The sequence below is a fragment of the Glutamicibacter sp. X7 genome (assembly GCF_054889245.1).
On sequence record NZ_CM142678.1, the window covers coordinates 1,020,175 to 1,077,845 of the forward strand.

General features: G+C 60.0%; 49 protein-coding genes, 2 tRNA genes and 1 pseudogene (1 of these 52 running past the window's edge). 35 read left to right on the top strand and 17 right to left on the bottom strand.

Annotated elements, in window-relative coordinates:
- Positions 1–114: 114 nt before the first annotated feature.
- The 5 genes from bioB to ACYU0X_RS05040 all read right to left on the bottom strand — a co-directional run bounded on the left by bioB (position 115) and on the right by ACYU0X_RS05040 (position 8,341).
- The gene (bioB, locus tag ACYU0X_RS05020) at positions 115–1,302 is read right to left on the bottom strand and encodes a biotin synthase BioB (RefSeq protein WP_461902303.1); all 1,188 of its coding nucleotides are present in this window, start codon (positions 1,300–1,302) and stop codon (positions 115–117) included.
- Positions 1,303–1,519: 217 nt separating this feature from the next.
- Positions 1,520–3,871, bottom strand: coding sequence for a GNAT family N-acetyltransferase (locus ACYU0X_RS05025; protein WP_461902304.1), 2,352 nt, complete (start codon positions 3,869–3,871; stop codon positions 1,520–1,522).
- Positions 3,872–3,881: 10 nt separating this feature from the next.
- Positions 3,882–5,243, bottom strand: coding sequence for a lysine N(6)-hydroxylase/L-ornithine N(5)-oxygenase family protein (locus ACYU0X_RS05030; protein WP_461902305.1), 1,362 nt, complete (start codon positions 5,241–5,243; stop codon positions 3,882–3,884).
- Positions 5,240–6,772: a pyridoxal phosphate-dependent decarboxylase family protein gene (locus ACYU0X_RS05035; protein ID WP_461902306.1), complete on the bottom strand. Its 1,533-nt coding sequence runs from the start codon at positions 6,770–6,772 to the stop codon at positions 5,240–5,242. Before ACYU0X_RS05035 ends, ACYU0X_RS05030 begins: the two co-directional genes overlap by 4 nt.
- A gap of 732 nt (positions 6,773–7,504) precedes the next feature.
- Entirely contained in the window at positions 7,505–8,341 is an 837-nt protein-coding gene (locus tag ACYU0X_RS05040) for a methyltransferase family protein (protein ID WP_461902307.1), read from the bottom strand.
- Between the two features lie 267 nt (positions 8,342–8,608).
- Here ACYU0X_RS05040 and ACYU0X_RS05045 point away from each other — a divergent pair, with 267 nt between their 5' ends.
- The 6 genes from ACYU0X_RS05045 to ACYU0X_RS05070 all read left to right on the top strand — a co-directional run bounded on the left by ACYU0X_RS05045 (position 8,609) and on the right by ACYU0X_RS05070 (position 13,453).
- The gene (locus tag ACYU0X_RS05045) at positions 8,609–9,691 is read left to right on the top strand and encodes a glycosyltransferase family 4 protein (RefSeq protein WP_461902308.1); all 1,083 of its coding nucleotides are present in this window, start codon (positions 8,609–8,611) and stop codon (positions 9,689–9,691) included.
- 129 nt (positions 9,692–9,820) lie between these two features.
- Positions 9,821–9,896 (top strand) — tRNA-Asn (locus ACYU0X_RS05050).
- Positions 9,897–10,198: 302 nt separating this feature from the next.
- A complete protein-coding gene (locus ACYU0X_RS05055; protein WP_461902309.1) occupies positions 10,199–11,044 on the top strand; it encodes a phage holin family protein in 846 nt (281 codons plus the stop codon).
- A 106-nt stretch (positions 11,045–11,150) separates the two neighbouring features.
- Positions 11,151–12,101 carry a DMT family transporter gene (locus ACYU0X_RS05060; protein ID WP_418908698.1) on the top strand — a complete coding sequence of 317 codons (951 nt, stop codon included), beginning with the start codon at positions 11,151–11,153 and terminating at the stop codon, positions 12,099–12,101.
- Positions 12,102–12,110: 9 nt separating this feature from the next.
- Positions 12,111–13,292, top strand: coding sequence for a glycosyltransferase (locus ACYU0X_RS05065; protein ID WP_418908699.1), 1,182 nt, complete (start codon positions 12,111–12,113; stop codon positions 13,290–13,292).
- Positions 13,293–13,376: 84 nt separating this feature from the next.
- Positions 13,377–13,453, top strand: a tRNA-Ile gene (locus ACYU0X_RS05070).
- On the opposite strand, the gene ACYU0X_RS05075 is transcribed toward ACYU0X_RS05070, so the two are convergent.
- Positions 13,448–14,053, bottom strand: coding sequence for a M23 family metallopeptidase (locus ACYU0X_RS05075; RefSeq protein WP_461902310.1), 606 nt, complete (start codon positions 14,051–14,053; stop codon positions 13,448–13,450). The genes ACYU0X_RS05070 and ACYU0X_RS05075 overlap by 6 nt on opposite strands.
- A 343-nt stretch (positions 14,054–14,396) precedes the next feature.
- Here ACYU0X_RS05075 and rpsB point away from each other — a divergent pair, with 343 nt between their 5' ends.
- From rpsB to ACYU0X_RS05105, 6 genes and pseudogenes are all read left to right on the top strand, one after another.
- The gene (gene rpsB / locus ACYU0X_RS05080) at positions 14,397–15,212 is read left to right on the top strand and encodes a 30S ribosomal protein S2 (RefSeq protein ID WP_309408229.1); all 816 of its coding nucleotides are present in this window, start codon (positions 14,397–14,399) and stop codon (positions 15,210–15,212) included.
- A 142-nt stretch (positions 15,213–15,354) separates the two neighbouring features.
- Positions 15,355–16,191, top strand: a complete 837-nt coding sequence (tsf, locus tag ACYU0X_RS05085) for a translation elongation factor Ts (RefSeq protein ID WP_418908701.1) — start codon at positions 15,355–15,357, stop codon at positions 16,189–16,191.
- A gap of 184 nt (positions 16,192–16,375) precedes the next feature.
- Positions 16,376–17,098: a UMP kinase gene (gene pyrH / locus ACYU0X_RS05090; RefSeq protein WP_309408227.1), complete on the top strand. Its 723-nt coding sequence runs from the start codon at positions 16,376–16,378 to the stop codon at positions 17,096–17,098.
- 66 nt (positions 17,099–17,164) lie between these two features.
- Positions 17,165–17,722 carry a ribosome recycling factor gene (gene frr, locus ACYU0X_RS05095; protein ID WP_418908702.1) on the top strand — a complete coding sequence of 186 codons (558 nt, stop codon included), beginning with the start codon at positions 17,165–17,167 and terminating at the stop codon, positions 17,720–17,722.
- A 41-nt stretch (positions 17,723–17,763) separates the two neighbouring features.
- Positions 17,764–19,056 (top strand): phosphatidate cytidylyltransferase, encoded by a 1,293-nt coding sequence (locus ACYU0X_RS05100; protein WP_461902311.1) that lies wholly within the window; start codon positions 17,764–17,766, stop codon positions 19,054–19,056.
- A gap of 181 nt (positions 19,057–19,237) precedes the next feature.
- Positions 19,238–19,750: pseudogene (locus ACYU0X_RS05105) on the top strand (DivIVA domain-containing protein).
- Between the two features lie 45 nt (positions 19,751–19,795).
- Here ACYU0X_RS05105 and ACYU0X_RS05110 read toward each other — a convergent pair.
- Genes ACYU0X_RS05110 through ACYU0X_RS05125 form a run of 4 tightly spaced genes read right to left on the bottom strand, consistent with a single transcriptional unit; the run spans position 19,796 to position 23,532 of the window.
- Positions 19,796–21,262: a sodium/solute symporter gene (locus ACYU0X_RS05110; protein WP_461902312.1), complete on the bottom strand. Its 1,467-nt coding sequence runs from the start codon at positions 21,260–21,262 to the stop codon at positions 19,796–19,798.
- Positions 21,259–21,633, bottom strand: a complete 375-nt coding sequence (locus tag ACYU0X_RS05115; protein WP_418908706.1) for a DUF485 domain-containing protein — start codon at positions 21,631–21,633, stop codon at positions 21,259–21,261. The genes ACYU0X_RS05110 and ACYU0X_RS05115 overlap by 4 nt, the downstream gene beginning before the upstream one ends.
- Positions 21,630–22,346 (bottom strand): LytR/AlgR family response regulator transcription factor, encoded by a 717-nt coding sequence (locus tag ACYU0X_RS05120; protein ID WP_418908707.1) that lies wholly within the window; start codon positions 22,344–22,346, stop codon positions 21,630–21,632. The genes ACYU0X_RS05115 and ACYU0X_RS05120 overlap by 4 nt, the downstream gene beginning before the upstream one ends.
- Positions 22,347–22,356: 10 nt before the next feature.
- On the bottom strand, positions 22,357–23,532 hold the full coding sequence (locus ACYU0X_RS05125; protein WP_461902313.1) for a sensor histidine kinase: 1,176 nt from the start codon (positions 23,530–23,532) through the stop codon (positions 22,357–22,359).
- 242 nt (positions 23,533–23,774) lie between these two features.
- On the opposite strand from ACYU0X_RS05125, the gene ACYU0X_RS05130 reads away from it, so the two are divergent.
- From ACYU0X_RS05130 to ACYU0X_RS05140, 3 genes are all read left to right on the top strand, one after another.
- On the top strand, positions 23,775–24,980 hold the full coding sequence (locus ACYU0X_RS05130) for an IS110 family RNA-guided transposase (protein ID WP_461900383.1): 1,206 nt from the start codon (positions 23,775–23,777) through the stop codon (positions 24,978–24,980).
- Positions 24,981–25,174: 194 nt separating this feature from the next.
- A complete protein-coding gene (locus ACYU0X_RS05135) occupies positions 25,175–25,519 on the top strand; it encodes a DUF485 domain-containing protein (protein ID WP_309408215.1) in 345 nt (114 codons plus the stop codon).
- Entirely contained in the window at positions 25,519–27,138 is a 1,620-nt protein-coding gene (locus tag ACYU0X_RS05140; protein WP_461902314.1) for a solute symporter family protein, read from the top strand. The genes ACYU0X_RS05135 and ACYU0X_RS05140 overlap by 1 nt, the downstream gene beginning before the upstream one ends.
- A gap of 82 nt (positions 27,139–27,220) precedes the next feature.
- On the opposite strand, the gene ACYU0X_RS05145 is transcribed toward ACYU0X_RS05140, so the two are convergent.
- Complete coding sequence (locus ACYU0X_RS05145; protein WP_459274637.1) at positions 27,221–27,709, bottom strand: Lrp/AsnC family transcriptional regulator; 489 nt, start codon at positions 27,707–27,709, stop codon at positions 27,221–27,223.
- Positions 27,710–27,841: 132 nt separating this feature from the next.
- Here ACYU0X_RS05145 and pdhA point away from each other — a divergent pair, with 132 nt between their 5' ends.
- The 11 genes from pdhA to ACYU0X_RS05200 all read left to right on the top strand — a co-directional run bounded on the left by pdhA (position 27,842) and on the right by ACYU0X_RS05200 (position 43,441).
- Entirely contained in the window at positions 27,842–28,960 is a 1,119-nt protein-coding gene (gene pdhA, locus ACYU0X_RS05150; protein ID WP_461902315.1) for a pyruvate dehydrogenase (acetyl-transferring) E1 component subunit alpha, read from the top strand.
- Entirely contained in the window at positions 28,960–29,961 is a 1,002-nt protein-coding gene (locus tag ACYU0X_RS05155) for an alpha-ketoacid dehydrogenase subunit beta (RefSeq protein ID WP_461902316.1), read from the top strand. Before pdhA ends, ACYU0X_RS05155 begins: the two co-directional genes overlap by 1 nt.
- On the top strand, positions 29,958–31,259 hold the full coding sequence (locus ACYU0X_RS05160) for a dihydrolipoamide acetyltransferase family protein (RefSeq protein ID WP_461902317.1): 1,302 nt from the start codon (positions 29,958–29,960) through the stop codon (positions 31,257–31,259). Before ACYU0X_RS05155 ends, ACYU0X_RS05160 begins: the two co-directional genes overlap by 4 nt.
- A gap of 194 nt (positions 31,260–31,453) precedes the next feature.
- Positions 31,454–33,085 (top strand): peptide ABC transporter substrate-binding protein, encoded by a 1,632-nt coding sequence (locus ACYU0X_RS05165; RefSeq protein ID WP_461902779.1) that lies wholly within the window; start codon positions 31,454–31,456, stop codon positions 33,083–33,085.
- A gap of 160 nt (positions 33,086–33,245) precedes the next feature.
- On the top strand, positions 33,246–34,172 hold the full coding sequence (locus ACYU0X_RS05170) for an ABC transporter permease (RefSeq protein WP_461902318.1): 927 nt from the start codon (positions 33,246–33,248) through the stop codon (positions 34,170–34,172).
- Positions 34,165–35,175 (top strand): ABC transporter permease, encoded by a 1,011-nt coding sequence (locus tag ACYU0X_RS05175; protein ID WP_461902319.1) that lies wholly within the window; start codon positions 34,165–34,167, stop codon positions 35,173–35,175. The genes ACYU0X_RS05170 and ACYU0X_RS05175 overlap by 8 nt, the downstream gene beginning before the upstream one ends.
- A 2-nt stretch (positions 35,176–35,177) precedes the next feature.
- A complete protein-coding gene (locus ACYU0X_RS05180) occupies positions 35,178–36,818 on the top strand; it encodes a dipeptide ABC transporter ATP-binding protein (protein WP_461902320.1) in 1,641 nt (546 codons plus the stop codon).
- Between the two features lie 423 nt (positions 36,819–37,241).
- Entirely contained in the window at positions 37,242–39,044 is a 1,803-nt protein-coding gene (locus tag ACYU0X_RS05185) for an ABC transporter family substrate-binding protein (RefSeq protein WP_461902321.1), read from the top strand.
- A 140-nt stretch (positions 39,045–39,184) separates the two neighbouring features.
- Positions 39,185–40,702, top strand: coding sequence for an ABC transporter permease (locus tag ACYU0X_RS05190; RefSeq protein WP_309408201.1), 1,518 nt, complete (start codon positions 39,185–39,187; stop codon positions 40,700–40,702).
- 16 nt (positions 40,703–40,718) lie between these two features.
- Positions 40,719–41,768 (top strand): ABC transporter permease, encoded by a 1,050-nt coding sequence (locus ACYU0X_RS05195; RefSeq protein ID WP_461902322.1) that lies wholly within the window; start codon positions 40,719–40,721, stop codon positions 41,766–41,768.
- On the top strand, positions 41,765–43,441 hold the full coding sequence (locus ACYU0X_RS05200; RefSeq protein ID WP_461902323.1) for an ABC transporter ATP-binding protein: 1,677 nt from the start codon (positions 41,765–41,767) through the stop codon (positions 43,439–43,441). The genes ACYU0X_RS05195 and ACYU0X_RS05200 overlap by 4 nt, the downstream gene beginning before the upstream one ends.
- A gap of 55 nt (positions 43,442–43,496) precedes the next feature.
- On the opposite strand, the gene ACYU0X_RS05205 is transcribed toward ACYU0X_RS05200, so the two are convergent.
- The 4 genes from ACYU0X_RS05205 to ACYU0X_RS05220 all read right to left on the bottom strand — a co-directional run bounded on the left by ACYU0X_RS05205 (position 43,497) and on the right by ACYU0X_RS05220 (position 46,129).
- The gene (locus ACYU0X_RS05205) at positions 43,497–43,688 is read right to left on the bottom strand and encodes a hypothetical protein (protein ID WP_418908719.1); all 192 of its coding nucleotides are present in this window, start codon (positions 43,686–43,688) and stop codon (positions 43,497–43,499) included.
- 29 nt (positions 43,689–43,717) lie between these two features.
- Positions 43,718–44,908 carry an MFS transporter gene (locus ACYU0X_RS05210; protein WP_418908720.1) on the bottom strand — a complete coding sequence of 397 codons (1,191 nt, stop codon included), beginning with the start codon at positions 44,906–44,908 and terminating at the stop codon, positions 43,718–43,720.
- Positions 44,909–44,984: 76 nt separating this feature from the next.
- Positions 44,985–45,449, bottom strand: coding sequence for a GNAT family N-acetyltransferase (locus tag ACYU0X_RS05215; RefSeq protein ID WP_418908721.1), 465 nt, complete (start codon positions 45,447–45,449; stop codon positions 44,985–44,987).
- 65 nt (positions 45,450–45,514) lie between these two features.
- Positions 45,515–46,129 carry a TetR/AcrR family transcriptional regulator gene (locus ACYU0X_RS05220; protein WP_309408191.1) on the bottom strand — a complete coding sequence of 205 codons (615 nt, stop codon included), beginning with the start codon at positions 46,127–46,129 and terminating at the stop codon, positions 45,515–45,517.
- Positions 46,130–46,362: 233 nt separating this feature from the next.
- Here ACYU0X_RS05220 and ACYU0X_RS05225 point away from each other — a divergent pair, with 233 nt between their 5' ends.
- From ACYU0X_RS05225 to ACYU0X_RS05240, 4 genes are all read left to right on the top strand, one after another.
- Positions 46,363–47,517 (top strand): acyl-CoA dehydrogenase family protein, encoded by a 1,155-nt coding sequence (locus tag ACYU0X_RS05225; RefSeq protein ID WP_418908722.1) that lies wholly within the window; start codon positions 46,363–46,365, stop codon positions 47,515–47,517.
- Between the two features lie 69 nt (positions 47,518–47,586).
- Entirely contained in the window at positions 47,587–48,810 is a 1,224-nt protein-coding gene (gene dxr / locus ACYU0X_RS05230; protein ID WP_461902780.1) for a 1-deoxy-D-xylulose-5-phosphate reductoisomerase, read from the top strand.
- Positions 48,807–50,147, top strand: coding sequence for a M50 family metallopeptidase (locus ACYU0X_RS05235; protein WP_461902324.1), 1,341 nt, complete (start codon positions 48,807–48,809; stop codon positions 50,145–50,147). Before dxr ends, ACYU0X_RS05235 begins: the two co-directional genes overlap by 4 nt.
- A 208-nt stretch (positions 50,148–50,355) precedes the next feature.
- On the top strand, positions 50,356–50,871 hold the full coding sequence (locus tag ACYU0X_RS05240) for a GNAT family N-acetyltransferase (RefSeq protein WP_461902325.1): 516 nt from the start codon (positions 50,356–50,358) through the stop codon (positions 50,869–50,871).
- 23 nt (positions 50,872–50,894) lie between these two features.
- On the opposite strand, the gene ACYU0X_RS05245 is transcribed toward ACYU0X_RS05240, so the two are convergent.
- Positions 50,895–52,091 (bottom strand): ROK family transcriptional regulator, encoded by a 1,197-nt coding sequence (locus ACYU0X_RS05245; protein WP_461902326.1) that lies wholly within the window; start codon positions 52,089–52,091, stop codon positions 50,895–50,897.
- Between the two features lie 178 nt (positions 52,092–52,269).
- On the opposite strand from ACYU0X_RS05245, the gene ACYU0X_RS05250 reads away from it, so the two are divergent.
- The 5 genes from ACYU0X_RS05250 to ACYU0X_RS05270 are packed head-to-tail and all read left to right on the top strand — an operon-like array spanning position 52,270 to position 56,594.
- Positions 52,270–53,013 (top strand): sugar phosphate isomerase/epimerase family protein, encoded by a 744-nt coding sequence (locus ACYU0X_RS05250; RefSeq protein WP_461902781.1) that lies wholly within the window; start codon positions 52,270–52,272, stop codon positions 53,011–53,013.
- On the top strand, positions 53,013–54,173 hold the full coding sequence (locus ACYU0X_RS05255; RefSeq protein WP_461902327.1) for a Gfo/Idh/MocA family protein: 1,161 nt from the start codon (positions 53,013–53,015) through the stop codon (positions 54,171–54,173). Before ACYU0X_RS05250 ends, ACYU0X_RS05255 begins: the two co-directional genes overlap by 1 nt.
- Positions 54,166–55,275 (top strand): Gfo/Idh/MocA family protein, encoded by a 1,110-nt coding sequence (locus ACYU0X_RS05260; RefSeq protein ID WP_461902328.1) that lies wholly within the window; start codon positions 54,166–54,168, stop codon positions 55,273–55,275. Before ACYU0X_RS05255 ends, ACYU0X_RS05260 begins: the two co-directional genes overlap by 8 nt.
- Positions 55,272–56,282 carry a sugar phosphate isomerase/epimerase family protein gene (locus ACYU0X_RS05265; protein ID WP_461902329.1) on the top strand — a complete coding sequence of 337 codons (1,011 nt, stop codon included), beginning with the start codon at positions 55,272–55,274 and terminating at the stop codon, positions 56,280–56,282. Before ACYU0X_RS05260 ends, ACYU0X_RS05265 begins: the two co-directional genes overlap by 4 nt.
- A gap of 9 nt (positions 56,283–56,291) precedes the next feature.
- Positions 56,292–56,594 carry a YciI family protein gene (locus tag ACYU0X_RS05270; RefSeq protein WP_461902330.1) on the top strand — a complete coding sequence of 101 codons (303 nt, stop codon included), beginning with the start codon at positions 56,292–56,294 and terminating at the stop codon, positions 56,592–56,594.
- A gap of 73 nt (positions 56,595–56,667) precedes the next feature.
- Here the strand turns inward: ACYU0X_RS05270 and ACYU0X_RS05275 are convergent, their stop codons facing one another.
- Positions 56,668–57,671, bottom strand: the 3' portion of a protein-coding gene (locus ACYU0X_RS05275; protein WP_461902777.1) for an IS30 family transposase. The gene runs 196 nt beyond the window's last position; the window shows 1,004 of its 1,200 coding nt (coding positions 197–1,200); its start codon lies beyond the right edge, outside the window; it ends in the stop codon at positions 56,668–56,670.

A 57,671-nucleotide genomic window follows, 5' to 3' on the forward strand; every position in this document is an offset into this window, starting at 1 on the left:
ACTTTGTGCCAAGTGCGGCTATCGGCTCTCAGGGCGCCCCTTGAGGCTTGTTGCCGTGGTGCTACGAAGCCCCAGAGGTGAGATGAGGCTCCGTAGCGTATCGATGTTAGCCCTCTAGCAATTTGGGGCTACCTGCGTTCCTGCTCCTCGGGTGCGCAGGGTGAGGTCGGTGGATCCGCTGACGGGGCACTGGCTTGGTGCGCAGGCCGACCCACCGCAACCGGTCGCGCAGCCCGCGGCTTCGGGTGCCGATGTGCTAGGAATATTCTCCGGAGTGACGAGCTCACGCCCCTCGCTGCCAAGTACGGTGTAGCCGGCGTCGCGGATCATTTCGAGATCGCGACGCGCCTCTTGCCCTTCGCTCGTCAGATAGTCGCCCAGAAAGAGCGAATTGGCGACCTGTAACGCGGTTGACTGCAGGGAACGCAAATGCATTTCACGTCCTCCGGCCATGCGAAGTTCGGTGGAAGGGCAGGCTAGGCGTACCAAGGATAGAATTCGTAGACAGGCCAAAGGCGTCAGTTCCCACTGCCCTTCAAGTGGAGTCCCGTCAAAAGGCATGAGGAAGTTGACCGGGATGGAGTCGACCTGCATTTCGCGCAGGGCCAGAACGGCTTCGACGAGTTGTTCGTTGCTTTCGCCGAGCCCTGCAATGAGGCCCGAGCAGGGGGAGAGTTCGGCCTGTTTGGCCTTGGCAACGGTGGCTACGCGCTCGCTGTACTCGTGGGTGCTGCAGATCGACGGATACATCGATTCAGAGGTGTTGATGTTGTGGTTATAGGCGTCGGCACCTGCCTGGTGCAGGCGCTGGGCCTGGCCTTCCTTCAAGATGCCAAGGCAAGCACAAACCTCGACTTGAGGGTGTTCCTCTTTGAGGTTGCTAATCATGGTGGCCACCCGATCCACGTCGCGGTCCGAGGGCCCCTTGCCGGAGGCGACCATGCATACGCGCGAGGCGCCGGCTGCAATTCCCAGACCGGCTTGATGAACAGCCTCGTCGGTTTTGAGCCAACTGTACTTGAGGACCTCGGCCTTGGAACCTAGGCGTTGGGAGCAATAGGTGCAGTCCTCCGGGCAGAGCCCCGACTTGAGGTTGACCAAGTAATTGACCTTGACGGTATAGCCGAAGTGCTTATGGCGTAGCCGGGCGGCTGCGTGCACGAGCTCAAGAGTTTGTGCATCCGGTGTCTGCAGAATCTGTAGTGCTTCCTCGGCGGTGAGCTGATGGCCTGCGTCGATTCGTTGCGCAAGTTGCCACGGGTCAAGAGTCTGCGCGGGTGAGCTGTCGGCTGCGAGGTGCATCTCGGAAGGCGCCTTTCGTCGGGTCGGTTGCTGCGCTATTAGGTGACTTGAACGCTGTTCAAGTCGCCGCCTGTTGTCACTCTACACAGAATGCCGCCCCTACGTGAACACTGTTCAATGATATTGCAGTGTGTGTTGACGCCTGCACGAGACAAAAATGCCCCCGCCCACCGAACTGAAGATCAGTTCGCCATGGGCGAGGGCATCAGCCGACGGGCTAGACGACGAGAGATTCGCGAAGAATCAGCGGATTTTCCAGATCACCGGCGTAAAGCAGGCCTCCGGACTGATCGGTCAGGTCCAGCATCTGCTGGTTATTGCGTAGCTGTAGCCGGTTCAGGCAGGAGAGTGGGAAGGTCTCGGCGAACAAGCCTAGTGCGTCAAAGTGTTCGGCGAACTGTGGATTGTCGCGTCGGTAGCTCAAAAGTCGATCCGACACGATGCTCCAGAAGGTCTCCTCCGCTAGCAAGCCCTCGGCATCCAGCAACGGAGCAAGGAACCGGAAGAAAGAATCGAAAACATCGGTGAAAATTGAGAGCACCGGGTCTCCGCCGGTACGTACCCGGCGAATTTCCTCGGGCAGGTGCACCCGGTCGGAAAGCACCGCGATCTCTTCGCCAAGGTCCTTCATCAGTGCCTTGCTGATGGCACCCTCACGCAGAACGAGGATGACGTTCTCACCGTGGGGCATAAATGCCAAGTCATAGGCGGCTAGGCAGTGCACCAAGGGCACCAGATAAGCGTCGAGGTAGTCGCTGACCCACTGTTCTGGCTCTTGTCCACTGCGCCGAATGAGCGCACCGGCAAAGCTGCGACCTTCGTGATCGACATGTAGGAGGCTTGCCATGGTGGCTAGGGTCTCACCCTCGGCCAGCATATCCACCGGGGATTCGCGCCACAGCGCGGCCAGCATCTTACGTTGCGCCGCCGATGGTTTGGTCGCCGCCTCGAACTGGCGATTACGGTAGCCGACGGCTGCGACCTCGCGCAGCAGACCTACGGGAGCCTTCGCAAGATATGGGTCGGCGTCAAAGAGCTCACCTAGCCACTGGTTGATGGCCGGAGTGACCTTCATATAGTCCGCGCTCAGTCCGCGCATGAATCCCATATTCAGAATCGACATGGCCGTTTTGACGTAGTGGCGAGTCGGATTGGAACGGTTGAAGAAGGTGCGGATGGACTGCTGTGGCTGGTAGTAATCCTGTGTCGCACCCAAATAGATCAGATCTTGATTTGCGATGTCGTTGGCAAAGGTCGTCGACAGGCGGTTCTCCCACTGCCACGGATGTACGGGCATCAGCAGGTAGTCCTCGATACTTCGGGAGGTTCCCAGCAACGCCGTGCCCAAAATACCTTCCAGACGCGCCCGTTCGGCAGGACCGAGCTCGGTCTCGAGCAGCTGCTCGTAAGACAGCGAGTCCATGGTCGAGAATTCGGCGGCATCACGGTGTGCGGCTAGCCAGCCCAGCTTGATCGCCGATCCGGTTTCCGGGGCATAGCGAAGATAATCGGTGCGACCGATACCCATTCGACCGTTGTTGGCGACGAAGCAGGGGTGCCCCTCGGTCATGGCTGCCTCGATGCGCTGGAAAGAGGAGGCGGCGTCGCCGGAAAACTCGGCCAGATCTGCACTGCTGTGTTCGGCGTGCAACTGCTTGTAGCAGTGCCCGGCCAGCGTCGAGTTCAGCTCCTCGAGGTAGGTGGGAAGCTGTTCCTCGCGAAGGGTCAGTCGCCCGGCGAAGCTGGTGATGAAGTCCAGGACGTTGACCGAGGCCTCGGTCCACTGCCCATCAATGAGCGTCTCGTGGCGAATCGAGGCTGGGTCGACGATCCAATGGTTGAGCAGGTAGCGGCCGGCGGCGAAGTCATAGCGCTCGGTGGGGGAGTCGATGCGGAAGCGGCCGTCATCCAGTACTACTGGTTCGAGTAGTCGTTCATGACTGAACTCGCCGATCGCCTTGGCCAGCACATGGCGGTTGGCTGCCGCCCAACGCGCTGGTGTTAGATGTGCGGCTCCGGTGCTCGTGCCGGTGACACGTTCATAATCGGCGCGTGTGCAGATCGAGAGCAAGGCGTGCTTTGTACTGCCGTCTTCTTCGAGGAGCTCAACCGGGCCCACGGGAGCGAAGCCAACGCGTGAATTCAAGGCCTGAATAGCTTTATTGCGAATATCGGGTTCCACGACGACACGTTCGGTTCCCGGCTGGGAGAAAGCGTAGCTCAATGCTGCGGTCATCGCCTCAAGGGTGAAGCCCGGTTTGGGTGCCTGTGGCTGTGGCGCGAGGAAATGCAGGCCAAGGTCACCGCGCACATAGGGGTATCGGCCCGCCAAAGGGGAATTAGCCGGGTCGTAGAGTTCGATCAGGAACTGTGGTCCCTCGGCGTCCTCGGCAATGAGGACGTGATACTCGGCAGCTTCGACCAAGGGCGCATAGGCCTGCTGAATCTCCGCGACGCTGGCAGTGGGCATGCCCCAGAAGCGTGCGTGCTCCGTGGCGATCCACGAGTGCAGGAGTTCGGCGTCGGCGGGTAGCTGCGCGCTACGGAAGGTGTAAGTCTGGGTCGTCATGATCTCTCTCCTAGTCGAGTGCGGTCGCAGTGGCTGGCAGGATGCTGCTGGGAAGCCCTTCGAGTTCGGCGGCACCGAACTTTTGGAAGGCGATTCGTTCTTCAACCGGGTACACCTCTCGACCTGCAAGGCGATTGATGAGCACCGAATTGCGGTACGCGCCCATACCCAGGTCGGGGGCGGTGAAGCCGTGGGTGTGCAATTCGGCGTTCTGTACGAAGATGTCTTGCGCGCGGCCAACGCTGTAGTTCCGGTCTACATCAAAGCGGCCATCGGGAAGGTAGCTGATGCGCTCGGAAATCCCCTTCAGGAATTCGCCGGTGGCCTGGCGGTAGCCGGTGGCAAGCACCAGCTGATCGGTGCCAAAAACCATCTCTTCGTCAGTGCGATCATGGCGCAAGGTCACCTGCAAGGTGTCTCCGGCCGGGCGCACCTCGCGTAGTGAAGATCCGGTGCGCAAATGCACATTCGGGGCTCCGTGGACGCTGCGTTGGTACAGCTCTTCGTGGATTTCGTCGATCAAGTCGGCGTTGATCCCCTTGTACAGGCCCTTCTGCGCCTTGGAGAGGGCATCGCGTCGGTCCATGGGCAGTGCATGGAAATGGTCGATGTACTCCGGCGACGTCATTTCCAAGGTCAGCTTCGTGTATTCCAGCGGGAAGTAGCGTTCGGATCGAGTGGACCAGACCAAGTGATCCTCTTCCGGCAGGCTGCGTAGCAGATCGAGGAAGATTTCGGCGGCACTTTGACCACTACCCAAGACCGTGACTACCTTGCCACGCTGGGAATCGGGTACCTCAGCGAGGATTTGATCGCGTCGGAACAGGTACTCGCTACTGTGCGTTACCGCGCCGCTTCCCAGTGCCTCGGAGGTGACGGAGTCGGGTAGGTAGGGCTCGCTACCGGTGCCAAGCACGAGCTTGGTGGCGCTGAAAGAAAGCAGGCCTTGATCGGTGAGGACCGATAGTTCGTAGCGCCCATTCTGGTAGCTAATGTCCATGACACGGTGCCCGAACTTTACGCTGGGCAACTGCTCTGCGGCCCACGCGAGGTAGTCGCTGTATTCGTTGCGCAGGGCATAGAAATTTTCGCGGATATAGAACGGGTAGATACGCCCGTGAAGCTTCATGTAATTCAGGAATGAATAGCGATTGGTCGGATCCGCCATGGTGACCAAATCGGCCATGAAAGGAACCTGCAGATGGGTGCCGGGAAGCATCATGCCCGGGTGCCAGCTAAAGGAATCGCGTGCCTCGAGTACGGCCAGCGAAAAATCCGGCAAACCATCGCTCAGCGCGGCAAAGCCCAGATTGAAGGGGCCGGCGCCAATGGCGATGACATCGTAGTGTTCGTGGGTCGTGGGGGTGCTCATGCGGTGGCCTCATTCATGTGTTCGCTCAGGATTTCATTGCCGACGCGGCTAATCTCGTCGAGAATTTCGACCAAGCTTGCCAGCGGCGTATTCGGGTTCAAGATGGTCAGCTTGAGCATGCGCTGGCCCCCGACGGTCGTGGCCGCAATCATCGCTCGTCCGCTGGAGTAAAGACGGCGTCGTATTTCGTTGGTCAGTTCATTGCGTGTCGCGTTATCCAACGGCCAGCCGCGCTCTTCGAACCAGAACACCACGGTAGAGAGCTGGACCGGAGCGGCGAGGTGCAGATCCGAACGCAGCGAAATTTCGCGCTCCAGATCCTCGGCTAGCTCGATCACCCGGTCGAACATGTGGCCAATGCGGGCGGCGCCGAGGTTCCGTAGCGTGACCCATAGTTTCAGGGCGTCGAAACGGCGGGTGGTTTGTAGCGATTTGTCGACCTGGTTCGGAGTCTGCTGAGCTTCGGAACTTGGGTTTAGGTACTCGGCGTAGTGGGCGATTGCCGCAAAGTTTCTTCCGTCGCGCAACACCAAGGCACTGGAGCCGATGGGCTGGAAGAAAGACTTGTGGAAATCGAGGGTTACCGAGTCCGCGAGGTCAATGCCCGATAGCCGCTGTCGGTGCTGTTCGGAGACCAGCAGGCCACAACCATAGGCCGCATCCACATGGAACCACGCTCCGCATTCACGAGCTAGCTCAGCCAATTCGTTCAATGGATCGATTGCGCCAAAATCGGTGTTTCCTGCTGTCGCCGAAATGGCCATGGGCACCAGACCTGCCGCGCGGTCGGCCGCGAGGCTGGAGCGAAGCGCGTCCACATCCATCCGGTGCTGAGCATCGGTGGGAACGCTGACGACGGCGTCCGGCCCCAGACCCATGAGTTTGGCAGCGTTCACGATGCTGAAATGCGCGTCCTGGGAGGTGTAGATCCGCAGGGCGGCCTGACGATCGGCAAGGCTACCGTGGGAGCACTTGGCGGTTGCGACATTACGCGCAATCAACATGGCCTGAAGATTCGATTGGGTGCCGCCCGAGGTGAAAATGCCGTCGGACTGTGTCTCATCGAACCCGATCAGTGAGGCACTCCAGGTCATCAACCGACGTTCAATCATCGTGGCACCGGCACTTTGATCAAAGGTATCCATCGACGTGTTCAGCGAGGTTACGAAGGTTTCGGCAGCGACGGCTGGGACGAGAACCGGGCAGTTGAGATGTGCCGCGTACTTTGGATCGTGGAAGTAGACCGCATCCCGAAGATAGAGGTCGTGTACTTCGTCGAAGACCTCGCGGAGGTCTTCCAGCGGTGAATCCAGATCCACGGCGTTTACTGCTGCTGCTAGCTCAGACGGTGCCGGGCCCGTGGTTGGTGATGAGACGGTGGCGAAGCGAGCTGCTACTCGAGCGGTCGACTCTTGGGTTGCCAGCAGATAATCCTGCACTGAATGGGAGTCCAGTACTGCCGGTTCGAACTGTCGCTGAGCCGTGGGCGCCGGAGGGGCCGTTGGCAAGGATTCTGTAGAGATGCTCACAATCAATCCTCGGGTCGTATGTATAGAAGATTTGGCTTAGCTAACTTAGCGATGACTATTAACATCACAAGCCCCTTGGCTAATGCAAGTGTCCCCAAGTCGACCTCCGGTTCGCAGGTAGGGGAAGCTTGCATTTTGGACGACTCGGAGAGATCATCTCGCGGGACGCGCGAGCCTATAATTCAATTTCGAGACACGAAGATTGCGTTATTGCTCCTCATAAACCGGATCGAGAACACAATCTGCCACACGGGAATATTGCCCATAATCAGCCTTCGCTCAGTGTTGCTCGTCGCACGGGTCTAACCCGGCAAATGCACGGTCGGTGAATGGCTCGATAGGTATGGGTGTCTTGAAAGCCTCCGCGCCATTGACGGATTATGGCCATGCTGCCGGGCATCTTCTCGGCCAGTCATCGGGTGAGGTGATCGCCTATCCGAACTTTTTGGCGCGATGTTGAATACGAAGGTTTAAGTTTTGAGCGATTCAAACTCGCGCAAGTCATGCCGTTTCGTACGTGACTTTTTCTGATGTGAACCGGTCGAATTTTGGTAGGGGCTCATCGCCGCCGACCCGTGGAAGTAGTGGGCGCAACCAATTGCTCACGCACCATTATCGGTAGCCGCTGAACTTACTCAGTGGGCCGCAAATCGCTAAGGAGCGAGTCTGACCCTCGTGGGTCATATATTACGAATGTGTCTTATCCCACGTTTTCGAGGGGTGTGGGCAGCTCTAATCTTGCCGATAAGGGGTAAGGCGTGGGATCCAGCATGCGACATGTTCTTGGTAGCTATGGAATGAGGCGCCGAAGCGCTCGCGGAGATCGTCCTCCTCCACGGGGCGGACAGCCCAGTTCCACACGGCGGCGCCGGCAAGTGCGTAAATAAGAGTGAGCCACGAGCCGATGATGAGCCCCACGGCTATGCCCTGCGTGATACTCGCAGCCGCCATCGGATTTCGAATCCAGTGATATGGGCCGGCGATCACAAGACGAGTCGGCATGGCCGAAGGCAGGGGAGTACCTTCGCCGTGTCGTGACATGGTCGCGGCCGACCAAATGGCCGCAACGCTACCAAGAATAAAGAGCCCGTAGCCGAATCCCGGGACCGCTGAGTGCCATGGAACGCCCAGAGCCAACCGGTGCTCGTAGTACCAAATCATCGCAGGAATGAGCGCCAAAAAGACGATCCAAAATACGGCCATCTGTCGCAGGGTGCGCAACAGGTGAGCCCGTGCGGTTGCAGCGGGCGCCTTGCGAAATGTAAACGGTCCGCGCAAGAGCAATTCACCGGGGACGCGCCGATAGCGCAGGATCATGCCAGAAGCAATGGTGCCGGCCATGGCCAGGAGCATGATGAGTGACCCCCAACCGGCTCGCGTGGTGGCCAAGGTATAGCCAGTCGTGCCCAGCGCGGCAATTGCGGTGTAGGGGATCAGCACCCAGATAACCGGGACATACCCCGCCGCAGCGATGGCCGAGGTAAAGACGAACAGCGGAAGATCGAAAAGCGCGACTACCGCCGGATTGAGGCCCCCGAGCGTGGCCTCGCGCACTACGGGAGAGAACATCAGCACCAACCACCAGCCAGTGGCCGCCACAGCTTGCAGCGCAAAATATGTGCGCGCAAGGTGATAGTGCCGCGCTGATGGGCTAGTGGCTGCATTGGACACACTGTCAGCATAGGTCACCGACGAAATTAGCGAGCCCGCCGCGGCGCCGTGGATCGGCTCTGTGTTCAGCAATGCCCGGTACACTGGCCACATAATCGGGTCATATGCGGTCTGCGATGTCGTTCCTTAGGATCCGACTCCTACAAGTTGAGGGCACCACCACAAGTGAAACTCGTCATCGATGCACGGTACGTCAGGATTACTCACCACGACGGAATCAGCCGGTTTACCGCCGGACTTATTGCAGCAGTCAGTGAATACGCCGATGTCACCATGCTGATTCACGACGAGAGGCAACTCGAGCACTTGCCTCGCCTGCCCTACCTGAAAATCAACGCTCCGACCTCGGTGCTCGAACCGCTGGCGGCCCTCCGGGTCAACAAGCTGAAACCCGACGTTGTCTTTTCGCCGATGCAAACCATGGGTTCCTGGGGACGCAAGTTTCCGCTGGTCCTGACGCTGCATGATCTGATCTACTACGCCCACCCCAAGGCGCCGGGCTTTCTTCCGGCGCCGATTCGCGCCGGTTGGTATCTCTTTCATCAGGTCTACTGGCCGCAGCGGATGCTACTTAACCGCGCCGATGCGGTGGCTACGGTGTCCCACACAACGCGCGACCTGATGCGCCGGCATCGCCTCACGCGACGCAAAATCGGGATCGTGTCTAACGCGCCCAACCCTGTCGATGCGGTGCGCGACCCTCAAACGCAACCGGCGAAGACACTTCTTTATATGGGGTCCTTTATGGCCTATAAGAACGTTGAGACGCTGATTGACGGCATGGCGTCACTGCCGGATTACGAACTGCATTTGCTCAGCCCCATTCGCCCCGACCGCCAGACTGAGCTCGAAGAACGGGCGCGGCCCGGCACGCGGCTCGTATTCCATAACGGGGTCAGCGACATCGAGTACGCCGAGCTTTTAGCCCGCTGCACCGCTTTGGTGACACTCTCGCGCGAAGAAGGATACGGTCTTCCGCTGGTCGAAGCGATGTCGACCGGAACCCCTGTGGTGGTAAGCGACATGCCGATATTTCGTGAAGTCGCCCAAGATGCGGCGCTCTACGTCAACTCAGATAGCGCCGAAGGCTTTGCGTCCGCGGTACGAGAACTAGCGGACGGGGATCGGTGGCGTGAGCTGTCTCGACGCTCGGTGGCGAATGCGCAGCGTTATTCTTGGCAGCATTCCGCGCGGCAACTAATGGAACTTTGTGAGTATGCGATAACTCATAGTCGAGTGCATCGCTGAACCGTCGACCTCGAGCCCTGGACACATCCAGCGAGGCCCGAAAAATAGGGGTTGAGTAGTGATTTGGCCCGACTCGTGGGCTGATTTGTCACTCTGAGAGTCGGGGTGCTAGAGTATTACTCGTTGCAATCCTCCATAGCTCAATTGGCAGAGCATTCGACTGTTAATCGAAGGGTTACTGGTTCAAGTCCAGTTGGAGGAGCCAATTTGGCCTCGATTCTTTTCAAGAATCGAGGCCATTTTCATTTCTGGCATTATTTCTGTGTTTTCACGCGTTTCCCTGTGGTCGCTTCGGTGCCCTCCCCGGTTCCTGACCCCTTGTGGTAAACGCTCAGCTTCCCCTTGGCCCATCTAGCAAAAGCGATAGACTTTCAGATCGGTAGCAATTGCACCCGCAGAATGACTTTCGGCCGATAGGGTTACTCCTAAAGGTGGAGTCGTTGAAACCCATGCGGGTGTTAGCGTTGAATCACCGGTTGCCCGGCAATCTAAATACTGGAGTAGAGCATGTCGCACGCGGAGTCGTCGCAGGTGAACGGAAGTCTGAAGGACAGTCTCAAGGACGCGAAAACGCAGGTCGAGGGGCTGAAGGACCTCGTTCCCCAGCAGCTCAATGACGAAGTCAAGCTGGCCACCACCACGCTGAAAAGCAAAGGTATCAGCGTCGGCGTGGCAGCCGCACTTGGCGTCGGGGCGCTACTGGTGGTTCTACTATTCGTTATCGCGGTTGTCGTGACCCTAGTAAACGTTCTGGCGATTTGGTTGCCCGGCTGGCTTTCCGCATTGATTGTTGCCGTCTTCTTCCTGCTGGTTGCCGGAGTGCTGGCGCTGATCGGTTACCGCAAGGTCAAAAAGGCGCTGCCGCTGACCCCGGATGACGCTATTCGTGGCATCCGGCACGATATTGGCGTGCTCAAGGACGGTAGCGCATTCGACGAATCCACGTTGGATGAGCCACTGCGTCCGAAGAAGGAAGATAAGGACGAGGAAGCGGCCGAGGATAAGGAAAAGAAGGTCAAGGAGCCGGCTCCAAGCATCGACGAATTGAAGCTGCGCACCAACCGTCGCCGTCGCCAGATTCAGGCGCTGCGCGACAACCTGGGGGCCAGCATGGAAACCCCGAAGGCCAAATACGATCAGGCGCGGAACTTCGCCGATCGTATGGGTCAGGGCGTGACCAGCTTCGCCGCAAAGGCCCGTACCGTGGTCAACCCCTCCGGCGATCCTGCCGGAGACCGGCCAGAAGGCCGGGACTTTCGCCGCAAGGTGGAAAAAGTAAAGCCGATTGCCATCATCGCAGGGTCGTTGGTGGCGCTAGGACTCATTATTCGTAAGCTCGCTCAGCGAGGATAGTCGGTGACCGGGTGTTGCAGGACAACGCCTGTGCCTCTGTTCTTGATGCGGCCGGGCCGGTGGGTAACCACTTCGGAGCATTTGTAGATACAGGGAGGGCACTGTCATGGTGTGGATTGCCGTAGCGGCCGCCGTTTGCGGTGCCTTTGGGCTCGCCTTCGGCGCACAGCTGCAGTCCATGGCCGTGCGTTCGCACGCCGGCGGACTTAGCCTCAGCCTCGGAAATGTTGGGAAACTACTATCATCCGGACGCTGGGTCGGCGGCCTGTTGCTTCTGGGCCTCGGCATGGTGCTGAACGTTTTTGCGTTGGCCAGTGCACCGTTGACGGTCGTACAACCAATTGGTGCCATCGCCTTGGTCATCACCACGGTGGTCAATTCGAAGGTCAATAACCTCACCCTGAACCGTCCCACCGTGATGGCGATCATCAGTTGCATGGCCGGCTCGGTGGGCTTCGTCTTGCTGGCGATCGCCGTGACCAACGCCAGCAATGAGATCACCGCCGCCGAGGCGCTGACGATTGAGGGCATTCTGGCCCTCGTGGTGATCTGCTTCGGCGGCTTGTATCTCATGTTCCGCCGTCGCTTGGGCGCCTTCTTCTATATTGTGGCCGCCGGCGTGCTCTTTGGTTTCGTGGCCGTCCTGGTGCGCACACTAGCCGTATCGGTGGTGCACCTAGACGGGCGAAGCCTCTGGACTCTGCCTTGGCTGGCCGTGGTGGCAGTGGTCGTCGCCGGGCTCCTGGGCACCTATTTCGTACAAAATGCGTACTCGAAGGGTCCGCCCGATCTGGTGATCGCCGGGCTGACCGTGATCGACCCGATCGTGGGGATCGCGTTGGGCATCTCGATACTTGGAGAATTGCGCTCCGACGTACACCCGGCGATGTCTGTGGCCATGGCCGTCTGCGCGCTCTTGGCCATTATCGGCGTGGTAGCCCTCTCCCGGCACCACCCGGATGTGCTCGAGCGACGAGCCAAAGCTCGCAATGATAAAGAATCCGTGGGGCAGGGCACGTACAACCTTGCCGAGAACAAGTTCATGACTGACAGCTAAGGACAACGAGTGGCCAAGGAAAACCCGCTGACCATCGTCATCGCCGCCGATACGTATCCACCAGATGTGAACGGCGCTGCAATGTTTTGCTACCGCTTGGCTACGGCCATGCACGCGCGCGGCCACCGCGTGCACGTGCTGGCCGCGCGCGGCAGCAAGGGCGCAACCTACACCGAGGTGCGTGACGAGGCCATCGTGCACCGGCTGCGTTCGCACGCTGCGCCCACGCACGATTACTTCCGCATCGTCTTCCCCTGGGAAGTCAACCGGGAAATCGACAAGTTGCTGAACGACATCAACCCCGATGTGATCCATGCCCAGAGCCACTACATGATTGGGCAGCACGCACTGGCATACGGGCGCAAACATTCGGTACGCACCGTGGCCACCAACCACTTCATGCCCGAAAACCTCGACCCATTCCTGCCATTCCCTCGCTGGTTCAAGCGCATCGTGGCACGCAACTCGTGGCGCGATATGGGCAAGATCTTCGGTCGAGCCGACGCGGTGACTACCCCGACCCCACTGGCGGCCAAGGCCATGCGTGAACGGGCCGGGCTGGAGCAGGTTCTGCCGCTGTCCAATGGCATCGAGGTAGGCAACTACGAATTGGCCGAGGGCGAGCAGATCGAGAAGAACCCCGAACCGACGATCCTCTTTGCTGGACGTCTGGCGGTGGAGAAGAACATCAACGAGCTGATTGAGGCGCTTCCGCTGATGCGCAAGGTGCCCAATGCCGTGGTGGAGATTGTCGGTGGCGGCGAGCAGCGCGCACCGCTGGAAAAACTCGCCAAGGAGCAGGGTGTAGCCGAGCGGGTGCGTTTCCTCGGACACGTCAGTGACGAAGAGTTGCGGGCAGCGTATTTGCGCGCCGATGTGTTCTGCCAGCCAGGCACCGCCGAGCTGCAATCCTTGGTCACGCTCGAGGCCCTCTCGGCCTCGAAACCGGTCGTGCTGGCCAACGCAATGGCGCTTCCGCACTTGGTCGACGTGGGAGTCAACGGATACATGTTTGAGCCAGGAGACCGTGCCGATCTGGCCGCCCGGCTCGATACCATCCTCGGTCTGGACGATGCGGAACGCGCCAAAATGGGCGAAGCCGGGCACCGCAAGGTGATGAATCACGCCCAGAATAAAACCATGGACGCCTTCGAGGCATTGTATCGCGGACAGACGGTCGGGATTCTGTAGGCTACGGCCCGTCGAATCGCGCATTAGCCGACCCATGCCATAAGATATTTCGAGTGTGTTGGGCTAATGCCCGCGGCACACAGTGGGGCGTTAGCTCAGTTGGTTAGAGCAGGGGACTCATAATCCCTTGGTCGTCGGTTCAAGTCCGACACGCCCTACCACCGCGGCGGCGCCGGGGACCTTGCGTACATCAAAGTCCCCGGCGCCACCGTTTGTTTTCCGCCCCAGGCATCCCAGGGCAGGAGGATCGAGGGGCGTTGATCGGAGATCAACAGTGCCGGATCGATATATTCTCCGTTCAAGCGCACACCCCAATGCAGGCAACGTGCCGAACAATGGGCGCCGGTCGCCAACTCGCCCAGTTTCGCCCCGGCCTCCACCCAGTCGCCCTCGTTCAGCGTGGCCTCGAGCGGCTCCAGGCTGGTGGTGTAGCCATATCCGTGGTCGATCACCACCACCGGCCGATCGACCACGGTGCCGGTAAAGGTAATGCGCCCGCGTTGCGGGGCCAGTACCTGTTGCGGTGGTTGGGCCGCCAAATCCACCCCGCGGTGACCCGCTAACCAGCGTTGCGCCGGAGGGTCAAAGGGGCGCAGTACCGTCACCGCGCCGGGCAGTGGCCAACGCCAGGCATCTGGATGCGGGGTAGGGGCACCCGGGCTCGACGTTGTCACTGGAGCACTTCCCATTCCCAGCGAGAGGAAGGCTGCCAACAGCACCGTGGCAGCCCGTCGCACAATTGTCACCAACAGAGCGTTCATGGGGCTTAGCATGGCCACGCCAACGCCGCGCGAGGCGGGGCCATCAGCGGGCTGTGGGTAAGCCGGCTCACGTTAGCCGGCAAGGCGGCGTGTAGTACACTAAGAACTGCAGTTTTGTGCAGAAATCCCCTGGATCGAACCAAGACTGACTTCGCGTGCGATTTTCCCGAACGAGATAACTCACCCGGGCGCTGCGGCCCACTGGTCCGACTTCGGTCGGAGGGCGGCGCGATCGCACTAGGGCGGAAGGCCACAAGGGCCCGACGCGTCAACCACAACAACGAGGGCAGTTACCGCGGTTGCACTATGCAACCGGTCCGCCACTGCTGGAAGGAGTTGCGACATGCCAGTCGTAACCATGCGAGAGCTGCTGAACAGCGGCGTGCACTTTGGACACCAGACCCGTCGCTGGAACCCGAAGATGAAGCGTTTCATCCTCACCGAGCGCAACGGCATCTACATCATCGACCTGCAGCAGTCGCTGTCGTTCATCGACCGCGCCTACGAGTTCGTGAAGCAGACCGTGGCTCACGGCGGCTCCGTGCTGTTCGTCGGCACCAAGAAGCAGGCTCAGGAGTCCATCGCCGAGCAGGCCAACCGCGTTGGCCAGCCGTACGTGAACCACCGTTGGCTCGGCGGTATGCTGACCAACTTCCAGACCGTTTCCAAGCGTGTTGCACGCATGAAGGAACTGGAAGAGATCAACTTCGAGGACGTTGCCGGTTCGGGCCACACCAAGAAGGAACTGCTGCTGCTCAAGCGCGAGCTGACCAAGCTGCAGGCCAACCTGGGCGGTATCCGCAACCTGAGCCGCACCCCGTCGGCTCTCTGGGTTGTTGACACCAAGAAGGAGCACCTGGCCATCGACGAGGCTCAGAAGCTGGGCATCCCGGTTGTCGCCATCTTGGACACCAACTGCGATCCGGACGAAGTCACCTACCCGATCCCGGGTAACGACGACGCCATCCGCTCCGTGAACCTGCTCACCCGCGTTGTCGCCGACGCCGTTGCTGAGGGCCTGATCGCCCGGAACAACAAGGCTGCCGGCAAGACCGAGGGCGCTGCAGAGCCGCTGGCCGAGTGGGAGCGCGAGCTGCTCGAGGGCGAGAAGGCCAAGGCTGAGGCTCCGGCCGAAACCGAGGCTCCGGCCGCCGAGTAGTCACCTAGCTGACTCTCACGGTTCATCTACCGGTGCTAGCGTGCCGGTGAGATGACGTAAACCAAGTCTTGTGGGACGAGCCGGAATCCGGCTCGTCCCACAAGCAAACAAACTTGAAACTCCTAGCTGAATGGGATTGCACGTGGCAAACTACACCGCTGCTGATATCAAGGCACTGCGCGAGCGCACCGGCGCCGGCATGATGGACGTTAAGAAGGCTCTGGACGAGGCCAACGGCGATGCCGAGAAGGCCATCGAGATCATCCGTGTGAAGGGCCTGAAGGGCGCTACCAAGCGCGAAGGCCGTTCGACCGCTGAAGGCCTGGTGGCTGCCAAGGTCGAGGGCACCGCTGGTGTCATGATCGAGATCAACTGCGAGACCGACTTCGTGGCTAAGAACGAGAAGTTCATCGCCCTGGCTAACAAGGTGCTGGACGCCGCTGTGGCTTCCGGTGCAGCCGACGTTGACGCGCTGCTGGCCTACGAGCTGGACGGCAAGAAGCTTGGCGACATCGTCATCGAAGAGGGCGCCATCCTGGGCGAAAAGGTTGTCGTTCGCCGCCTGGCCCGCGTTGAGGGTGCACAGGTCGCCGCTTACCTGCACAAGACCAGCAAGGACCTGCCGGCTCAGGTTGGCGTGCTGCTCGCCGTGGACTCGGACTCCGAGGCTGCTGCCTCCGTCGCCCACGACGTGGCCGTGCACACCGCAGCTATGGCTCCGACCTACCTGACCCGCGACGAAGTTCCGTCCGAGAAGGTTGAAGACGAGCGCCGCATCGCCGACGAGACCGCACGCGCCGAGGGCAAGCCAGAGGCCGCCCTGACCAAGATCGTTGAAGGCCGCCTGACCGGCTTCTTCAAGGAGATCGTGCTGGTCGATCAGGCCTTCGCCAAGGACGCCAAGAAGTCCGTGGGCAAGGTTCTGGAAGAAGCCGGCACCGCACCGGTTGCCTTCGCACGCTTCCGCGTTGGCGCCTAAATAGCGTACCGTCGCGTCTAGACGCGTCAACGCCGCCGATGGCGGCACCCAGGGGAGGGGAGGTGAGCACCGAGAACACTCGGTGTCTCGCCTCCCTTTTCCTACGCCCGGAGTTAGGGATAGTTTGAATCCCAGCACCGCTTTCGAGTTCCTATCGGAAAACAGCAGCAAGGAGTTTGCCCCCATGTCCACCACCCCAGAATCCAAGCGTCGTCGCGTCCTGCTCAAGCTCTCCGGAGAAGTTTTTGGCGGCGGGAAGGTCGGTGTCGACCCGGAAACCGTGCGTTCGGTGGCCCAGCAGATCGCGCAGACCGTCGGAGAGGTTGAGGTGGCGATCGTGGTCGGCGGCGGCAACTTCTTCCGCGGTGCCGAACTGTCCGCGGCCGGCATGGACCGTTCGCGTGCCGACTACATGGGCATGCTCGGCACCGTCATGAACTGCCTGGCGCTGCAGGACTTCCTGGAGCAGTGCGGGGTAGAGACCCGCGTGCAGTCCGCCATCGCCATGGCTCAGGTGGCGGAGAACTACATTCCGCGCCGCGCGATCCGCCACATGGAGAAGGACCGCGTGGTCATCTTCGGTGCCGGCGCCGGGCTGCCTTACTTCTCCACCGACACCGTGGCCGCCCAGCGTGCCCTGGAGGTGGACGCCGACGAGGTCCTGATGGCCAAGTCCGGGGTCGATGGGGTGTACACCGCCGACCCGAAGAAGGACCCGACCGCGCAGAAGCTGGCCACGCTGACCTACCAGGACGCGTTGGTCAAAAACATTCGCGTCATGGACCAGACCGCGATGACCATGTGCCAGGACAATAAGCTGAATATGCTGGTCTTCGGCATGGAGGGTGAAGGTAATGTGGCGGCCGCCATTCGCGGCGAGCGGATCGGCACCACCGTCACCCCGTAGCCCCATCTTTGGCATAGGATGGGAAGAGATTCTTGACATGGACGACTACGTGCTTGAGGAGTACTGGTGATTGAGGAAACCCTGGCGGATACCGCCGAGAAAATGGAGCGCACCCTAGAGGCTGCGAAGGAAGACTTCGCGACGATCCGTACCGGTCGCGCTCACCCGGGCATGTACTCCAAGGTGATGGTGGACTACTACGGTGCGCCGACCCCGCTGCAGCAGCTGGCAACCTTCAACGTATCCGACGCGCGCACCATCTTGATCACCCCCTTCGACGTCAGCGCCCTGCGCGAAATCGAGAAGGCCTTGGGCGACTCCGAGGTTGGCGCCAACCCCTCCAACGACGGTAAGACCATTCGCGTGGTTCTGCCGCAGCTGACCGAGGAACGCCGTAAGGAATACGTGAAGCTCGCTCGTTCCAAGGGCGAAGACTCCAAGGTGGCGCTGCGTGGTCACCGCCGCAAGGCTAAGGACCTGATGGATAAGCTCGTCAAGGACGGCGAAATCGGTGAGGACGAGGGTAGCCGCGGCGAGAAGGATCTGGACGCACTGACCAAGAAGTACGTTGACTCGGTCGACGAACTGCTGAAGAAAAAAGAAGCCGAGCTGCTGGACGTCTAATGTCAGCGCCGAGCAACGAAACTGAGGGCACGGCTTCGGCAGTGCCCTCAGTGGCATCCGCGGACAACCCACCGATGACCCGGCGTGAAGCCCGGGCCCGGCGGGAGGCCGAGGAAGCCGCAAAGAAGAAGGCCGGTCGGACCAAGGCCAAGGATGCCAAGCCGGCAGCGCCCACGGCCGCTCCGGCCGATAGCGAGCAGGACCCGGCGCGTGCGGCCAAACTCAAGGCAGCAAAGTCGGGGACGCCGCAGGCGGCACCCGCCACGCCAACGGTGCAAGCAGCCGCTTCGTCGGAACCCCAAGCGAGCCCGGCACCGGATCCCTCGAAGCCGGCCCCGCAGCCGGCTGCGGCCCCCGCCGAGCCAGCCGTTCAGCAGGCTACGAGCGCCAAGGCTACGCCTCCGGCCGCTGCAGAGGCCGCTGAGCAGGCCCCCGCGCCCACCCCGGCGACGGAGCCCACCGCCGCGGACCCCGCCGCGAAGGCGGCTGACAGTGAACCGGCGGAACCGAAGGCCTCGCGTGCCGGACGTAACCTGCCGGCGGCCATCGGTGTCGGCGGAGTGCTGCTGGCCGTGGTGCTCGCCGGACTGTTCTGGTACCCGCCGCTCATCCTCGGCTTGGTGATCGTGCTGGCCGGACTGGGTTGCTGGGAGGTCGCGCGGGCAACCACGCAGGCGCACACCAGCGTCCAACTCGCACCGCTGCTCCTGGCCTCCGCGCTATTACCGCTTTCGGCGTCATTTGGAGGGCTCGAAGCGGTTGGCTTCGGCTTGCTCGCCAGCTTGCTGGTGGTGGTCGTCTTCAGATTGACCGAGGGGCTCAAGGGCGCCGCCGCCTCGATTATGGCCAGCACCTTCATCATCGTCTGGGTGCCCTTGTTGCTCAGTTTCGCGGTGCTGGTGCTTCAGCAGGACAACGGCCAAATGCTCATCGCCACGATCTTGTTGCTCGTGGTCGCCAACGACACCTTCGGTTACATTGTCGGGGTTCTCTTCGGCAAGCACCCCATGGCGCCGAAGGTCTCGCCGAAGAAATCCTGGGAGGGCTTCGCCGGATCGTTGGTAGGGGCGATGATCGTGGGCGCCCTGACCGCCCAGTTCTGGCTGAATATGCCCTGGTGGAGCGGGCTGATCCTGGCGCTGGTTACCGTGATCGCCGCGACAACCGGCGACCTGTCGGAATCGACCGTCAAACGCGATCTGGGCGTCAAGGATATGAGCCATATTCTGCCCGGACACGGTGGCATCATGGACCGGTTGGACTCGGTGCTCTTCGCGGTACCGGTGGCCTATCTCGTCTCGCATTTGCTCGAATGGTTCATCACCGTTTCCTAGCTCGGTTCGCGTCATCGCGGTGCGCCGGTGCCGCGTGGCGAGCGCACACCACATAGAATAGTTGCGTGCTCTTCCGCGTCGGAGAGCCCAGGAATCACCACTCAGTATTGAAGGAAGTCTCGTGTCGCAGCAGCAGGAAGCTCCGTTCTCCCGCGTTCAGGAACAGGAATTCGGCTACAACATGAAGCAGGTCGATGCCTTCCTTTCGCGTGCCCGCGCCACCTTCAACGGTGAGGGCTCGGACGACAGCGTGGTCACCAGCCACTTGGTGCGGCGCACCACCTTTGCCCCGTAGAAGGGTGGGTACAACGCCCGCGAGGTCGACGGCGCGCTGGACCGTCTCGAGGACGTCTTTGCCAAGCGCGAGCGTGATGACCTGATCGCCCACCAGGGCGAAGAGGTCTGGCTGCAGCAGGTGGGTCGCTTGGCGGCGATTCTGCGGGGACGTTTGCACCGCGCCAAGGGTGAGCGTTTCCGCCGCCCCTCGCGCTCGAACGCCAGCAGCTACAACGTTGAAGACGTGGACCGCCTGTGTGATCAGCTCATCGACTACTTCGAGCACGATGTGCCGATGAGCGTCGACTCGGTGCGCCGTGTCGAGTTCCGTTCGGCCGTTGGCACCGAGGGCTACGAAGAGTCCCAGGTTGATGCCTTCCTCGACCGCGTGGTCGAGCTAATGGCCTCCATCGACTAACACTCACAGAGCCCGCGCGTCTTGTTTGATGCTCCGGGCAACGGCCTAGGATTCGGGGACGTGTAACCGGGCCATCACCCGGTCCACCTCTGCGGGCACCGTCCGCCGAGTCGCACGGGAAACTACCACCATGGTCAGGAAGGCCAGCGGCACACTCCAAGCCGCGGGTTGCCGCAACATTTGTGCCCACCAGGCAGTGGTATCTGCGGGCAGCGGCCCGGCGATCAGCAGGGCCAGGGCACAACTGATCGCCCCGACGCTCATTCCGGCCATGGCCCCGCGGGCGGTCAGGTTCCGCCACCAGATCCCGAGCAGAAGTAACGGGCAAATGGTCGAAGCGGTGAAGGCAAAAACGTTGCCGATGGCGCCGGCCAGCGCCAAGGAACTGGTCAACAGCGCGATTCCCACGGGCAAGAACGTGGCCAGTAGCGTTGATATGCGAAAGCCGCGCACGGTCCCGGCAAAAAACTGTTGCGAGAGCGTCCCGGCCAAGGAGACCACAAGCCCCGAGGTCGTGGACAAAAATGCGGCAAAGGCCCCGCCGACCACCACGGCGGTGAGTAGATCGGCGACGGGGGAGTCGAATACCTGTTGCGGTAGCAGCAACACGGTCGCGTCGGTATTGCCGCTTTCACGTAGCTGCGGGGTATAGAGCAGGCCTAAGGTTCCCAGAATCACCGGGAGCAGGTAGAAGATCGAAAGTAATCCCAACACGATGACCGTGGTCTTCCGGGCCGCTTGCCCGGTGGGATTGGTGTAGAACCGCACCAGCACATGCGGTAGCCCCAGCGTGCCAAAGAGCAACGCGAGAATCACCGAGACGGTCTCGTAGCCGCTCATGCCCACGACTGACTGCAGCTGTTCGCGCAACTCCAGTTGCCCGTGCGCGTTCTCCGCGAACGGGCGCAGGGTCAGCAGCAAAAAGACGGTGGGGATCACCAAGGCTGCAAGCTTGAACCAGTATTGAAAGGCCTGCACGAAGGTCACCGAACGCATGCCGCCAGAGAGCACGGTCAGGCACACCACGGTGGCCACGATCAGCGGCCCCACCCAGCCGGGCAGCCCGGTGGCAATACTCAGGGTGAGCGAGGCCCCGTGCATCTGCGGGACGATATACAGCCAGCAGATCACCGCCACCAGCCACGCGGTCAGCTTGCGCACTCCGGGTGCCGAGTCGAAACGAATCTGGGCGAAGTCCGGGATGGTGTAGGCCCGCGAGCGGCGCAGGGGTGCCGCTACGAAGAGCAGCAGCATCAAATAGCCTGCCGTGTAACCGATGGGAAACCACAGCCCTGACTGGCCGGTCATCACGATGAGCCCGGCGACCCCCAGAAAGGAGGCCGCGGAGAGGTACTCTCCGCCAATGGCGGAGGCATTCCACCACGGTTTTACGGTGCGTGAGGCCACATAGAAGTCGCTGGTGGTCCGCGAAAGCCGCAAACCAAAGACGGCAATGAGCACCGTGGCCAAGCTGATGGTGACCACTGCGGCTAGTGAGAGGGAGTGCATCATTTGGCGATGCTCCGGTAGCGGCGCTCGTTACGCACCGCACTCCAGGTGTAGAGCAGGCCCGCGACGATAATCAGTGGGTACATGCCCACCCCCAGAACCCACCAAGATAGGGGGATGCCCAGCAGCGTGATCTGCTCCATGCTGGAACCGGCCATGACCAACGCCGCGAACCCCAGGAGCAGAACCAGCACCCCGGAGGCCACGCTGATGGCTAAACGCAGTTGCGAGCGGACAAGCTGACGGACGTAGAAGTTCTCCGCGCTCTGTTCCTTGAGTCCGGTTGTCGGGGCGATGGGTGCATCCGACGGGGCCTGCACGCGTACACGCAGTTTGCGCTGCTCGGCGAAGTGCTGCTGATCGTGCTCGTTCATAGCGGTCGCACCCGGTGCGCGGCAAGCCGCTCGCGCACCTCGGGCAGCGTCCGCCGGGCGATCGGTAGCTCGGTGCCATGGACTATCACCGAGGCATTGCCCGTTTGCAAGCGCATAGTGTCAATCTTGTCCATGCAGACAAGGTACGAGCGGTGAATGCGGACAAAACCTGCCGAGGCCCATTGCTGTTCGAGATCGTTCAGCGGCACTCGGATGAGATAACTGGAGTCCTTGGTGTGTAGCCGGGCGTAGTCGCCCTGTGCGTGTACGTAACCGATCTCGGCCAACGGGATCATCTTGGTGATCCCACCCTGATCCACCGTAATCATTTCGGGTTTCGCCGGGGTCTCATCCACGATTTCGCAGATGCGGCGCACCGACTCGGCGAGCCGTTGCGGCCGAATCGGTTTAAGCACGTAGTCAATCGCGGCCAGCTCGAAGGCCTCCAGCGCTTGGTCCTCATCGGCGGTAACGAAGACAATGACCGGGGGATTGGCGAACCGGGAGATCACCCGGGCAATATCCAGACCGCTGAGCGCGGGCATGTGAATGTCGAGAAAGAGCGCCTGAACGTCATTGTCTTCCAGGGCCTTGAGCGCCGCAGCCCCAGAAGTGGCGCGGTGAATCGTGCCAATGCGTGCGTCTTGCCCTAGCAGGTAGGCGATTTCCTCAACAGCGGGGATCTCGTCGTCCGCGACCACGACATTAATCATGGCCAAGAGTCTACCGGTTCACGCTGGTCGGGGCGCGAAATTTTGGGATGCGCAAGGTGATCATAGTGCCCGCGCCGGGGGCGGTATCGATGAGCAGTCCATGCTCCTGCCCGTACAACTGACGCAGCCGGATATCGACGTTGCGCAAACCTACGTGTAAGTTCTCGGTGGTTCCGGCCAGCACCTCGGAGAGCTCTGCAGGGTCCATGCCCACCCCATCGTCTTCCACCCGGATCACCGCATGCGGACCCTCCTCCGTGGCGGTGATGGAGATCAGCCCACCATCGGGGCGGGCCTCCAACCCATGACGCACCGCATTCTCCACCAGCGGTTGCAAAGACAAGAACGGAATCTGGGTCGGCAGCACTTCTGGGGCGATCTGCAACGAAACTCGGATGCGCTCGCCGAACCGGGCCTTTTCGAGCAGCAGATACCGGTCGATAGCCTCAAGTTCTTCGGCCAGCGTCGTGAAGTCTCCACGCCGCCGGAAGGAGTAGCGGGTAAAGTCGGCAAACTCGATAACGAGTTCGCGGGCGCGAGCCGGGTCCGTGTTGATGAAGGACGCGATCGCGTTGAGTGAGTTGTAGATAAAGTGCGGTGAGATCTGGGCACGTAGCGCGCGGACCTGCGCCTCGAGCAGTTGGGCCTTGGACTTATCAAGTTCGGCCAACGAGACCTGGGTGGAGATAAAGACCGCCACCTCGGAGACCGCCCGCACAAAGCTGGCCCCAGCCTTCGCCGAGACCGCGGTCACCGTGCCGACCGCCGTCTGGCCGACCATGATCGGTGCGGAGACGGCGTCGAGCCCGGGAGAACGGTGGACTTGGGTTTTCCGGTCGGCCAAAGCCGCGGCGCTGGTCTGGGTGCAGATCTCGCGCAGGTGATCGTTGAACCCGATGGATGACTCGGAGGCGAGCACGGCGGTGGCGTCGCTAATGACCAGCACCTGGCACGCCAAGAGTCGGCGTAGCGCTTTGGCGCTTTTGGCTGCGCCCTCCTGACTCATGCCGCGCGAAAGGTGCGGTACGGCCACCGACATATGATGCAGCGCCTGAAACGTTGCCTGCTCGGCATCCGTACCCATCTCGCGGGTGGAGCGGGAAATCTTGAATCCCAGATAACCGATGATCGCGATGCCGACACTCACGGTGGTTACCATCAGGACGATCTGCAAGCCGGGGGACATGGACTCATTACCTTTCTTGTATGTGGATTAGGAGCGCTGGTAAGTTCCTGAACACTCCGGGGATGCTGGGTATGGCTTTCATGTGCCACCCGCCAAGTGCATGGGCAAGGATGATTGGCCGCCCAGCATCCCGCAACGGCTCGACCGCTGATTGAGAGATGCGAACCAATCGCTGTGTAATGACATGACGGCGCGGCTGTTGATCACGGAGTGACCCACCGGGCAACGGAAGGACACTAATCATGCCGCGACTGTGGGCCGGTATCGATGCCGGCAAGACCAATCACCACCTCGTAGCTATCGACACCGAGGGCAAACGCCTGATCTCGAAGAAATTCAGCAACGATGAAACCCTCATCCTCGAGATCATCGCAGAAGTCAATGAACTGGCCGACGGCGACGCGGTCACCTGGGCCACCGACCTGAACCGCGGCGGTGCTGCCTTGCTGATCGCGTTGATGCACGCTCATGACCAAACCCTGCTCTATATCCCGGGACGCACCGTGTTCAACGCGGCCCGCACGTACCGGGGTGATGGGAAAACCGACGCGAAAGACGCCGGAATTATCGCCGACCAAGCCCGCATGCGCCGGGATCTGACCCCGGTACGGCTGAGCGATGACATCGCCACGGATCTGCGCTTGTTGACCGCGCACCGCACCGATCTGGTCACCGACCGTACCCGGGCGATCAACAGGATGCGAGCCACGTTGTTGGAGTTCTTCCCCGGTTTGGAGCGGGCTTTTGACTACGCTAAATCCAAGGCTGCACTGACGCTGTTGACGGGCTACCAGACCCCGGAGGCGATCCGCCGACTTGGTGAGAAACGCTTGACGACGTGGCTGCGCAACCAGGGGGCGCGTAGCGCAGCCAACACGGCCGAACGTGCGGTGGCGGCGGCGAAGATGCAGCATACTACGGTGCCCGGCCAGGAGGCCGGGGCGAAGATCGTGTCCCGGCTGGCCACAGAGATCCTGCGCCTGCATGAGGACATCGATGATCTGGATCGGCAGATCGAAACCCGGTTCAGGCAGCATACCGATGCGGAGGTCCTGCTCTCGATGCCTGGGTTCGGGCCTCTGCTGGCCTCCGAGTTCCTCGCGGCCGTCGGGGGCTCGATCACCCAGTTCGATAGCGCGGATCGCCTGGCCGGTGTGGCCGGCCTGGCCCCGGCCCCGAGGGACTCGGGCCGGATCAGCGGCAATCACCACAGGCCGAAGCGTTATGACCGCAGGCTGCTGCGCGCCTGCTTCCTCGCTGCCCAAGTCGCGGCAAAGTGTTGCCCGATCTCCAAGGCGTACTACGAACGCAAACGCGCTTCGGGAAAGAACCACAAGCAGGCGGTTCTCGCACTGGCCCGCAGACGTCTGAACGTGCTCTGGGCGATGCTGCGTGACCATACTGTGTTCGGTCATGGCCTGGCCTCAACTACGGCGTCTGCCGCTTGACAACTTCATTGAGATTCATCCTACGTGCTCTGCGACCGGTTGCCGCTTATCGTTCGGGCGGTGGCCGTTGGGCGCAGGATTGAGTCCGCTGGCCCGAAACTCCTGCGATGCCCCTAGTCGTACGCGAATGGGCTAGGCGATAGTGAGGTGAGTCACAGATGGCGTGAGCCATCGCATCGATGAGGAGAAAAGTGATGACTGCCAACTCGCCAAACGATGTCGATAGCGACATCGACTTTATTGCGGAACGGGATTCGGCCGAATTCCAGGAGCTACGCCGCACACACCGTAGCTTCGTGTTCCCCATGGCCATATTCTTTTTGGTCTGGTATTTCGCCTACGTGATCTTGGCGGACTATTTCCACGACTTCATGTCGATCAAGGTCATGGGCAATATCAACGTGGGTATCGTACTGGGGCTTTTGCAGTTCGTATCCACCTTCGCGATCACCGCCGCCTACGTGCGCTTCTCGAATAACAAGCTGGATCCAAAGGCCACGAAGATTCGTGAACGCCTCGAAGACGAGGGAGTGAAGTAATGAATTCGTCGCTGATTCTGGCTCAAGCGGCAAGCACACAGGTGGGTAACCCGTGGGTCAATATCGGAATTTTTATCGCCTTCGTCGGTGTGACCCTGGTGATCGTGCTGCGTGCCAGCAAGAACAACAAGACCGCCGCCGATTACTACGCCGGTGGCCGCTCCTTTACTGGAACGCAAAATGGTACGGCGATCGCCGGTGACTACCTCTCGGCGGCCAGCTTCCTAGGTATTGTCGGCGCAATTGCCATCAACGGTTACGACGGCTTCTTGTACTCAATCGGCTTCCTGGTGGCCTGGCTCGTGGCATTGCTTTTGGTGGCCGAGCTGCTGCGCAATACCGGTAAGTTCACCATGGCCGATGTGCTCTCCTTCCGCCTCAAGCAACGTCCCGTGCGTATTGCGGCGGCGGTCTCCACCCTGGCAGTCTGCCTGTTCTACCTCCTGGCCCAGATGGCCGGTGCCGGCGCACTGGTCTCCCTGTTGTTGGGGATCAACGAACGGTTCGGTCAGTCCTTGGTCATCGTGGTGGTCGGCGCGCTGATGATCCTTTACGTACTGGTCGGCGGCATGAAGGGCACCACCTGGGTACAGATCATCAAGGCCTGCCTGCTGATCGCCGGCGCTTTCATCATGACCGTGTGGACTCTGGCGCTCTTCGGGTTCAACTTCTCCGAACTGCTGGGCAAGGCCGCCGAAGTGGCCAACAACCCCGAGGTCCTCAACCCGGGTCTGAAGTACGGCGTATCCGATACCAGCCGACTGGACTTCATCTCGCTGGGCCTGGCGCTCGTGCTGGGTACCGCCGGTCTGCCACACGTGTTGATGCGTTTCTACACCGTGCCCACCGCCAAGGAAGCTCGCAAATCCGTGGTCTGGGCGATCTGGCTCATCGGAGCCTTCTACCTGTTCACCCTGGTTCTGGGCTACGGGGCTGGCGCGCTGATTGGACCGGATAAGATCAAGGCCGCACCGGGCGGCGTGAATTCCGCGGCACCGCTGTTGGCCTACGAACTGGGCGGCACCTTGCTGCTCGGCCTGATCTCGGCGGTGGCTTTCGCCACGATCCTCGCGGTGGTGGCCGGCCTGACGATTACCGCAGCGGCTTCGTTCGCCCACGATATCTACGCTTCGGTGATTGCCAAGGGCAAGACCACACCAGAGAAGGAAATGAAAGTCGCTCGCCGCACGGTGATCATCATCGGCGTCTTCGCTATCCTCGGCGGTATCGGAGCGCAAGGTCAGAATGTGGCCTTCCTGGTGGCGTTGGCCTTCGCGGTGGCCGCCAGCGCCAACCTGCCCACCATCATCTATTCGCTGTTCTGGCGTGGATTCAAGACCCGCGGTGCGGTGTTCTCGATGTACGGTGGCCTAGCCTCGGCGCTGATCTTGATCATCTTCTCGCCGGTGTTCTCGGGCTCGGAAACCTCCATGATTCCAAGCCTCGACATTGCCTTCTTCCCGCTGGCAAACCCGGGCATTGTCTCGATTCCGCTGGCCTTCGTACTCGGCTGGATCGGATCGGTCACCGACAAGGGTCGTGAGGATGAGCAAAAGGGTGCCGAAATGGAAGTCCGCTCACTGACCGGCGTGGGTGCCGAAAAGGCGGTCGACCACTAAGTAAATATCAACTCATCGCATGCAAGGGATGCCTCGAAGCTCACAGGCTTCGGGGCATCTTTTGCGTGCACGGATCGATAGGTTATTCGCTGAGCGAATGCCGTAGTAGTTCGCTGGTGCGGTAGGGGACCAGATCTGCCATCGCCAGTGCCGAATCGGCGCGGGTTACTCCGGGTAGGTGCAGAAGCTGACCGTGAATCCGGAAGAGATCATGGGCATCGACGGCGCAGACGCGGACCAAAATATCGGCAGATCCGGTCAATCCGTGGGCCTCAAGTACCTGCGGCATTTTGGCTAACGCCTCGGTGATCGAGGCGAGATGATGCTGCTCGACATGCAACTCGATAAAGGCCAAGAGGTTGTAGCCCAAGGCATGGGGCGGAACGCGCACCTCCTGGCCCAGAAGCACCTCGTTCTCCAGTCGATTGAGCCGCGACTGCACGGTATTGCGGCCCAGATTCAGGTGCTCCGCAAGCGACGCGGCGCTACGTTTTGCCAGTTCGGTCAGGGCCAGCAGAATGCGCCGGTCGGTCATGTCCACGTTCACCATAAAGCGCAGATTAGCACCCATTCGACGGTTGAAACAGGGCAAAGTGCTCCATTCATCGCGTAAGCATTGTGCGGTGTGCATATTGTGAGTAGCATCACACATACCCGGGAATGTGATCGCCGGGCCGACCAGACCGAGCACGCGAGATTAAGGATGCCGATCGTGTCCACGCAACGCATGGATGTTGATGCCGAGGGTCTACCGACCCACCAGGTACTTAGCACCGATGGAGAACGAATCCCCGATACCGAACTGGACCATTACCTGGCCAATCTGACACCAGCCATGCTGTCGGATTTCCTGCGTGACATGGTCGTGGTCAGGCGCATGGACGCCGAGGCCAATGCACTGCAGCGCCAGGGCCAGCTAGGGCTTTGGGCACCCCTATTGGGGCAGGAGGCCGCGCAGATCGGCTCGATTCGCGCCGCCCGCAACGACGACTTTATTTTCCCCTCGTACCGTGAACATGCGGTCGCCTGGGCACGCGGCGTCAAGGCACAAGACCTGCTCAGCGTTTGGCGCGGAGTCACCCCGAGCGGCTGGGATCCCTATCAGGTCAATATTGCGTGCCAGCAGATTGTGATCGGCGCTCAAGCGCTACATGCCGTCGGCTACGCGCTGGGCATTAAATTCGACGGGTCGCACCAGGTGGCATTCGGTTACTTTGGTGACGGTGCGACGAGCCAAGGCGACGTCAATGAAGCCATGGTCTTCGCCGCTAGCTACCAAGCACCCGTGGTGTTCTTCTGCCAGAACAACCAGTGGGCCATCTCCGAACCCGTCGGCTTGCAAAGCCGGACGCAGATCGCCGACCGAGCCCATGGCTTCGGACTCAAGGTGTGGCGGGTAGATGGCAATGACGTCTTGGCGGTGTATGCGGCCACCAAGGCGGCCACCGAATATGTGCGCCACGGACTAGGCCCGGTATTCATCGAGGCCGTCACCTACCGCATGGGTGCACACACCACTGCCGATGACCCCACCCGGTATCGCACCGAGGAGCAACTCGATAAGTGGCGTGCGAAGGACCCGATCGATCGCTTGCGTAAATACCTAGAGAAGATCGGTGCGGACCTTCCGGCCATGGAACGTCGAGCCGAAGAAGCAGCCGACCAGCTCGCCGCCGATCTGCGCGCTGCCATCACCTCCATGCCGGATCCAGGTCCCGAAGCACTCTTCGAGAACGTGTACGCCGAACCACATCCGCTCATTGAAGCGCAACGCACCGGCTACCTCGAGTATTTGGCGACGTTCGAAGGGCAGGATGCCTGATGTCAACCATGATTCAAGCACTGAACACCTCGTTGCGTGACGCGCTCACCGACGACGAAAAGGTCGTGCTGCTCGGCGAAGATATCGGTACGCTCGGCGGCGTTTTCCGTGTGACCGATGGACTGAAGTCGCAGTTCGGCGAACACCGGGTGATCGACACCCCGCTGGCCGAGTCCGGGATCGTCGGTACCGCAATAGGTTTGGCCTACCGTGGCTACCGTCCGGTCGTGGAAATCCAGTTCGATGGCTTCACCTACCCGGCGTTCGACCAGCTTGTCTCGCAGCTAGCGAAGTTGCACTACCGCTCCCGCGGACGAGTCAAGATGCCTGTCACCGTCCGGATCCCTTTCGGTGGCGGTATTGGCTCGCCGGAACATCACTCCGAGTCGCCCGAAGCCTACTTTGTGCATACTGCTGGCTTGCGCGTCTTCGCTCCGTCCACCGTAGAGGACGCCTACACGATGCTGCGGCAGGCGATCGACTGTGACGATCCGGTCATTTTCTTCGAACCCAAACGCCGCTATCACGAAAAGGCCGAGCTGCCCGATGGCGACCGGTGGCGCGATGAGGCGCCGTGTGCCCGTGTGGTGCGTCGCGGCGATGACGTGACGGTCATCGGTTATGGCCCGACCGTGTACACCTTGAACGATGCGGCGGTAGCGGCCGAAGACGAGCAGATCTCGATGGAAGTTATCGACCTACGCACCCTCGACCCCTTGGATTGGGGCACCATCACCGAGTCGGTGAAACACACCGGCCGTGTGGTCATCGTGCACGAGGCCAGTGCACAGGGCGGGCTGGGTGCCGAAATCGCTGCCGGCATCACCGAACGTTGCTTTGACTACCTCGACCATGCTCCATTGCGGGTGACCGGTTTCGATGTGCCGTACCCTCCCTCAAAACTTGAGCACCACCACCTACCCGACCTAGACCGCGTGTTGCATGCCGTGGATACCGTGATGCGACGAGACGAAGTAACCGCACAGGGAGCCGCCCGATGAGCGCAACGCAAGTTTTCACCCTTCCAGACCTAGGGGAGGGGCTCACCGAATCCGAGGTGTTGAACTGGAAGGTCGAGGTGGGCCAGGAGGTCTCGCTTAATCAGGTGATCGCCGAGGTAGAAACCGCGAAAGCGGTCGTCGAACTGCCTTGCCCATACGCCGGCGTGGTGGCAGAAATCCACGCTGAACCCGGAACGGTCGTTCCGGTCGGCGGGCCACTTCTAACGATTGCCTCCGACTCAGAGGCACCGGCCAGCGACAAACCCGCCCCGGAGCGTACCCCCACCCTAGTAGGCTACGGCGCACCGTCCTCCGGTGGGCACCGGCCGGCGCGTCGCCGTCGCGGCTCGGCGCTAGCTGCCGCCGTACCCGTGCCGGATAACCACGCGCTCGCCGAAGAGCCAAGCGAACGTCGCTATGTAACCCGCAGCACCCCGCCGGTACGCAAGCTCGCACGAGATCACGGCATCGATCTGGAATCGATACAGGGCACAGGTCCAGAGGGTCTGGTGACCCGTGAAGACGTGCAAGCACTGATTGCACAACCGGCCTCCTCCCGGCCGAGGGAGGAAGCAACTTCCGGTACGGCAGAATCCGATCGCGATCAGGTGATCATCCCCAGCGCGGTGCGCAAGGCCACCGCGGCCGCCATGGTGAGTTCGGCCTTCACAGCGCCGCACGTCACCGAGTTCCTCACCGTCGATGTGACCGAATCACTCGCGCTGGTCGAACAACTTCGGGCACACCGCAGCCTGAAGGATACGAAGATCAACTTCACGACCTTCGCCGCGTTCACCGCGGTCAAGCTATTGGCGCGGCATCGTGCGTTGAACTCGATTTGGGTTCAGGAGCATGGCCACATCCTGCAACGCGGGACGGTGAACCTCGGTATGGCCGTTGCCAGTGAGCGGGGCCTGTTGGTTCCGGTCGTGCATGACGCCTCGGCGATGACGCTTGATGTGTTTGCCAAGGAGCTATCCGAATTGATCCGCCAGGGCCGTGAAGGAACGCTTAGCCCCGCCCAGCTAACTGGTGGCACCTTCAGCATGACGAACGTCGGCGTATTTGGTGTCGACGCAGGTACACCAATTATCCCACCGGGTCAATCCGGCATCATCGCGCTGGGTCAAGTGGCACGCCGTCCGTGGGAGTATCGCGGTGAAGTCGCCCTTCGTCACACGACCACCCTCGCCCTCTCATTCGACCACCGGGTGATCGACGGCAAGGAAGGAAGCGAATTTCTCGCAGATCTTGGCCAAATCTTAACTAACCCGGGCATGGTGAATTTGTTTGCTTAGCTGACTAGGGATCATGAAGATGACGCTTCACATATCGACCCAGACTTTGCTGGCGGCGTCCCACTGATTGAAAGTATTCATTAGTTGTTTCGTAATGTTTGTTGTAACCTCGTTCACGAAGTGCATTACCTCACCATCGTGTGTGACGCACTCGAAGAATGCTGGAAGGCAACTCTACTGTTGAGGAGATTATGATGCGGAACTCGCACGCATCGAAGGCGCTGGCTCTGTCCGCCGCCTTGGCGTTGACCCTGACCGCTTGCGGCGGCGGCAATGAAGCTGGCGGCAACGGCGGCGGAGGCGACACCAACAAGGTCATCACCGCCAACACCACTGAGCCGCAGCACGGTCTGCTGCCGGCAAACACCAACGAAGTTGGTGGCGGTCGCGTAATGGATATGATCTTCACCGGCCTCGTGAGCTACGACGCCAAGGGTAAGGTCGTCAACGAACTGGCCGAGTCCATCGAAACCGAGGACTCCCAGAACTACACGATCAAGATCAAGGCAGACCAGAAGTTCTCCGATGGTTCGCCAATCACCGCTTCCTCCTTCGTGGACGCGTGGAACTTCGGCGCAGCGGCAAAGAACGCTCAGCTGAACTCCTACTTCTTCGAGTCCATCAAGGGCTTTGACGAGGTGCAGGCTAAGGACGCCAAGACCGATGTCATGGAGGGCCTGAAGGTTGTCGATGAGACCACCTTCACCGTCGAACTGTCCCAGCCCGAATCAGACTTCCCACAGCGCTTGGGCTACACCGCCTTTTACCCGCTGCCGGAAGCCGCTTTCGACGATCCTGACGCCTTCGGCCAGAACCCCGTTGGCAACGGTCCGTACAAGTTGACCGAGTGGAACCACGACGTCAACCTCATGCTCGAGCCGAACGAGAACTACGACGGCCCGCGTGAAGCACAGAATGGTGGCATCAACTTCAAGGTGTACCAGTCGACCGAAGCTGCATACCAGGATCTTGTGTCCGACAACCTGGATGTGCTCGATCAGGTGCCCCCGATGAACCTGGCCCAGTACCGGGACGATCTGGGTGACCGCTCGGTGAACTCGCCGTACGCCGGTAACGCCACCATCACCATTCCGAGCTACTTGGATCACTTCAAGCAGGACGAAGAGGGTAACCTGCGTCGACAGGCCATTTCGATGTCTATCGATCGTCAGCAGATCATCGACAAGATCTACTACGGTGGCAAGGTCATCGCAAAGGACTTCACCGCTCCGGTGCTTGAAGGCTACAACGATGCCCTTCCGGGTGCCGAGGTTCTGACCTACAACCCAGAAGAAGCCAAGAAGCGTTGGGCCGAGGCTGAGAAGATCTCGAAGTTTGGCGACAACGAGCTGACCATCGGTTACAACGTCGACGGTGCCGGTAACAAGGAATACGTCGAGGCCGTGGTGAACCAGGTCAAGAACAACCTGGGCATCAACGTGGCACCGAAGCCATACACCTCCTTCAAGGAACTGCGTAACGAGGTCACCAAGTACAAGATGACCGGCGCCTTCCGCACCGGTTGGCAGGCTGACTACCCGTCGCTGTACAACTTCCTTGGCCCGCTCTTCGGCACCGACGCTGGTTCGAACGACGGAAAGTACTCTTCGGAGGAGTTCGATAAGGCACTATCCGAGGGCTTGGCTGCCAAGACCCCTGAGGAAGGCGCGGAAGTTTTCAACAAGGCACAGGAAATCCTGATGAAGGATCTGCCGGCTATCCCACTGTGGTACCAGGCAGTCCAGGGTGGCTGGAGCAACAACGTTGAGAACGTCACCTTTGGTTGGAACGGCGTGCCGCTCTACCAAGAAATCACCGGCAAGTAACTAGCCGGATCCGACTTGGGGCCAATCGGCTCCAAGTCTGAGAACTACGTCGAGGGAGACCCGAGGCTTTATCAGGGTCTCCCTTTGGCGTGTACCGTCGCCTCAAATTCTCAGGATTCACCATGGCTTATTCACGCCTCGCGTCTGGAAGGACGCTCTCATGATCAGTTTTGTGCTTAAACGATTCCTGCAGCTGATCCCGGTCTTTATCGGGGCCACGTTGTTGGTTTACTTCTTGGTCTTCGCCACTCCGGGAGACCCCATCGCGGCGCTCTCCGGTGGCAAGCCGATGTCACCGGCCGTCGAGGACGCGCTGCGGGCCCAATACAACTTGGACAAACCGTTCTGGGTCCAGTACGGCTTGTATCTCAAAAATCTTCTGACTTTCGATCTGGGCATGTCATTCTCCGGGCAGGAAGTACGCGACCTCGTAGCCCGAGCGTTCCCCGTAACCGCACGCCTGGCCGTGATCGCCATTGCCATCGAAGCCGTCTTCGGCATCATCTTCGGTGTGATCGCCGGTATGCGTAAGGGCAAGATCTTCGACTCCACCGTTCTCGTGCTGTCGCTGCTGGTGATTGCTGTACCGACCTTCGTACTCGGTTTCGTGTTGCAGGTAGTGATCGGTGTCCAGCTTGGATGGGCTAAACCAACTGTTTCCGGCCAAGCAACCTGGAGCGAGTTGATCCTTCCCGGCCTGGTGCTCGGTCTAGTTTCCTTCGCGTACGTTTTGCGCCTGACGCGTACGTCCGTAATTGAAAATAAGACCGCAGACTATGTCCGTACCGCTACTGCCAAGGGTCTGAGTCGTCCGCGCGTTATCACCGTGCACATTCTGCGCAACTCGCTGATTCCTGTCGTGACCTACTTGGGTGCCGACCTCGGTGCGCTGATGGGTGGCGCGATTGTCACCGAAGGTATCTTCAACGTGCCCGGTATCGGCAACCTATTGTTCAAGGCGATCCGCATGGGCGAAACGCCGACCGTGGTAGCCATCGTTGGCGTGCTCGTGATTATTTTCGTTATCGCTAACCTCGTCGTGGATATGCTCTACGCCCTGCTTGACCCGAGGATCCGTTATGCCTGAGAATCTGACTCCTAATCCAGAGGCCGGTGCTCCCCGCGGGAAACGCGAGGGAAAGGTCTCCAGTTACAAGATCGAGCACTTCGTCGCTCCGATTAGTGAAACGCCACTCCAAGGCGTCGATGCGGTAAAGGAAACCGGTAAGCCGCTTTCCATGTGGGCTGAGGCATGGCGGTCGCTACGCAAGCGCCCGCTGTTCATCGTCTCGTCCATTCTGATTGCAGCGATTATCGTCGTTGCTGCCTTGCCGAACCTTTTCAGTTCGGTAGACCCCACCCTTTGCGTTCTTGAAAACTCCAACGGACCGGCAGCATCCGGACACCCGATGGGATTCAATTTCCAGGGCTGCGATATTTACTCGCGAGCTATACACGGGACGCGAGCGTCGTTGATGGTGGGCGTGTTCACCACTATCTTGACGGTGCTTCTAGGCACGACCATTGGCGCCCTTGCCGGGTACTACGGTGGCTGGCTGGATGCCATTCTGGCCCGTGTCGGGGACGTATTCTTCGCATTGCCGCTCATCCTTGGTGCCATCATCATGATGCAGCTGCCGCTATTCCGCGAAAATAAGAGCCCATGGACGGTTATTGTCACACTTGCCGTTTTCGGTTGGCCACAGATCGCTCGTATCGCCCGCGGTGCCGTCATCGAGGTGCGTAACGCAGACTTCGTGACTGCCTCGCGAGCTTTGGGGCTTTCCCGTTTCAAGGCGTTGCTACGCCACGTCATTCCCAACTCCCTGGCACCGATCATCGTCGTGTCCACGGTGAACCTCGGCGTCTACATTGTCGCCGAGGCAACGCTGTCCTTCCTTGGCGTCGGATTGCCCCACGAGATTATGAGTTGGGGCAACGACATCGCATCGGCCCAGACGCAGCTGCGTAGCAACCCAATGGTCCTGATGTGGCCAGCATTGTTCCTGTCCGTTACCGTCCTGAGCTTCATCATGCTCGGTGACGCAGTGCGTGATGCACTGGATCCTAAAGCACGTAAGGGGGCCTAGCGATGAGCGAAGTAAGCGCTCCTAAGCCGTTGTTGGAGATTAAGGATCTGGCGATCACCTTTTCCACTCCCGAAGGACCGGTTAGCGCGGTTCGCAACGCCAATCTCACGGTGATGCCGGGCGAAACTGTGGCGATCGTGGGGGAATCGGGCTCGGGTAAATCCACCACGGCTCTCTCTGCCATTGGGCTCCTGCCGGGCAACGGCAAGGTTTCCGCTGGACAGATCTTGTTTGACGGCGAGGATCTGGCTCAAGCACCAGAAAAGCGATTCGTCGAACTGCGCGGCAACCACATTGGTATGGTTCCGCAGGATCCGATGAGTAACCTGAACCCGGTGTGGAAGATTGGTTTTCAGGTTAGGGAAACTCTGAAAGCCAACGGGTTGGCGGGGGATAAGCCCAACGAACGTGTGGCGCAGGTGCTGGCCGATGCAGGGCTACCAAATCCGGCGGCTCGTGCAAAACAGTATCCGCACGAGTTCTCCGGTGGTATGCGCCAGCGTGCACTGATCGCTATCGGCCTTGCTTGCCGCCCACGGCTCCTGATTGCCGATGAGCCGACCAGCGCGTTGGACGTTACGGTGCAGCAGCAGATCCTGGATCACTTGGATACCATGACCAGCGAGCTGGGTACTGCCGTGCTCTTGATTACTCACGACTTGGGCTTGGCCGCAGAGCGCGCCGAAAAGGTCATCGTCATGTATAAGGGGCAGGTCGTCGAGTCCGGCCCCGCGTTGGAGCTGTTGCGTAACCCCCAGCACCCCTATACCAAGCGTTTGATCAACTCGGCACCGTCATTGGCAGCGAAGCATGGTGTTGAGGTCAAGACCCCTCACGAAGAACAGGCTGCTAAGAACGACAACGTGCTGGAGGTCAAGGATCTCACCAAGGTCTTCGATATCCGTAAGGGCTTTGGGCGCAAGGATAAATTCACCGCGGTCGACAAGGTTTCCTTTGCGGTTCCTCGCGGAACTACGACCGCTGTTGTTGGTGAGTCGGGGTCGGGAAAGTCCACTATCGCCCAGATGGTGTTGAACCTGCTCGAACCGACCAGTGGAGAAATTACCTTCGACGGTCAAAAAATGAGCAAGCTCTCCGAGAAGGAATTGTTCAAGTTCCGTCGCAGGGTGCAGCCCATTTTCCAAGATCCCTATGGCTCTTTGGATCCGATGTATTCGATCTACCGCACGATCGAGGAGCCTTTGCGTATTCACGGTATCGGTTCTACTGCTGAGCGTGAGAAGAAGGTTCGAGAGCTGCTGGACCAGGTTTCCATGCCTGCTTCGACTATGCACCGTTTTCCGAATGAGCTTTCCGGCGGACAGCGTCAGCGTATTGCCATCGCGCGCGCTCTGGCGCTTCAGCCAGAAATGATCGTTTGCGATGAAGCGGTCTCCGCGCTCGACGTGCTGGTGCAGGCTCAGGTCCTAGAACTGCTACAGCAGCTGCAGGACGAGCTTGGCTTGACGTATCTGTTCATCACTCACGACTTGGCTGTCGTGCGTCAGATCGCGGACGACGTGGTCGTGATGGAGCGCGGCAAGATGGTGGAGCATGCATCCACCGACGAAGTGTTCACGAGCGCGCAGAGCGACTACACGCGCAACCTGCTCAACGCCATCCCGGGTGCAACCTTGCTGTAAACGGCACGGTATCGCGTCCATATCAGGGGCCATGGTTCTTCGGAACCATGGCCCCTTTTGCATGCTTCACCGGAATATTCAGCAAATGTTTCGAGTATGACGCGCCCCGGCATGAATGTTGCAAAAACGTTATAAACCTCTTTGAGGGGCAGCCAAGTCAATGCCCGATTCTGATTGAATTTTCCCAATGTGAAAGAGATCCTTGATTTCTCGGGGTAGTGAGCCGGGTCTCAGTCACTGAGGTCAAATGTTGCGTGGGTCACGATGCCGTTATCTACGGTTGGAGAGTAAATGTGAAGCGGATTTTTCTATATCCAACGCCACAAAAAGTGGTTACTCTATAGTCCAAGGAGCATTCATGTGATGTGCTCCACACTGGGTGTATTTACCCGAAAGCTCGTCCATTCACTTCAAGGAGGCGAAATGCGGATTCAACGCGTTTCGAAAGCGGTAGCGGTTGGCGCTGCCATGGCATTGGCACTGTCCGCATGTGCCCCAGGCGGTCCGGGTGATTCCAACCCGACGGCCACCGATTCGGCTGGCGGCGGCAACGGCGCCGAGGTAACCAACAGCGGCCTGGCGGACTTGGGTGATGTCACGACCAAGGATGACACCATCAAGGTGACCGTCGGTGCGCCGGAGTTCATCAGCTACAACGGCTTCACTCCAAACACGTACTCCACCTACAACTCGTCCATCACCGACCGTATGTTTGCAGGTTTCACCTACTTCGGTACCGATGGAACGATCTACCCCAACGAAGACCTCGGTAGCTTCGAAAAGATCAGCGATGACCCGCTGACCATCAAGTACACCATCAACGAGAACGCCAAGTGGTCCGACGGCACCCCGATCACCACTGCCGACGCCGTGTTGGCCTGGTCGGTGCAGAACCTGAACCTGAACAAGGGTTCCAAGGACAAGCCCCTGTTCTCGTCGGTCTCCACCGATCTGGGCGACACCGTGCCCAAGGGCCCGCAGGGCGCCGCCGACTCCAAGGAATTCACCGTAGAGTTCAAGGAGCCGGATCCGGACTGGCAGATCCAGACCTGGATGCTCCACCCGGCGCATGTCGTGGCCGAGAAGGGTGGTCTCACGACCGAAGAGTTCGTTGAGGCAGCTCGCGCTGGCGATGCCAAGAAGTTGGAGAAGGCCGCCAAATTCTGGAACGAAGGTTGGATGACCAAGCCAGGTACCCTGCCTGACGAAGCCGACATGCCGGTTTCCGGTCCCTACAAGCTCGATTCGTGGAAGGCCGGCGAGTCGGTCACTTTGACCGCGAACGAGGATTACTACGGCACGCCAGCGGCGACCAAGAACTTGACCTTCCGCTTCGTGGAGGACGCTGCAATGGTTCAGGCCCTGCAGAACAAGGACTTGGATGTCATCAACCCGCAGCCGACGGTTGACACCCTTGCTCAGCTACAGGGCTTGGGCGATGCTGTGAATATCCAGCAGGGTGACACCTTGACCTGGGAGCACTTGGACTTCAACTTCGCTAAGGGCAATGCCTTCACCAACCTCGAACTGCGCAAGGCTTTCGCCATGTGCGTTCCGCGTCAGCAGATCGTGGATAACCTGATCAAGCCGCTGAACCCAGAGGCCAAGGTCATGAACGCCCGCGAGGTCTTCCCCTTCCAGGAGAGCTACCAGGAAGTTGTGGACGCAGCCTATGACGGCCGCTACGACGAGGTGGACATCGAAGGTGCTAAGAAGATCCTCGAAGAGCAGGATGCGGTGGGCACCGAAGTGCGCATCGGTTACTCCAAGCCGAACGAGCGTCGTACCAATGAGGTGGCGGCCATCAAGTCGTCCTGTGATCAGGCAGGCTTCGAAGTGAAGGACGCCGGTGACCCGAAGTTCTTCGCGCCGGGCGGAACTCAGGATCGTGGAGACTACGAGGTAGCATTGTTCGCTTGGGCTGGTTCGGGTCAGATTTCCTCGGGCCAGAACATCTACGGTACCGGCAAGCCGCAGAACTACGGTAAGTACTCCAACGAGCAGGTCGACGCCGAATGGGCTACCCTAGCTTCTTCGCTGGACCCGGCCGTCCACAAGGAACAGGTCAAGAAGATCGAGAAGCTGCTCTGGGATGACCTCTACGGTATTCCGGTCTTCGCCCACCCGGGCCTGAGCGCTTCCGGTTCCGATATCAACAATGTCCGCCACACGGCAACCCAGGATCAGATCGTCTGGAACGCCCAGCAGTGGGTGCGTGCCGAGTAGGCCCACGGGGCTAAAACGCAATCATCGACTGTGAGCGCCCGCGGGGCCCGATCATCATCGGGCCCCGCGGCGTGTCTAGCCTCCTCCCATCGGTGGAGACGGTGCGCTCAAGGTGAGAAGAAAAAGAGGACTAAAAAACCGTGTGGAAGTTCATTCTTAAGAGATTAGGCTCGGCGATCGGCGTACTGTTTGGCGCCTCGCTCCTGCTCTATATCCTGGTCATCAATGCCGGTGACCCGCTCAGTGACCTGCGCGAGAGTAACGCAGAAAATCGCGAGTACTTGATGCAACAACGCATCGACTACATGAATCTCGAGCAGCCGTGGTACCTGCGCTATTGGACCTGGCTGACCGGGGCCTCGCGTTGCATCATCGGTCAATGCGACCTAGGCCGAAATATCAACGGTATTGAGGTCGCTGATCTACTAGGGAACGCGGCATCATCTACGCTGCGCTTGGTATTCCTTGCAACGGTTATCGCCGCAATTCTCGGTATTGCGATCGGCGTACTTACTGCCGTGCGACAGTATTCGGGTCTTGACTACCTCGTGACCTTTTTGACCTTCCTGTTCTTCTCACTGCCGGTGTTCTGGGCCGCAGTGTTGCTGAAGGAATTCTTGGCGATCGGCTACAACAACTGGTTGGCCAATCCACAGATATCAATCGGCACGAGTATCGCCATTGGCGTGGTGCTGGGCTTGATACTGCAAATGTTCTTAGGCGGCTCGCTTAAGCGCCGTGGGATCACCTTCATTATCACTGCGGTATTCGTGCCGCTGATCTTGCAGTACACCCTCTGGCTGAATTTCTACCGGTACCCGCAGATGGGACCGGCAGTGATCGTCGTACTGACCGTATTGCTGGCGTTGAGTGCCACTGCCATGAGCGTAGGCATGAAAGAGAAGAAGGTGCTGTATCCGGCACTGATCTCTGCCGCGCTCGTCTTGGTTGCCTACTACGCCACCTTCTCACTGCTACAAAACGCCAACGCTTGGGTGTTGATCTTCGGGGCAATCCTCTCCGTGGTCATTCCGGGTCTGGTTGGTTGGTTCATGGGAGGACGTCTCAAGCGGATCGCCGCCGGTGTCTCGGTAACCGTTGGGTTTGTCGGTGCCGGTCTGACCGTTATTGACCACCTCTTCCGAGCATGGCCCGGTTTCCTCGAGGTCAAGGGGCGACCAATCGCTACCATCGGGTCCTCTACGGCGAACCTCAAAGGTACCTTCTGGGATCACTTCCTAGACAACGCAACCCAGCTGCTGTTGCCGACAATCCTGCTGGCAATTATTTCCTTGGCCAGCTACTCGCGTTACACCCGTTCCTCGATGCTCGAAGTTCAGCAGCAGGATTACATCCGAACTGCACGTTCAAAGGGTTTGAGCGAGCGTACCGTGATTTTCCGTCACGCCTTCCGCAATGCCTTGATTCCGATCGCCACGATCGCAGCTTTCGACTTTGCAGGATTGATCGGCGGCGCCGTCATTACCGAAAGCGTCTTTGGCTGGAAAGGCATGGGCGAACTGTTCATCACGGGCCTACGTGCCGTCGACCCGGCACCTGTGATGGCCTTCTTCTTGGTGACGGGTACAGCTGCCGTGCTGTTCAACCTGCTGGCCGATATTGTCTACGCACTGCTCGACCCGCGGATCCGGGTCTAGGGAATAGGGACATCTGATGAGTAACACGAATAATAAGATGCCGGAAAACCTGACATCCCTTGCCGAGCTCGAGGACGCGAAGCTCGCTGCTTCAGACGAACAGTCGAAGAGCCAGTCTCAGATCGTTTGGGGACGATTCCTGCGGCATAAGCCGGCGATGTTTTCCTCGATCCTGCTGGTCGTCATCGCGATTATCGCCTTCACCTCTATTGGTTATGGGCCACTTCCGGGTTGGTGGAAGGCCAGCTACTTGGAAGCCGGTGTTGTGGTCGATGGCGGTAAGCCGACCCTCTCGTTGCTTCCTACCTGGCTTGGGGGCTCGGGCATCCAATGGGGTGAGCACCCATTTGGTCAGGATTCGGTGGGTAAGGACTACTTCGCCCTCGTAATGAACGGCACCCAAAAGTCGCTGATCATTGCCTTCGTCGTTGGTATCGTCGCCACTTTCATCGGGGCGATCATCGGCGCGTTGGCCGGTTACTTCCGCGGCTGGGTCGACGAAGTCTTGATGCGTATTACCGATCTGTTCATCGTGATCCCGTTGCTGGTTCTGGCAGCTGTTCTGGGACAGATCGCGAGCTCCTCCTCGGGGTCGATCATCCTTCTGGCGCTCGTACTGGGCCTGGTGACCTGGACCGGTCTTGCCCGTCTGGTTCGCGGTGAAATCCTGTCGCTGCGTGAACGCGAGTACGTGGCCGCGGCGCAGGCAATGGGGTCTAAGACCTCGCGAGTGATTTTCAAGCACCTGCTTCCGAACACGATCGGCGTCATTGTCGTCAACGCGACCTTTGCGATCGCCGGCGCGATCTTGCTCGAGTCCTCGCTGTCCTTCCTGGGCTTCGGTGTACAGCCACCAGAGTCGTCGCTGGGTCTGCTGATTAGCCAGTACCAGAATGCGTTTACCACCCGTCCATGGCTCTTCTGGTGGCCGGGCATGATCATTGTGGCGATCGCATTGAGCGTGAACTTCTTGGGTGACGGTCTTCGAGATGCCTTCGACCCCCGTCATACCGGACATCGCCGAGGCCTCTTTAGCTTCCTGAAGAACCGAAAGGATCGGGCATGAGCACGATGAATGAAGAAAACTATGCCCTGAGCTTCGACGATTTGAAGGTCACCTTCGAAACTTCGGGCCCCGAAGTACACGCAGTCAAGGGCTTGAGCCTGCAGGTGCGTCCCGGCGAAGTCGTTGCGTTGGTCGGTGAATCGGGGTCAGGTAAATCGGTGACCTCCACCGCCGCCATGGGTCTGCTGCCGTCGAACGCCAAAATTACCGGTGAAGCCAAGGTCGGAAACGTCAATGTGGTCGGCCTCGACCAGGGCAAGATGCGCAAGATGCGCGCCACCGATATTGCCATGGTTTTCCAGGAGCCGATGACGGCACTGAACCCGGTGCTGACCATTGAACGGCAGTTAACCGAGGCCTTGGAACTTCACGGCATCGCCTACGGTGGCGAGGCCACCAACCGGGCGATCGAATTGCTCACCATGGTCGGGATCCCCGACCCGGCCAAACGCATCAAGCAGTACCCACACCAGTTCTCCGGTGGTCAGCGTCAGCGCATCGTCATCGCGATGGCGATCTCCTGTGACCCTCGGGTAATCATTGCCGATGAGCCAACGACCGCACTGGACGTGACGGTGCAGGCCGAAATTCTTGATCTGCTCCGTGAGCTGAAGGACCGCCTGAATACCGGCATCCTACTGATCACCCACAACATGGGTGTGGTGGCCGATATGGCCGATCAGGTGGCCGTGATGTTCCAAGGAAACTTGGTGGAAACCGGTAGCGTCGATCAAGTGCTGATGAACCCGCAGCACGAGTACACCCAGCGTCTGCTGGCCGCGGTTCCGCGGCTGACGCCGGTTGAGATCGATGAGACGGCCACCCATACCAGCGCCACGGCGCCGGCAGGGCGTGAGCTGGTGCTCGAGGCCAAGGATCTTGTGCTTGAATACGATATGCGCGGTTCGACCTTCCGTGCTGTGGAGAATGTTTCCTTCAATGTGGCCAAGGGCGAAGTGCTGGGCATCGTGGGAGAATCCGGTTCCGGTAAGTCGACGATTGCCAAGGCCGTTCTCGGGTTGTTACCGGTGGCCGAGGGCACTCTGGCGGTCAAGGGGCATAACCTGCCGAAGCTGTCCCCGAAGGAGGCCCGCAAGATCCGCAAGGACATTGGGGTGATCTTCCAGGATCCTGCGGCCTCGTTGAATCCTCGTTTCCCTATCGGTGAGTGCATTACCGAGCCGATGGTCGTGCACAAGGTTGGCACGAAGCAAGAGCGTATCAACCGTGCCTTGGAACTGCTGGATGCAGTGAAGCTACCGCGCAACGTGATCAACCGTTATCCACACGAGTTATCCGGTGGCCAGCGCCAGCGTATCTGCATTGCCCGAGCCTTGACGATGAATCCCGAACTGTTGATCGCCGATGAGCCAACCAGTGCGCTGGATGTCTCGGTGCAGGCGGTGGTTCTGGAGATGTTGCAGGACTTGCAACGGGACTTCAACTTCGCCTGCCTGTTCGTCAGTCACGACCTTGCCGTGGTCGACATGCTGGCTGACTACGTTGTGGTGATGCAAAGCGGAAAGGCTGTTGAGCAGGGTCCGGTGAAAGACGTGCTCCATGCGCCACAACATGACTACACCCGTCGGCTGTTGGCCGCCGCGCCGGTACCGGATCCGGTGCTACAGGCCGAGCGTCGCGCCGCGTGGCGCGAGCTGAACGCCACGAAGTAGTCACGTCGAAAACTAAGATGATCTCGGTCCTTGGGGGCCGAGATCATCTTTTTTGTTAGCGATTGCGGTAGGCGGCACGCCCTCGTTCAATGTCGCGGCGCATGTCGCGCAGCGCCTGAGCGACTTCTGGATCGCTGCCTTCGAGCCGGTCGGCCTTAGAATCCCAGCTTCGGTAGAGGCCGAGGCAGACGGGTAGCGCACACAACACGATGATGCTGATCAGGATGATGATTGAGGCCAGATCCATGAACTACTCCTGTGAACGTTGGGGATTTGTCAGGCGGTTACTACGGGTTTGGTCTGCGCCGTGCGCCGGTAGTTGCGTAGCACAAGCCCGAGCGCACCGAGCACCGCGGCGAGGGCGCAGACTCCCGAGAGCGTCACGATGAGTTGCTCTGATTCGATCAGGAACCCAGGCGTTCCAGCGAGGTAGCCGAGGGCAACCATGCTGTTGATCAGCATCGTGACATAGGCCCAGGCGGCGCCGTGTCGTTCCTGGGGAACGAGCCGATAGATAGCGTTGCGTAGACCGAGATTGTGCATGCCGTTGCCATACCCGCCGATAAGGAAAGCCACGCCGATGGCCACCGCATTGGGCCACAGCCCTTCGAGGGTGATGGCAGCGCCGATCAGCCCGGCTCCCAGAAGCACCGGGAGCGAAACCCGCTGCCCCAGAAGCTTTCCGCCAGCGCTCAACGAGCCCAAAACTGCACCTACCGACCAGAGACCCAAGAGCATGCCGTAGACCGTGTCATTGGGCGAAATGGCCCGCAGGTAGAAAACGCCGGACACTGCCTCGGTCGAGGTAAAGAACACCACGGCGGCGATCGGGACCAACAGAATTCTTAAGGTGCCGTTGCTCGTTAGCACTCGCGCCCCGCGAAGGCCGGTGAATGGCTCAGGAACATCCGAGTTATATGCAGTGGATTGCGAGCGCAGGAGGAACCAAGCCACTACGGCAAAGAACAGGAAACTTCCGGCATTGACGAGGAGCAGGGGACGTAGGCCCCACAGGTCATAGCCGAGAGCTGCCAACGCGGGGGAGAGGATCCCGGCCAAGGACCCAGCCGCAACGAGGAGGCTACTAGCGCGGGCCAGACTGAAGCTGCCTCGAATCTCGGGAATCAATTTGAAAACGGCCGACGAACTAAAAACTGCGCAAATACTGGCCACACACATTCCAGCGAGGCTGACCCAGATACTGTCGAGTGCCGCCATGAGGGTAAAGACCAGCGCATGGCACAGTAGTGTCGCCAGCCACAGACCCCGTACCCGCTGTCCGTCAACCCAGCGGCCAAGCCACGGGGCGGCGAGGATGGGCGGGATGAGGCCAGCCAGAAAAAGGGCGCTGACACCCCAAGAACCGAGTTCATCGGCGGCGGCAAGGGTCAGCGCGAACATGGCTAAACCGTCGCCAATCAATGAGCAGAAGGCTAGCGCGATAAACAGGAGGTACTTTGCGTGCATACACTGCCTCCGAGTTAACGCACAGACGCCGAACCCGAGGCTCGGGGTTCGGCGTCTGCTCCGTGCAATGTGCGGATTAGTTGTCGAGCTGCAGAATGATCTCGGTGACCACTTCGGCGCGGGCATTCGAGAAAATCTGCTCAGTGCCGACCTGGCGGAAACCGCGACGCTCAAGTACCTTCAGCGAGCCCAGGTTGTCCTGAACCACGTGGGCGACCAGCGGACGCTTGGTGTATTCGGCAAGGAAAGCATCCACGGCGCTGGTGGTGATGCCCTTGCCCCAGAACTTCGTGGAGGTCCAGAAGTTGATTTCTGGGGTGTCGCCCTCAAAGACCAGAATTGAACCGGCAACCTGGCCTTCATGTTCGATGGTGCGCACGATGACACTTGGATCATTCAGAATCGAATTCCAGTGGTGGTCAAAAACGGCGCGATCCGATGGGTTGCGTGCCTGGTAGGCGGCCATCAGATTGGCTTCCGGCTCCTGCTGGTGAGCGAAGAACTCATCCAAGTCGGACGGGCGGACTTCACGTAGTTCCACGAGAAGGACCTTTCGTACGTTGGGGGCGCGAATAATTCACACCATGGGTAAGGGGGCGCTGAGATCTAGCCTACCGGTGTTGCTAAGGCCGCGAGAGCCATCTGCGTGAGTAAGGCCTTCATACCTGATTTTTTAGTCCGCGGGGAGTGTGCCGAATGGGCCGTGGAATTCAACAGTCCAAAGACCGCATGGGCGCGGAATCGGTGCGATGGCGCGGTTGCCTCGGGGTGGAGCTTGGCCAACTGCGCGGTCCACAGGCCGATATAGGCATTCTGTAACTTTCGGACCAATTGCAGTTCACTTTTCGGCAATGACTTTAAGTCGCGATCCTGTACCTGAAGTATGTCGGGGCGCGAGAGCGAAAAATCGGTGTGAAAGTCCACCAGCCGGGCCAGCACCTCCATGGGTTCGCCGCCATCTTCGGTTGCCTTGAGCCCGCCGTCGTAGATGTCTTTCGACATGTCCACGAGCAACGCGATGAGCACCGCCTGCTTGCCAGCGAAGTGGCGATATACCGCCGGCCCCGAGATCCCGCAGGCAGCACCGAGGTCTTCGAGTGAAACTCCGGCGTAGCCGTGTAACGCAAAGAGCCGGGTGGCTTCGCGCAGTAACGCTTCGCGTCGTTCGGCCTTGGCCCGCTCACGTTCGGTGGGCTCATTCGTAGCTTGGTAGCGACTCATGGCTTCAACTCCTTTTCACGGGCCGACTATGGACAACTGTGATGCGCGCCACTAGTGTCGGAAACGCGGCCACAAGCCAAGTAGTTAATCGAAATTAACCATACGCGGTGAACGGAGTCACTCGAAACCCATTCGTGGATTTTGCGCTCCAGACACCACCACCTGCCGAAATCGGTGCCACTGAAGACCTCAGACGGCGGCCGGAGGCCCGGAAAAACTAGGAGATAGCCATCATGCTGGACCTTGAACTGGACGAGCACTACCAGGATCTGGTGAACGTCGTCAGGGAATTCGCCAACGAAGTCGTTGCCCCGCGCAGCGCACACCACGATGCCACCCACACCTTCCCCTATGAGATTGTGGCGCAGATGGGCGAATTGGGTCTCTTTGGGTTGCCAATCGGAGAAGAATTCGGCGGCATGGGCGGCGATTACTTTGCCCTTGCGCTCGCACTCGAGGAACTTGGGCGAGTCGATCAGTCGGTCGCGATTACGCTCGAAGCCGGGGTCTCCTTGGGGGCCATGCCCATTTACCGTTTCGGAAACCAAGAGCAGAAGGAACGCTGGCTGCCCGACCTTGCGGCCGGAAAGTCGCTGGCAGGCTTTGGTCTCACCGAACCCGGAGCCGGATCCGACGCTTCGGCGACCCGCACCAAGGCCGAATTAGTCGACGGGCACTGGAACATCACCGGCTCCAAGGAATTCATTACCAATTCCGGAACGGACATTACCTCGCTGGTAACCGTCACCGCGGTGACGGGCATGGACGAACAAACCGGCCGCAAAGAGATCTCTACCCTGATCGTGCCCTCGAAGACACCTGGCTTCACCGTTGAGCCGGCCTACGACAAAGTGGGGTGGCGAGCCAGTGACACGCACCCGCTGACCTTCAACGATGCGCAAGTTCCCGAAGACCATCTTCTCGGTGTCCGTGGTCGAGGCTATGCCCACTTCCTCGAGATTCTCGATGAGGGACGCATCGCCATTGCCGCACTGGCCACCGGTGCCGCACAGGGCTGCCTGGATGAAGCCACACAGTACGCCAAAGACCGCACCAGCTTTGGTGCACCGATCGGCAGTTATCAGTCCGTGTCCTTTACGATCGCCCGAATGGCATCTCGCGTACACACCGCACGGCTGGCCTACTATGCTGCCGCCGCAAAGATGCTGGCCGGCAAGGATTTCAAGGTCGAAGCCGCCCACGCGAAGCTTATCGCCAGTGAAGCGGCCATGGACAACGCTCGAGACGCCACCCAAATCTTCGGTGGCTACGGTTTCATTAACGAATCTCTAGTGGCGCGGCACTATCGCGACTCGAAAATCCTTGAAATCGGGGAAGGTACCAGCCAAGTGCAGCTGATGCTGATCGCGCGCAGTCTGGGGCTCTAACCGTTCGGGGCCCTGGGTTATCCACCGGACGCATGGATGCTTTGGAAGCACACAGGAGCACGGGGAATAATTGATCGGGTGAGCACCCAAGAACCATTCGTCGTTGCCCAGCATCCGCGTCGTGTCATCCTTCTGGGATCTACCGGATCGGTCGGAACCCAAGGACTGGACGTGATTGCCCAGGCCCCCGAGCTTTTTACTGTCGCTGCGCTCGCCGGAGGTTACAACCTCATGCTGCTGGCCAAACAGGCGGTTGCCTTCCGCCCGGAGCTTGTTGGCTGCGCCCACGAAGATATCGACGCTCTAGCTCAGGCCATTGAGTCCGCAGCGGCGGCGGCCGGTGTCGCAAACTATCGCCCGCAGCTGCTCGCCGGGTCGCATGCGGCATCTGAGGTCGCCCGGTACGACCAAGCTGACGTGGTCCTCAACGGCATCACCGGGGCCATTGGTTTGGCACCGACCTTGGCTGCTCTCGATGCGGGCCATCTGTTGGCGCTGGCGAATAAGGAGTCGCTGATCATCGGGGGAGAAGTGGTCAAGCGAGCCGCTGCCCCCGGGCAGATCGTCCCCGTAGATTCCGAACATTCGGCCTTGGCCCAAGCACTTCGCGGGGGGAGTTCCGACGAGGTGTCCAAACTTATTGTGACCGCTTCGGGTGGACCCTTCCACGGCTACTCGCAAGCACAACTGGCAGATGTAACTCCCGAACAAGCACTGGCGCACCCGACGTGGGATATGGGCCGAGTCATCACCACCAATTCGGCGAGCATGGTCAACAAAGCACTTGAGGTAATTGAGGCGCATCTGCTCTTCGACATCCCCTTGGAACGAATTGAAGCAGTGGTGCACCGTCAGTCGATGGTGCATTCCATGGTCGAGTTCATTGACGGTTCTACCCTGGCGCAGGTCTCACCGCCGGATATGCGCTTGCCGATTGCTTTGGGAATGAATTGGCCCCACCGTGTTTCAGCGGCCGCCGCAGCCTGCGACTTCAGCCAAGCCGCCACTTGGACCTTTGAGCCGCTGGATGAAGAAGTTTTCGGAGCTATCCGTTTGGCCAAGCGTGCAGCGGCCAGCTCGCCGACCCACATGGCCGTCTACAACGCGGCCAACGAGGTGGCGGTCGATGCGTTCCACGATCGACTCATTAGGTTCAGCGATATTGTCCCGACTATCGAGCGAGTCCTGGAGAACTACACTCCGGTGGCCGCCGAGCCCAGCCTCGAATTGGTATTGGACACCGATCGGTGGGCCCGAACCCACGCAACCCAACTGCTTAAGGAGAATGCATGAGCACCCTCTTGTTCCTCGGCGGTGTGTTGTTCATGGTAATTGCCGTCGCCGCCTCCATCGCTCTGCACGAAATCGGTCACTTGATCCCGGCCAAAAAGTTCGGATTGCGGGTGCCGCAGTACATGATCGGCTTCGGCAAAACGCTTTTCTCCGTGCGCCGCGGTGAGACCGAATATGGCGTGAAAGCCATTCCGCTGGGTGGCTACATTTCCATGGTCGGAATGTATCCGCCGCGCGAGGAGAAAGTTTCGGAGAGCAAACCGAACCTCTTCACGCGCATCTTCGGCCAAATGATCGATGACGCGCGGTCACAAGCCAACGAGCAAGTGCGGCAGGAAGATGCTGGCCGCATGTTCTACGAGCTTCCGATCTACAAGCGTGTGATCATCATGCTCGGCGGCCCGTTGATGAACTTGATCATCGGCACTGTGGCTCTTGGCATCGTACTAGTTGGCTTCGGTGTTCCCACCGCCACCACCACCGTCTCGGAGGTCTACCAGTGCATTGCTAGTGCGCAGAATACGGACGCTACGGAATGCACTGCGAACGATACTCCCGCCCCGGCGTACCAGGCCGGGTTGCGCCCCGGGGACACCATTACCTCGATCAATGGAACTGCTGTTGCACGCGATGCGTGGTACGAGCTAACCGATGTAATTAGGGATCATCCTGACACCCCGGTTTCGCTAACCTACGAACGCGACGGTGTCAGCCACGACACCACGTTGACTCCATACCTTACCGATCGTCCGGTTCTGGATAAGGACGGATATGTCATCAACGGTGAAGATGGTCAGCCCAAGATGGCCCAGGTGGGTTTCGTCGGGATGAGCTCACAAATTCAGAATGTCTCCCAACCCGTCTGGGAGGTCCCGGCGCAGGTTGGTGACCAGCTACTGCGCATCGGCAACATCATTTTGCACCTGCCGCAACGCATGGTCGATGTCGCTCAAGCGGCATTCGGGAGCGAAGAACGCGATCCCAATGGGCCGGTGTCCGTGGTCGGCGTCGGCCGTCTGGCCGGCGAAATCAACTCTACGGACGCGCTGAACCTCGAAGAAAAGACCGCGACGCTCATTTCATTGGTCGGCGGGTTGAACTTGGCGCTCTTTGCCTTCAACCTGATTCCGTTACTCCCATTGGATGGTGGACATGTCGCCGGAGCACTCTACGAGGGGCTCAAGCGGATGGTGGCTAAACTTCGCGGAATACGGCAGGTCAAACCGGTGGATACCATCAAGATGCTGCCGGTTACCTATGTGGTGGTTATCGCCATGCTGGTGATGGGCGGTCTGCTGATCTACGCGGATATTTTCAAACCCATTACGCTTTTCTAGTCATCGACGAGCCTCGAGCCGGTAACCGTACCGGTGCGAGGCTCGCTCGTTTTAACCTCACCACTCGATGCAATGACAGCAAAGGTCATGACTGTGGGAGGAAGCGGAGCCCACAGGACACGTGCCAAGCACGGACCCCAAAGGATCATGGTCGGGCGGGACCTCTGCCACGCGCTAGGCTGGCGGAAGGGAGCCACTGATCCAGCCGGTGATACCTGCCGGTGACTATACGTTGCGACCGTTCGCGGCGAAAGATGCGCCAGCAGTCCGCGACGCTTCGGGCGATCCGCTGATTCCCTTGATCACTACGGTCCCCGCTCACGGAACGGAGAGCGAGATCCTGCAGTTCATCGACCGGCAAATTCACCGGGTGGCCACCGGAACCGGCTATTCCTTTGCTATTGCCGAAACTGCTTCCGACCGGGCCGTGGGGCAGATTGGACTGTGGCTCAAAGACCTCGATCAGGGGCGTGCCAGCATTGGTTACTGGGTGGCTCCGAGTGATCGTCAGCGCGGTGTGGCCTCAGCCGCGTTAGAAGCGATCTCCCGATGGGGCCTGGACCTGCCCTCCATTTATCGGCTGCAGCTGTATGTGGAACCGTGGAATGAAGGATCCTGGCGCGCCGCCGAACGCTGTGGCTACCTGCGCGAGGGTTTGCTACGTAGTTGGCAGGAGGTTGGCGGGCATCGCAAAGACATGTACATGTACGCGCGCCTGCGGTAATAGACGCCGGCTACTTCCGTAAATTAGCGCAGGGATTGAGCTAGTGCCGTGATGCTTTCGGAGCCGAGTCCGTGGTCGGCGGCGAGGATGCTTGCCCCGAGCAGACCAGCTTGATGTGTGGTGGTTGCGGGCCGGATCTGTAGTTGGGCAGTGGCCAATGGCATGGCACGGTTGTAGATGACTTCGCGGATCCCGGCCAGCAGGTGTTCGCCGGCGGCGGCCATTTGTCCGCCGATGGTGATCAGCGAAGGATTGAGGAAACTGATACCGGCGGCAAGGACTTCACCGATGTCGCCTCCGGCGCGGCGCACCGCCTTAATAGCCTCCAAATTCCCGCCGTTGACCAGGTCGATCACGTCGCGAGCGCTATGCACATCGGGAAGCCCTGCGGCGCGGAGGGCATCGGCGATTCGCGGGCCTGAAGCCACCGCCTCGAGGCACCCTTCATTGCCGCAATGGCATTGCACCCCACTTCCGCGGCTTACGCGGACGTGCCCGATATCTCCGGCCGTGCCCTGTGCGCCGCGTTGTAGCTGACCACCCGAGATAATCCCTGCCCCGATGCCGGTGGCTACCTTGACGTAGAGGAAATGCCCGAGGTTTCCACCATGACCATGGTGTTCTCCCAGCGCCATGAGATTGACGTCGTTATCGACCATCACCGGGGCATCGAGCTGTTGCGTGAATGATGCCCGAATATCAAAGTTGTCCCAGCCGGGCATGAGGGGTGGCCGACTGGGGCGACCAGTATCGAAGTGCACCGGGCCCGGCACACCCATGCCGACGCAGAGGATATCGGCTGCGTCTCGGCCAATTTGCTGCAGCAAGGTTTGGGTGAGCCGATGAATATCTTGAAGTACTGGCTCGGGCCCCTGACTCAGGTCCACGGTGGCTTCGGTAGCGGCCAGAGTCTGGTGCAGTAGATCGGTCAGGGCAAGGCGTAAATGCGCGGCACCGAGGTCCACCGCCAGTAAGAGCTTGGACTGCGCGTGCAGTGCGACGCGGCTTGGGGGACGTCCGCCGGTCGAGGTGCCGTCAGCGACAGGTCCAACGAGTCCGATGGCCATCAGCGTTTCGAGTCGATCGGTCACCGTGGATCGTGCCAGGCCGGTCAACGTGGCCAACTCGGTGCGGCTTTTCGGGGTTCCGTCGCGCAGGAGCTGGAGAATATCGTGCGCGCTGGCACCGCGCGGGGCCGGGGTTGAGCGTTCTATGGCCATGGCCCAAGTCAACCATATCTGAGTGCTTTCACGCGAAGTTTTGATGAACGGCATCAGACTTTCATTGACTTTCGACATAAGTGTCTCTAGGGTCGACATGAAACCATGTGTCACATATCACCGGCACCGCTCTCAGGGGCATTAGGTCGCCGGCCAGCTAAGGAGCCGTGCATCAGTGATCACACCTTCCGTTCAGCTTTACACCGTGCGTCAACACCTTGCCGATGATCTGCCCGGTACGCTCAAAAAACTGGCCGATATCGGCTACACGCGCGTTGAGCCCTACGACTTCGTGGCTCGCGTGGACGAATTCGAACGTGCGCTACCAGCCAATGGCTTGAGCGCACCCACAGCTCACGCGCCGCTACTGTCTAGCGACCTGCACCAGGTTTTCGAGGCGGCGCGGCGCCTTGGCATCACGACCGTGATTGACCCCTATCGGCCAGCCGAGCTATGGCAGGACGCCGAGTCCATCCGCGCCACCGCAACGGCCTTGAATCAGGCCGCATCCATCGGCGCCGAGTACGGAATTCGGGTTGGCTATCACAATCACCAGTGGGAAATTGCCGCAACTATCGGCGAGCGCACGGCACTGGAGTACTTGGCCGAGCAACTCGAAGAGCGGGTCGTTCTGGAAGTCGATACGTATTGGGCCGCCGTGGGTGATGTCGACGTGCTGCCGCTGCTGGAGCGACTAGGCCGGCGCGTCGTCGCACTACATATCAAGGATGGGCCCATTTCAACAGACACCCGCGCCCAGCAGGCCGTCGGGTCGGGACAGATGCCCGTGGCACAGATCCTCGCCGCCACCGACCATCTGTTGCATGTCGTCGAGCTCGACGACTACGACGGCGATATTTTCGAGGCTTTGCGGCAAAGCTACCAGTACTTGGCCGCTACGAGCGGTGTTGAGGGGGCGTAATGAGCGAGCAGCATACCGCCAGTACCGTACGTACCGGCCCGGTGGGGATCGGCGTGGTCGGCGCCGGGGTGATCAGCGATGAGTACCTAACGAACTTGACCCAGTTTCCAGACCTGCGCGTTGAATTCATTGCGGATCTGGACGCCGACCGGGCCGCGGCGCAGGCCGCTAAGTTCGGCATTCCGAATTCAGGTAGCTACACCGACCTATTGAAACGCCCGGACATCGAAATCGTGGTCAACTTGACGATCCCCGCGGTTCACGTGGAGGTAGCGTTGCAGGCGGTTGCCGCAGGTAAACACGTCTGGGGTGAAAAGCCCTACGCACTGGACACCGAATCGGGACGCAGTTTGCGCGATGCCGCCCAGCAGCGCGGAGTACGCGTAGCCGTTGCTCCCGACACCATCTTGGGCGCGGGAATACAGACTGCGTTGCGCACGGTACGCGCCGGTGAGATCGGCACGCCGCTTTCAGCCTTGGCCATGTTTCAGGCGCCCGGGCCAGAATCTTGGCACCCGAGCCCGGAGTTCCTTTTCGCTCGCGGGGCCGGGCCGCTCTTTGACCTTGGCCCGTACTATCTGAGCACCCTCGTCCAGGTTTTTGGTCCGGTGGATCGTGTTGCGGCCCTCGGTTCCCGTGCACGCGAGACGCGCGTGATTGCGTCGGGTCCCAAGGCGGGTACCGAATTTCCGGTCGAGGTTCCCACGCATATCGGTGCCCTGCTCAGTTTCGCCTCGGGCGCCAGCGCACAATGCGTCTTTAGCTTCGACTCCAAGCTTGAACGGATGGGATTTGTCGAGGTGGCGGGCACCGAGGGAACCGCGGTGTTCCCCGACCCGAACATGTTTGACGGAGACACCGTGATTCACTGCGCACCGGGCGCCCCGGTCACCGTACCGGCTCAAGGATCGTTCTATTCACGCGGTACCGGAGTGCTGGAGTTGGCTCGGGCAATCCGTGAAGATCGAAAGGAACGGGTGCCGGGGGAGCTTGCTTTTCACGTGCTTGAGGTGATGGCCGCGGTAGCCGAGGCGGTGGACACCGGGCAGTTTGTGGAGGTCAGTTCTCGAGTGGAGCCTTCGGATCTCCTCGATGGAGACTGGGACCCGGCGGCGGCCACGCTCTTATCCAATTCGAGCAGCAGCAGCGCCCATGACTAGCCTGCGCGTAGGAATCATTGGCGGGGGCTTTATGGCCCGTACCCATGCCCAGGCCGCTCGTCGCGCTGGCGGCACGGTTTGTTCCGTGCTCTCTTCAAGCCCGGAATCTACTGCACGGGCGGCTAGTCAGCTTGATGCCAGCCCGGCCGCATCGCTTACCGAGCTGCTCGAGACTTCCGAGATCGTGCATGTGACCTCGCCGAACAGCTTGCATGCCGAGCATGCGTTGGCCGTGCTCCAGACGAATAAGCCGGTAATTTGCGAAAAGCCGCTTGGCGTCGATTTCGCTCAGGCCAGCGCACTGGCTTCGGCGGCCACGCAAGCCGGTATGCTCGCCACCGTGCCCTTTGTGTACCGTTTTCACCCCATGGCGCGGCAAGCACGCGCCATGGTCGCCAAGGGGCATCTGGGGCGCCTGCTAACCGTGCGCGGAGCTTACCTACAGGATTGGTTGCTGGGTTCTCAGGAGGTGAACTGGCGGGTGGATGAGACCAGCGGAGGTCCTTCGCGGGCCTTTGCGGACATTGGCTCGCATCTGGTGGACCTAACCGAGTTCATCGCCGGGGAACGAATCACCGAACTGCAGGCGACCACCAGCATCGCGCACGAACGCCGGGCGGGACGGAAAGTGCGTACCGAAGATGCCGCGGTGCTCACCGTGCGTTTTTCCTCCGGAGCGCTGGGAAGCCTGATGGTTTCCCAGGTCAATGCGGGACGTAAAAATGCGTTGAGTCTCGAACTGTCGGGTACCGAGCACGCGATCGAGTTCCAGCAGGAGCGTCCCGATGAACTGTGGATCGGCGGGGTCGAATCGAATCGTGTTCTGGCGCGCGATGCGGCCATCTTGGAACCCGACGCCGCGCGGCTCTCTACCATCCCGGCCGGGCATCCCATGGGCTATCTAGATGCTTTCGCCGCCTTCGTGGCAGATAGCTACGCCGCCCTTGGTGGTGAATGCCCCGAAGGTTTGCCGACCTTCGCCGACGGTGCCCGCGCCGCCCTACTGACCGATGCCGTCCTGCACTCGGCGGCAGAACGTACCTGGGTGTCGGTGGATGATCACCGGCACGAAGCAACTGGACCGACTAAAGAGCAGACATGAAATCCACGCATCCCGTGACGCTATTTACAGGCCAGTGGGCCGACATGCCCTTTGAAGAGCTTGCCCGGCGCGCGGCCGAATGGGGATATGACGGACTGGAGATCGCCGCGAGTGGTGATCATTTAGATCTGAAACGCGCCGATGAAGACCCGAACTACCTCCGCTCGCGACGTGAAATCCTCGACCGCTACGGTTTGCAGGTTTGGGCGATCTCCCATCACCTGGGTGGTCAGGCCGTCTGCGATGATCCCATCGACTTTCGTCATCAGGCGATCTTGCGTGACTACGTCTGGGGTAACGGTGACCCGGAGGGCGTCCGTCAGCGTGCCGCCGAGGATATGAAGCGCGCGGCCCGCGTAGCAAGGCAGCTCGGTGCCGACGTCGTGGTCGGATTTACCGGCTCCAAGATCTGGCAATATGTGGCGATGTTCCCTCCGGTGCCCGGCGAGGTCATCGATGCCGGATACGAAGATTTCGCACGGCGGTGGAACCCGATCATGGACGAATTCGACGCGCACGGGGTGAAGTTCGCGCTTGAAGTGCACCCGTCGGAGATCGCCTACGATTACTGGACAACTAAGCGCACCCTCGAAGCGATCGGACACCGAGAGGCCTTCGGGATGAACTGGGATCCAAGCCATATGTTCTGGCAGGGCATCGACCCGGTGGGGTTCATTACCGATTTTGCGGACCGGATCTATCACGTGGACTGCAAGGACACGAAGTTGCGAGTCCCCAACGGGCGCAATGGCATTCTCGGTTCGCATCTGCCGTGGGGAGACCCGCGCCGTCGCTGGGATTTCGTCTCGACCGGTCATGGAGATATTGATTGGGAGGATGCCTTCCGCGCCTTACGGCACATTGGCTATCGTGGCCCGATCTCCATCGAATGGGAAGACGCTGGGATGGACCGGTTGCAGGGTGCTGCCGAGGCCATTGAGCGGATCCGTCCGTTGCTGTTTAGCGGTCCCGACACATCCTTTGATGCGGCCTTTGCCAACCAATAAGCTGTGCCCATGACTGTTTTCGCTGTTGAATACCGCTACGCTGCGAACTCCGCGGCAGTGCGCGATGAGTATCGTCCGGCCCACCGTGAGTTCCTAAGTGGATTTATCGGAGAGGGCGCGGCGATTGAGCTGATTGCCTCCGGCCCGTACACCGAAAGTGACGGCGCACTCCTGCTGTTGCGCGCCGAGAGCGAGGCAGCGTTGCGCGAGGTGCTCCAACAGGACCCCTTCAACATTCACGGCACCCTCGAGTCGGTCGTGATTAACGCCTGGAACCCGGTTACTGGTGCCCTCTCGGCTTTCGCTTCCTAGCGCGATCTCAACCTAACGATCTGGCCCGTATTCCCCGATGGCAGGTTCTAGTGGTCGTTGCAACACCGGCGGTCTAGGCTACCGATAATAATTCATGCAGACGCTCGGCTGGAGTCTTCCAGTCGAGCGTTTTGCGTGGACGCCCATTGAGCAACTCAGCTACCTGCTTCAAATCCTGCGGACCATACTTGCTCAAATCAGCACCTTTGGGAAAATACTGGCGCAACAACCCGTTCGTGTTCTCATTCGATCCACGCTGCCACGGACTATGTGGATCACAGAAATACACGTCCATGTCCGTCGCCGCGCTAAACGATTTATGCAATGCCATCTCAATACCTTGATCCCAGGTTAGAGATCCGCGTAACGCGTCAGGCAACGTCGCCATCGTCGCGATCAGCCCGTCACGCACGGTTTCTGCGGTATGGTCCCCGGGCAAGTGCACCAGCATCACAAACCGGGTGCTGCGCTCCACCAGCGTGCCAATCGCTGATTGGTTCCCCGCCCCCATAATCAAGTCGCCTTCCCAATGCCCCGGCACGGCACGATCCTCAACCTCAGCAGGGCGTTCACTGATATTGATCATCGGGTCGCGAAAACGTGGCCGGCGCTCATCAATCTTCTTCTGCGGCTTACGCCGTGCCCGTCCGGAACGTAGTGCTTGAGCGATTTCTCGTTTTAACCCACCACGGGCTTGCAGATAGATAGATTGATACACCGTTTCCTGGCACACTCGCATCTCCAAATCATCAGGGTGATCAGCTGCCATGCGGGAGCAGACTTGTTCCGGTGACCACCCTAGACCCAAACCATGAGCAACGTAATCACGTAATGCTCCGGAGCGGGCAAGCCTGGCTTGCTTCGGTCGTGCTCTGCGGTACGCAGCTTGGCGGTGTGCCGGGTGAGGGTAGTAATCACCGTTTACTGTGCAATTTCGCCTCAGTTCCCTGCTGATGGTGGACGGCGAACGGTGAAGCTTCTGCGCGATCTGACGTATCGAGTGTCCAGCAATGCTGAGCGCATAGATTTCCTCACGTTCCATCATGGACAGGAAGCGCGGATTAATCTGCTGCTCCA

Bases quoted from the DNA above. Each gene is read 5' to 3' on its own strand.
- bioB (WP_461902303.1), bottom strand. From the start codon at position 1,302: ATGCACCTCGCAGCCGACAGCTCACCCGCGCAGACTCTTGACCCGTGG.
- ACYU0X_RS05025 (WP_461902304.1), bottom strand. From the start codon at position 3,871: ATGACGACCCAGACTTACACCTTCCGTAGCGCGCAGCTACCCGCCGAC.
- ACYU0X_RS05030 (WP_461902305.1), bottom strand. From the start codon at position 5,243: ATGAGCACCCCCACGACCCACGAACACTACGATGTCATCGCCATTGGC.
- ACYU0X_RS05040 (WP_461902307.1), bottom strand. From the start codon at position 8,341: ATGTTCTCTCCCGTAGTGCGCGAGGCCACGCTCGGGGGCCTCAATCCG.
- ACYU0X_RS05055 (WP_461902309.1), top strand. From the start codon at position 10,199: ATGTCGCACGCGGAGTCGTCGCAGGTGAACGGAAGTCTGAAGGACAGT.
- ACYU0X_RS05060 (WP_418908698.1), top strand. From the start codon at position 11,151: ATGGTGTGGATTGCCGTAGCGGCCGCCGTTTGCGGTGCCTTTGGGCTC.
- ACYU0X_RS05075 (WP_461902310.1), bottom strand. From the start codon at position 14,053: ATGAACGCTCTGTTGGTGACAATTGTGCGACGGGCTGCCACGGTGCTG.
- rpsB (WP_309408229.1), top strand. From the start codon at position 14,397: ATGCCAGTCGTAACCATGCGAGAGCTGCTGAACAGCGGCGTGCACTTT.
- pyrH (WP_309408227.1), top strand. From the start codon at position 16,376: ATGTCCACCACCCCAGAATCCAAGCGTCGTCGCGTCCTGCTCAAGCTC.
- ACYU0X_RS05110 (WP_461902312.1), bottom strand. From the start codon at position 21,262: ATGATGCACTCCCTCTCACTAGCCGCAGTGGTCACCATCAGCTTGGCC.
- ACYU0X_RS05115 (WP_418908706.1), bottom strand. From the start codon at position 21,633: ATGAACGAGCACGATCAGCAGCACTTCGCCGAGCAGCGCAAACTGCGT.
- ACYU0X_RS05120 (WP_418908707.1), bottom strand. From the start codon at position 22,346: ATGATTAATGTCGTGGTCGCGGACGACGAGATCCCCGCTGTTGAGGAA.
- ACYU0X_RS05125 (WP_461902313.1), bottom strand. From the start codon at position 23,532: ATGTCCCCCGGCTTGCAGATCGTCCTGATGGTAACCACCGTGAGTGTC.
- ACYU0X_RS05130 (WP_461900383.1), top strand. From the start codon at position 23,775: ATGCCGCGACTGTGGGCCGGTATCGATGCCGGCAAGACCAATCACCAC.
- ACYU0X_RS05135 (WP_309408215.1), top strand. From the start codon at position 25,175: ATGACTGCCAACTCGCCAAACGATGTCGATAGCGACATCGACTTTATT.
- ACYU0X_RS05140 (WP_461902314.1), top strand. From the start codon at position 25,519: ATGAATTCGTCGCTGATTCTGGCTCAAGCGGCAAGCACACAGGTGGGT.
- ACYU0X_RS05145 (WP_459274637.1), bottom strand. From the start codon at position 27,709: ATGGGTGCTAATCTGCGCTTTATGGTGAACGTGGACATGACCGACCGG.
- pdhA (WP_461902315.1), top strand. From the start codon at position 27,842: ATGCCGATCGTGTCCACGCAACGCATGGATGTTGATGCCGAGGGTCTA.
- ACYU0X_RS05155 (WP_461902316.1), top strand. From the start codon at position 28,960: ATGTCAACCATGATTCAAGCACTGAACACCTCGTTGCGTGACGCGCTC.
- ACYU0X_RS05160 (WP_461902317.1), top strand. From the start codon at position 29,958: ATGAGCGCAACGCAAGTTTTCACCCTTCCAGACCTAGGGGAGGGGCTC.
- ACYU0X_RS05165 (WP_461902779.1), top strand. From the start codon at position 31,454: ATGCGGAACTCGCACGCATCGAAGGCGCTGGCTCTGTCCGCCGCCTTG.
- ACYU0X_RS05170 (WP_461902318.1), top strand. From the start codon at position 33,246: ATGATCAGTTTTGTGCTTAAACGATTCCTGCAGCTGATCCCGGTCTTT.
- ACYU0X_RS05175 (WP_461902319.1), top strand. From the start codon at position 34,165: ATGCCTGAGAATCTGACTCCTAATCCAGAGGCCGGTGCTCCCCGCGGG.
- ACYU0X_RS05180 (WP_461902320.1), top strand. From the start codon at position 35,178: ATGAGCGAAGTAAGCGCTCCTAAGCCGTTGTTGGAGATTAAGGATCTG.
- ACYU0X_RS05185 (WP_461902321.1), top strand. From the start codon at position 37,242: ATGCGGATTCAACGCGTTTCGAAAGCGGTAGCGGTTGGCGCTGCCATG.
- ACYU0X_RS05195 (WP_461902322.1), top strand. From the start codon at position 40,719: ATGAGTAACACGAATAATAAGATGCCGGAAAACCTGACATCCCTTGCC.
- ACYU0X_RS05200 (WP_461902323.1), top strand. From the start codon at position 41,765: ATGAGCACGATGAATGAAGAAAACTATGCCCTGAGCTTCGACGATTTG.
- ACYU0X_RS05205 (WP_418908719.1), bottom strand. From the start codon at position 43,688: ATGGATCTGGCCTCAATCATCATCCTGATCAGCATCATCGTGTTGTGT.
- ACYU0X_RS05210 (WP_418908720.1), bottom strand. From the start codon at position 44,908: ATGCACGCAAAGTACCTCCTGTTTATCGCGCTAGCCTTCTGCTCATTG.
- ACYU0X_RS05220 (WP_309408191.1), bottom strand. From the start codon at position 46,129: ATGAGTCGCTACCAAGCTACGAATGAGCCCACCGAACGTGAGCGGGCC.
- ACYU0X_RS05225 (WP_418908722.1), top strand. From the start codon at position 46,363: ATGCTGGACCTTGAACTGGACGAGCACTACCAGGATCTGGTGAACGTC.
- ACYU0X_RS05235 (WP_461902324.1), top strand. From the start codon at position 48,807: ATGAGCACCCTCTTGTTCCTCGGCGGTGTGTTGTTCATGGTAATTGCC.
- ACYU0X_RS05245 (WP_461902326.1), bottom strand. From the start codon at position 52,091: ATGGCCATAGAACGCTCAACCCCGGCCCCGCGCGGTGCCAGCGCGCAC.
- ACYU0X_RS05255 (WP_461902327.1), top strand. From the start codon at position 53,013: ATGAGCGAGCAGCATACCGCCAGTACCGTACGTACCGGCCCGGTGGGG.
- ACYU0X_RS05260 (WP_461902328.1), top strand. From the start codon at position 54,166: ATGACTAGCCTGCGCGTAGGAATCATTGGCGGGGGCTTTATGGCCCGT.
- ACYU0X_RS05265 (WP_461902329.1), top strand. From the start codon at position 55,272: ATGAAATCCACGCATCCCGTGACGCTATTTACAGGCCAGTGGGCCGAC.
- ACYU0X_RS05270 (WP_461902330.1), top strand. From the start codon at position 56,292: ATGACTGTTTTCGCTGTTGAATACCGCTACGCTGCGAACTCCGCGGCA.